Source organism: Pseudonocardia sp. DR1-2 (genome assembly GCF_023717215.1).
GTDB lineage: Bacteria > Actinomycetota > Actinomycetes > Mycobacteriales > Pseudonocardiaceae > Pseudonocardia > Pseudonocardia alni.
Window position 1 is genome coordinate 54,704 of record NZ_JAMQOF010000009.1, and the last position, 56,854, is coordinate 111,557.

51 protein-coding genes (2 of these 51 cut by a window edge) are annotated in these 56,854 nt (G+C 74.6%); 12 read left to right on the forward strand and 39 right to left on the reverse strand.

The window, feature by feature from the left end; all coding sequences use genetic code 11:
• The 15 genes from nuoL to ND486_RS24210 all read right to left on the reverse strand — a co-directional run.
• A protein-coding gene (gene nuoL, locus ND486_RS24140; protein ID WP_218622898.1) for an NADH-quinone oxidoreductase subunit L crosses the window boundary here: on the reverse strand, positions 1–1,795 show its 5' portion. 158 nt of this gene lie to the left of the window's left edge; 1,795 of the gene's 1,953 nt are visible here — the first part of the coding sequence; it begins with the start codon at positions 1,793–1,795; the stop codon falls past the left edge of the window.
• A gap of 7 nt (positions 1,796–1,802) precedes the next feature.
• Positions 1,803–2,102, reverse strand: coding sequence for an NADH-quinone oxidoreductase subunit NuoK (gene nuoK / locus ND486_RS24145; RefSeq protein ID WP_060710483.1), 300 nt, complete (start codon positions 2,100–2,102; stop codon positions 1,803–1,805).
• A complete protein-coding gene (locus tag ND486_RS24150; RefSeq protein WP_062397973.1) occupies positions 2,099–2,950 on the reverse strand; it encodes an NADH-quinone oxidoreductase subunit J in 852 nt (283 codons plus the stop codon). Before ND486_RS24150 ends, nuoK begins: the two co-directional genes overlap by 4 nt.
• Entirely contained in the window at positions 2,947–3,486 is a 540-nt protein-coding gene (gene nuoI / locus ND486_RS24155) for an NADH-quinone oxidoreductase subunit NuoI (protein ID WP_060710481.1), read from the reverse strand. The genes ND486_RS24150 and nuoI overlap by 4 nt, the downstream gene beginning before the upstream one ends.
• Positions 3,487–4,731, reverse strand: a complete 1,245-nt coding sequence (gene nuoH / locus ND486_RS24160) for an NADH-quinone oxidoreductase subunit NuoH (RefSeq protein ID WP_062403806.1) — start codon at positions 4,729–4,731, stop codon at positions 3,487–3,489.
• A 35-nt stretch (positions 4,732–4,766) separates the two neighbouring features.
• Positions 4,767–7,208, reverse strand: a complete 2,442-nt coding sequence (locus tag ND486_RS24165; RefSeq protein WP_251786723.1) for an NADH-quinone oxidoreductase subunit G — start codon at positions 7,206–7,208, stop codon at positions 4,767–4,769.
• Positions 7,205–8,554: an NADH-quinone oxidoreductase subunit NuoF gene (gene nuoF, locus ND486_RS24170; RefSeq protein ID WP_251786724.1), complete on the reverse strand. Its 1,350-nt coding sequence runs from the start codon at positions 8,552–8,554 to the stop codon at positions 7,205–7,207. Before nuoF ends, ND486_RS24165 begins: the two co-directional genes overlap by 4 nt.
• Before the next feature lie 4 nt (positions 8,555–8,558).
• Complete coding sequence (gene nuoE, locus ND486_RS24175; protein WP_208818964.1) at positions 8,559–9,326, reverse strand: NADH-quinone oxidoreductase subunit NuoE; 768 nt, start codon at positions 9,324–9,326, stop codon at positions 8,559–8,561.
• Positions 9,323–10,678 carry an NADH-quinone oxidoreductase subunit D gene (locus tag ND486_RS24180; RefSeq protein WP_208818963.1) on the reverse strand — a complete coding sequence of 452 codons (1,356 nt, stop codon included), beginning with the start codon at positions 10,676–10,678 and terminating at the stop codon, positions 9,323–9,325. The genes nuoE and ND486_RS24180 overlap by 4 nt, the downstream gene beginning before the upstream one ends.
• Complete coding sequence (locus tag ND486_RS24185; protein ID WP_374231756.1) at positions 10,675–11,448, reverse strand: NADH-quinone oxidoreductase subunit C; 774 nt, start codon at positions 11,446–11,448, stop codon at positions 10,675–10,677. Before ND486_RS24185 ends, ND486_RS24180 begins: the two co-directional genes overlap by 4 nt.
• A gap of 95 nt (positions 11,449–11,543) precedes the next feature.
• A complete protein-coding gene (locus tag ND486_RS24190; RefSeq protein ID WP_062397985.1) occupies positions 11,544–12,251 on the reverse strand; it encodes an NADH-quinone oxidoreductase subunit B family protein in 708 nt (235 codons plus the stop codon).
• Positions 12,252–12,258: 7 nt separating this feature from the next.
• A complete protein-coding gene (locus ND486_RS24195) occupies positions 12,259–12,624 on the reverse strand; it encodes an NADH-quinone oxidoreductase subunit A (protein WP_062397987.1) in 366 nt (121 codons plus the stop codon).
• A 772-nt stretch (positions 12,625–13,396) separates the two neighbouring features.
• A complete protein-coding gene (locus ND486_RS24200; RefSeq protein WP_062403809.1) occupies positions 13,397–14,089 on the reverse strand; it encodes a demethylmenaquinone methyltransferase in 693 nt (230 codons plus the stop codon).
• A 30-nt stretch (positions 14,090–14,119) separates the two neighbouring features.
• Positions 14,120–14,719, reverse strand: coding sequence for a hypothetical protein (locus ND486_RS24205; RefSeq protein ID WP_251786725.1), 600 nt, complete (start codon positions 14,717–14,719; stop codon positions 14,120–14,122).
• Positions 14,720–14,863: 144 nt separating this feature from the next.
• Positions 14,864–16,024: a glycosyltransferase family 1 protein gene (locus ND486_RS24210; protein ID WP_208818961.1), complete on the reverse strand. Its 1,161-nt coding sequence runs from the start codon at positions 16,022–16,024 to the stop codon at positions 14,864–14,866.
• A 167-nt stretch (positions 16,025–16,191) separates the two neighbouring features.
• Between ND486_RS24210 and ND486_RS24215 the strand changes: the two genes are divergently transcribed.
• Positions 16,192–17,034 (forward strand): inositol monophosphatase family protein, encoded by an 843-nt coding sequence (locus tag ND486_RS24215; protein ID WP_251786726.1) that lies wholly within the window; start codon positions 16,192–16,194, stop codon positions 17,032–17,034.
• 52 nt (positions 17,035–17,086) lie between these two features.
• On the opposite strand, the gene ND486_RS24220 is transcribed toward ND486_RS24215, so the two are convergent.
• Entirely contained in the window at positions 17,087–17,581 is a 495-nt protein-coding gene (locus tag ND486_RS24220; RefSeq protein WP_208818959.1) for a DUF3592 domain-containing protein, read from the reverse strand.
• Positions 17,582–17,677: 96 nt separating this feature from the next.
• Here ND486_RS24220 and ND486_RS24225 point away from each other — a divergent pair, with 96 nt between their 5' ends.
• Complete coding sequence (locus ND486_RS24225) at positions 17,678–18,934, forward strand: isochorismate synthase (RefSeq protein WP_251786727.1); 1,257 nt, start codon at positions 17,678–17,680, stop codon at positions 18,932–18,934.
• A gap of 75 nt (positions 18,935–19,009) precedes the next feature.
• Here ND486_RS24225 and menD read toward each other — a convergent pair whose 3' ends face one another.
• Both menD and ND486_RS24235 read right to left on the reverse strand, forming a co-directional pair.
• Positions 19,010–20,698: a 2-succinyl-5-enolpyruvyl-6-hydroxy-3-cyclohexene-1-carboxylic-acid synthase gene (gene menD / locus ND486_RS24230; protein ID WP_251786728.1), complete on the reverse strand. Its 1,689-nt coding sequence runs from the start codon at positions 20,696–20,698 to the stop codon at positions 19,010–19,012.
• 95 nt (positions 20,699–20,793) lie between these two features.
• Complete coding sequence (locus tag ND486_RS24235) at positions 20,794–21,513, reverse strand: PIG-L deacetylase family protein (RefSeq protein ID WP_251786729.1); 720 nt, start codon at positions 21,511–21,513, stop codon at positions 20,794–20,796.
• Positions 21,514–21,756: 243 nt separating this feature from the next.
• Between ND486_RS24235 and ND486_RS24240 the strand changes: the two genes are divergently transcribed.
• From ND486_RS24240 to ND486_RS24250, 3 genes are all read left to right on the forward strand, one after another.
• A complete protein-coding gene (locus ND486_RS24240) occupies positions 21,757–23,034 on the forward strand; it encodes an MFS transporter (protein ID WP_251786793.1) in 1,278 nt (425 codons plus the stop codon).
• Between the two features lie 100 nt (positions 23,035–23,134).
• The gene (locus ND486_RS24245) at positions 23,135–23,869 is read left to right on the forward strand and encodes a dienelactone hydrolase family protein (protein WP_251786730.1); all 735 of its coding nucleotides are present in this window, start codon (positions 23,135–23,137) and stop codon (positions 23,867–23,869) included.
• A 20-nt stretch (positions 23,870–23,889) separates the two neighbouring features.
• Positions 23,890–25,536 (forward strand): ABC-F family ATP-binding cassette domain-containing protein, encoded by a 1,647-nt coding sequence (locus tag ND486_RS24250; RefSeq protein ID WP_208818955.1) that lies wholly within the window; start codon positions 23,890–23,892, stop codon positions 25,534–25,536.
• Between the two features lie 54 nt (positions 25,537–25,590).
• Here ND486_RS24250 and ND486_RS24255 read toward each other — a convergent pair whose 3' ends face one another.
• The 4 genes from ND486_RS24255 to ND486_RS24270 all read right to left on the reverse strand — a co-directional run bounded on the left by ND486_RS24255 (position 25,591) and on the right by ND486_RS24270 (position 30,781).
• The gene (locus tag ND486_RS24255; protein ID WP_073576881.1) at positions 25,591–25,908 is read right to left on the reverse strand and encodes an adhesin; all 318 of its coding nucleotides are present in this window, start codon (positions 25,906–25,908) and stop codon (positions 25,591–25,593) included.
• A gap of 187 nt (positions 25,909–26,095) precedes the next feature.
• On the reverse strand, positions 26,096–26,920 hold the full coding sequence (locus tag ND486_RS24260; protein ID WP_208818954.1) for an aldo/keto reductase: 825 nt from the start codon (positions 26,918–26,920) through the stop codon (positions 26,096–26,098).
• Positions 26,921–26,996: 76 nt separating this feature from the next.
• Positions 26,997–27,842 carry a patatin-like phospholipase family protein gene (locus ND486_RS24265; protein ID WP_208818953.1) on the reverse strand — a complete coding sequence of 282 codons (846 nt, stop codon included), beginning with the start codon at positions 27,840–27,842 and terminating at the stop codon, positions 26,997–26,999.
• An 86-nt stretch (positions 27,843–27,928) separates the two neighbouring features.
• The gene (locus ND486_RS24270; RefSeq protein ID WP_251786794.1) at positions 27,929–30,781 is read right to left on the reverse strand and encodes an FAD-binding and (Fe-S)-binding domain-containing protein; all 2,853 of its coding nucleotides are present in this window, start codon (positions 30,779–30,781) and stop codon (positions 27,929–27,931) included.
• A gap of 215 nt (positions 30,782–30,996) precedes the next feature.
• Between ND486_RS24270 and ND486_RS24275 the strand changes: the two genes are divergently transcribed.
• A complete protein-coding gene (locus ND486_RS24275) occupies positions 30,997–31,890 on the forward strand; it encodes an aminoglycoside phosphotransferase family protein (RefSeq protein ID WP_251786731.1) in 894 nt (297 codons plus the stop codon).
• A gap of 17 nt (positions 31,891–31,907) precedes the next feature.
• Positions 31,908–32,810: a 1,4-dihydroxy-2-naphthoyl-CoA synthase gene (locus ND486_RS24280; RefSeq protein ID WP_251786732.1), complete on the forward strand. Its 903-nt coding sequence runs from the start codon at positions 31,908–31,910 to the stop codon at positions 32,808–32,810.
• A 4-nt stretch (positions 32,811–32,814) separates the two neighbouring features.
• Here the strand turns inward: ND486_RS24280 and ND486_RS24285 are convergent, their stop codons facing one another.
• Positions 32,815–33,072, reverse strand: a complete 258-nt coding sequence (locus ND486_RS24285) for a hypothetical protein (protein WP_251786733.1) — start codon at positions 33,070–33,072, stop codon at positions 32,815–32,817.
• A 176-nt stretch (positions 33,073–33,248) separates the two neighbouring features.
• On the opposite strand from ND486_RS24285, the gene menE reads away from it, so the two are divergent.
• From menE to ND486_RS24300, 3 genes are all read left to right on the forward strand, one after another.
• Complete coding sequence (menE, locus tag ND486_RS24290) at positions 33,249–34,487, forward strand: o-succinylbenzoate--CoA ligase (protein ID WP_285899225.1); 1,239 nt, start codon at positions 33,249–33,251, stop codon at positions 34,485–34,487.
• Positions 34,488–34,713: 226 nt separating this feature from the next.
• A complete protein-coding gene (locus ND486_RS24295) occupies positions 34,714–36,390 on the forward strand; it encodes a hypothetical protein (protein ID WP_251786734.1) in 1,677 nt (558 codons plus the stop codon).
• A gap of 134 nt (positions 36,391–36,524) precedes the next feature.
• Entirely contained in the window at positions 36,525–37,397 is an 873-nt protein-coding gene (locus ND486_RS24300) for a 1,4-dihydroxy-2-naphthoate polyprenyltransferase (protein WP_251786735.1), read from the forward strand.
• 81 nt (positions 37,398–37,478) lie between these two features.
• On the opposite strand, the gene ND486_RS24305 is transcribed toward ND486_RS24300, so the two are convergent.
• Positions 37,479–37,955 carry a DUF4229 domain-containing protein gene (locus ND486_RS24305; protein WP_224401379.1) on the reverse strand — a complete coding sequence of 159 codons (477 nt, stop codon included), beginning with the start codon at positions 37,953–37,955 and terminating at the stop codon, positions 37,479–37,481.
• Between the two features lie 300 nt (positions 37,956–38,255).
• On the opposite strand from ND486_RS24305, the gene ND486_RS24310 reads away from it, so the two are divergent.
• Positions 38,256–38,468, forward strand: a complete 213-nt coding sequence (locus tag ND486_RS24310) for a BldC family transcriptional regulator (protein WP_073576557.1) — start codon at positions 38,256–38,258, stop codon at positions 38,466–38,468.
• A gap of 85 nt (positions 38,469–38,553) precedes the next feature.
• On the forward strand, positions 38,554–38,787 hold the full coding sequence (locus ND486_RS24315) for a hypothetical protein (protein ID WP_062398018.1): 234 nt from the start codon (positions 38,554–38,556) through the stop codon (positions 38,785–38,787).
• Between the two features lie 128 nt (positions 38,788–38,915).
• On the opposite strand, the gene ND486_RS30085 is transcribed toward ND486_RS24315, so the two are convergent.
• The 15 genes from ND486_RS30085 to ND486_RS24390 form a co-directional block, all read right to left on the reverse strand.
• On the reverse strand, positions 38,916–41,213 hold the full coding sequence (locus tag ND486_RS30085; RefSeq protein ID WP_374231725.1) for an AAA family ATPase: 2,298 nt from the start codon (positions 41,211–41,213) through the stop codon (positions 38,916–38,918).
• 43 nt (positions 41,214–41,256) lie between these two features.
• A complete protein-coding gene (ccsB, locus tag ND486_RS24325) occupies positions 41,257–42,213 on the reverse strand; it encodes a c-type cytochrome biogenesis protein CcsB (protein WP_100878773.1) in 957 nt (318 codons plus the stop codon).
• Between the two features lie 6 nt (positions 42,214–42,219).
• Positions 42,220–43,866, reverse strand: coding sequence for a cytochrome c biogenesis protein ResB (locus ND486_RS24330; protein WP_251786736.1), 1,647 nt, complete (start codon positions 43,864–43,866; stop codon positions 42,220–42,222).
• Positions 43,866–44,738 (reverse strand): cytochrome c biogenesis CcdA family protein, encoded by an 873-nt coding sequence (locus ND486_RS24335; protein ID WP_224401376.1) that lies wholly within the window; start codon positions 44,736–44,738, stop codon positions 43,866–43,868. Before ND486_RS24335 ends, ND486_RS24330 begins: the two co-directional genes overlap by 1 nt.
• Before the next feature lie 96 nt (positions 44,739–44,834).
• On the reverse strand, positions 44,835–45,434 hold the full coding sequence (locus ND486_RS24340) for a TlpA disulfide reductase family protein (protein WP_062398027.1): 600 nt from the start codon (positions 45,432–45,434) through the stop codon (positions 44,835–44,837).
• On the reverse strand, positions 45,431–46,090 hold the full coding sequence (locus ND486_RS24345) for a histidine phosphatase family protein (protein WP_178375916.1): 660 nt from the start codon (positions 46,088–46,090) through the stop codon (positions 45,431–45,433). Before ND486_RS24345 ends, ND486_RS24340 begins: the two co-directional genes overlap by 4 nt.
• A gap of 2 nt (positions 46,091–46,092) precedes the next feature.
• Entirely contained in the window at positions 46,093–47,406 is a 1,314-nt protein-coding gene (gene hemL, locus ND486_RS24350; RefSeq protein ID WP_251786737.1) for a glutamate-1-semialdehyde 2,1-aminomutase, read from the reverse strand.
• 49 nt (positions 47,407–47,455) lie between these two features.
• Positions 47,456–48,277 carry a hypothetical protein gene (locus tag ND486_RS24355; protein WP_251786738.1) on the reverse strand — a complete coding sequence of 274 codons (822 nt, stop codon included), beginning with the start codon at positions 48,275–48,277 and terminating at the stop codon, positions 47,456–47,458.
• A 461-nt stretch (positions 48,278–48,738) separates the two neighbouring features.
• Positions 48,739–49,719, reverse strand: a complete 981-nt coding sequence (gene hemB / locus ND486_RS24360) for a porphobilinogen synthase (protein ID WP_251786739.1) — start codon at positions 49,717–49,719, stop codon at positions 48,739–48,741.
• A 94-nt stretch (positions 49,720–49,813) separates the two neighbouring features.
• On the reverse strand, positions 49,814–51,355 hold the full coding sequence (locus ND486_RS24365) for a uroporphyrinogen-III synthase (protein WP_251786740.1): 1,542 nt from the start codon (positions 51,353–51,355) through the stop codon (positions 49,814–49,816).
• A gap of 16 nt (positions 51,356–51,371) precedes the next feature.
• Positions 51,372–52,328: a hydroxymethylbilane synthase gene (gene hemC / locus ND486_RS24370; RefSeq protein ID WP_251786741.1), complete on the reverse strand. Its 957-nt coding sequence runs from the start codon at positions 52,326–52,328 to the stop codon at positions 51,372–51,374.
• Positions 52,325–53,761, reverse strand: coding sequence for a glutamyl-tRNA reductase (locus ND486_RS24375; protein ID WP_251786742.1), 1,437 nt, complete (start codon positions 53,759–53,761; stop codon positions 52,325–52,327). Before ND486_RS24375 ends, hemC begins: the two co-directional genes overlap by 4 nt.
• A 4-nt stretch (positions 53,762–53,765) precedes the next feature.
• Positions 53,766–54,494, reverse strand: coding sequence for a redox-sensing transcriptional repressor Rex (locus ND486_RS24380; RefSeq protein ID WP_062403813.1), 729 nt, complete (start codon positions 54,492–54,494; stop codon positions 53,766–53,768).
• Positions 54,495–54,990: 496 nt separating this feature from the next.
• The gene (locus tag ND486_RS24385; RefSeq protein WP_251786743.1) at positions 54,991–56,676 is read right to left on the reverse strand and encodes a molybdopterin-dependent oxidoreductase; all 1,686 of its coding nucleotides are present in this window, start codon (positions 56,674–56,676) and stop codon (positions 54,991–54,993) included.
• Positions 56,673–56,854, reverse strand: the 3' portion of a protein-coding gene (locus ND486_RS24390; RefSeq protein WP_073576570.1) for a glutaredoxin family protein. Its footprint extends 55 nt past the window's final position; the window shows 182 of its 237 coding nt (coding positions 56–237); its start codon lies off the right edge, out of view; its stop codon occupies positions 56,673–56,675. Before ND486_RS24390 ends, ND486_RS24385 begins: the two co-directional genes overlap by 4 nt.

Below are 56,854 nucleotides of genomic sequence, written 5' to 3' on the forward strand. Positions count from 1 at the left end.
TCCCGCGGTCGTCGAACCAGGCGAGCGCCCGTGTGAGGACGATGCCGGGCCGCTCGATGAACGCCTCGTTGAAGGCGTTCGCGCCGAGGTCGGCACGGGCCGCGGCGACGACCGGCGACACCCGCTGCGGGCGCTCCACCGGCACCGGGGAGCGGCCGACGAACAGGTAGCCCGCCAGCACGCCGAGCAGCGAGACGCCGACGACCAGCCACGGGATCACCGCGTGCGGCAGGGCGCCGCCCTCGAGCTCGAGGCGCTCCCCCACGACCGGGGCGAGCCACTCCGGGATCATCCCGTAGAGCACGCCGCCGCCGAAGACGGAGCCGACGGCCAGCACGATCATCGGGACGGTCATCGTCGCCGGGGACTCGTGCGGGTGGTAGTCGCGGCCGTCGGTGGACTGCACCGTGCGCCACCGCTCCGCACCGAAGAACGTCATGATCATCAGGCGGGTCATGTAGAAGGCGGTCAGACCGGCCGCGAGCGTCGCGAGCCCGCCGAACACCCAGCCCTGCCAGCCCTCCTGGGCGAACGCGGCCTCGATGATCGCGTCCTTGGAGAAGTAGCCGGACAGGAACGGGAAGCCGATCAGCGCGAGATAGCCGAGGCCGAAGGTCACGAAGGTGACCGGCATCTTCCGCCACAGGCCGCCGAAGCGGCGCATGTCGACGTCGTCGTTCATGGCGTGCATGACCGAACCGGCGCCGAGGAAGAGCCCGGCCTTGAAGAAGCCGTGCGTCAGCAGGTGCAGGATGCCCAGCGCGTAGCCGGCCGGCCCGAGCCCGACGGCGAGGATCATGTAGCCGATCTGGCTGACCGTGGAGTAGGCCAGGACCTTCTTGATGTCGTCGTAGGCGCAGCCGATGATCGCGCCGATCATCAGCGTGACGACACCGATGAGCGCGACGACCAGCCGTCCGGTCTCGGACAGGTTGTAGATCGGCGACGCCCGGGCGATGAGGTAGACGCCCGCGGTGACCATCGTGGCCGCGTGGATCAGGGCCGAGACCGGGGTCGGGCCCTCCATCGCGTCCGGGAGCCAGGACTGCAGGGGGAACTGGCCGGACTTGCCGCAGGCGCCGAGCAGGAGCAGCAGCGTGATCGCGAGGACCGTGCCGCCGCCGACCTCGCCGATGCGGGCGAAGACCTCGGTGTACTGCAGGGTCCCGAGCTCCAGCCAGAGCAGGAAGATCGCGATCGCCAGGCCGACGTCGCCGACCCGGTTCATCAGGAACGCCTTCTTCGCCGCCGTCGCCGCGGAGGGCCGGTCCTGGTAGAAGCCGATCAGCAGGTACGACGCCAGACCGACGCCCTCCCAGCCGAGGTAGAGCATCACGAAGTTGTTGCCGAGGACCAGCACCAGCATCGCGGCGACGAACAGGTTCAGCTGCGCGAAGAACCGCCGCCGGTTCGGGTCGTGGCTCATGTAGCCCACCGAGTAGAGGTGGATGAGCGCCCCGACCCCGGTGATCAGCAGTACGAACGTCAGCGACAGCGTGTCGATCCGGAGCCCGAAGTCGACCTCCAGCGCGCCGGAGGACATCCAGGACCACAGCGACTGCTCGCGCAGCCGCTCGTCGGCGGGGAGACCGAGGGTCTGCAGGAATATCGTCACACCGACGACGAACGCGCCGACGACGGTCGCGACGCCGAGCCAGTGGCCCCAGGCGTCGGCCCGCCGTCCGGCGAGGAAGAGCACGAGTGCACCGGCCGCGGGGAGCGCGATCAGCAACCAGGCCAGCGAGGCGGCGCCGGTCGCCTGAGGGGCGGCCTGTGCGAGAAGGACGGTCACCAGCGCGCTCCTAGTACTTCAAGAGGTTCGCGTCGTCCACCGACGACGACTGGCGGGTGCGGAAGATGGCCGTGATGATCGCGAGCCCGACGACGACCTCACAGGCCGCGACGACCATCACGAACAGGGCCATCACCTGGCCGTCGAGGTTGCCGTTGATGCGCGAGAACGTGACCAGGGTCAGGTTCACCGCGTTCAGCATGAGCTCGATGCACATGAACACGACCACGGCGTTGCGCCGCACCAGGACGCCGACGGCGCCGATGGTGAACAGCAGCGCCGAGAGCAGCAGGTAGTACTCGGGCCTCATCGGTGCTCCCCGGTGTCGGCGGCCTCACCGGAGGCGGCGGTCCGGTCGGGTGCGGGGCGGCCGGTCAGCGCGTGCGCGTCCGGGGTCGTCGTGTCCGGCACGTCGACCGCGACCGACTCGATGATCTCCGACAGCGACTCCGGGGCGATCGAGCCGTCGGGCAGGATCGCCGGGACCGCGACGGAGTTCGCCGTCGCGTAGACGCCGGGGCCGGGCAGCGGGGAGATGCGGGCGTGCTCGCCGCGCAGCCGCTTCAGCACCGTCGCGCGCTGGCCGATCTTGGTGTGCTGGCTGCTCTGCGAGCCGGACAGCACCATCGCGCCGAGCGCGGCGACCATCAGCAGGGCCGCGGTCAGCTCGAACGCCAGCAGGTAGTCGGTGAAGATCAGCCGGCCGAGGCCGGGGACGTTGCCGTTCCACCCGAGCCCGCCCTGCGCCAGCCCCGCGGGGGTGACGCTGGTCAGGCCGCGGGCCAGCCCGCCGACCAGGAGCGCGGCCAGCGCCACGCCGAACACCAGCGCCGCGGCCCGCTGCCCGCGCAGGACCTCGATCACCGAGTCCTTGGAGTCCCGTCCGACCAGCATGAGGACGAACAGGAACAGCATCATCACGGCGCCGGTGTAGACGATGATCTGCACGAACCCGAGGAACGGGGCGGACTGCACCAGGTACAGCACCGCGATCGAGAACATCGTCAGGACCAGCAGCAGCGCGGCGTGCACCGCGTGCCGGGCGAAGACCAGGCCGAGCGCACCGGCCAGCGCCACCGGTCCGAGGATCCAGAACGCGACCGCCTCGCCGGTGCTCACCTCCCCGGCCGCCTGGGCCAGGACCGCGGCCGTGGTCATCGGGCCTGCTCCTTGGTCTGGTCCTGGGCGGACACCTTCGCGAGCGTCGGGCCGGAGACGTAGTAGTCCTGCTCGTCGTCGCCCAGGCGCATCGGGTGCGGCGGCTGCTCCATGCCCGGCAGCAGCGGGGCCATCAGCTGCTCCTTGGTGTAGATGAGGTCCTGCCGGTTGTCGTCGGCCAGCTCGTAGAAGTTCGTCATCGTGAGCGAGCGCGTCGGGCAGGCCTCGATGCACAGGCCGCAGCCGATGCACCGCAGGTAGTTGATCTGGTAGATCGCGCCGTAGCGCTCACCGGGCGAGTACCGCGCCTCCTCGGTGTTGTCCCCGCCCTCGACGTAGATGGCGTCGGCCGGGCAGGCCCAGGCGCACAGCTCGCAGCCGACGCACTTCTCCAGCCCGTCCGGGTGCCGGTTGAGCTGGTGGCGCCCGTGGTAGCGCGGCGCGGCGGGCGGGAAGTCCTCGGGGTACTCCTCGGTGACGACCTTCTTGAACATCGTCGAGAAGGTGACGCCGAATCCCTTGAAGAAGTCGAACATCTAGCGCGCGTCCTTTCCGGCCGTGACGGCCTTCCGACGCTTCGGGGGTGAGTCGGGGACCACCAGGTCCAGCGGCGGCACCGGATAGTCCGACGCCGGTTCGACCGGTGGCGCCTCGGTCTGCCGGTCGGGCAGCAGGAACGCCACCGCGAGCACGACGGCGAGCGCGAAGCCGATCAGCGACAGCAGCAGCACGTAGTTGTCCGAGCCGGTGTTGACGAACGCCCGGATGCCGAAGATCGCGACGATCCAGACCAGCATGACCGGGACCAGGACCTTCCAGCCCAGCTTCATGAACTGGTCGTAGCGGAACCGCGGCAGCGTCCCGCGCAGCCAGATGAACACGAACAGGAACAGCAGCACCTTGATGATGAAGGCGACGAACTGCATCCAGCCGTACTCGTTGAGGAAGCTCAGCGGCCACGGCCACATGCCGCCGCCGAGGAACAGCGTCACCGCCATCGCCGAGACGGTCACCATGTTCACGTACTCGGCGAGGAAGAACAGCGCGAACTTCAGCGACGAGTACTCGGTGTGGAACCCGCCGACCAGCTCCGACTCGGCCTCGGGGAGGTCGAACGGCGCCCGGTTGGTCTCGCCGACCATCGCGATCACGAAGACCACGAAGCTCGGCAGCAGGAGCCAGAAGTACCAGCCCGACGCCTGCGCCCCGACGATCGTCGCGGTGGACAGCGAGCCGGAGTAGAGGACGACGCCGACGACGGCCAGGCCCAGCGCGATCTCGTAGGAGATGACCTGGGCGGCCGAGCGCAGCGCCCCGAGCAGCGAGTACGGCGAGCCCGAGGCCCAGCCGCCGAGCACGATGCCGTAGACGCCGATCGAGGAGCAGGCCAGCACGACGAGCACGCCGACCGGGACGTCGACGAGCTGGAGCACCGTCTGCTCGCCGAAGATCGTGACCTCGCCGCCGAACGGGATGACGGAGAAGGCGACGAACGCCGGGATCGTCGAGATGACCGGGGCGATGAAGTAGACCTTCTTGTCGGCCATCGCCGGCATGATGTCTTCCTTGAACGCCAGCTTCAGACCGTCGGCGAGGCTCTGCAGCCAGCCGCCGGGGCCGGTCCGGTTCGGGCCCGGACGGTGCTGCATCCGGCCGACGACCTTGCGCTCCCAGTTGATCATGAACAGGGTCAGTACGACGCCGAGCGCGAACAGCCCGACGACCTTGATCAGGATCAGCCAGATCGGGTCGTCGGCGAGCAGCGCCTGGGTGTGCGTCAGCTGGTCCACCGGGGCGGGCGGGACCTGGGACAGGTTCACGACGCGCTTCCGTTCCCGGCCGGACCGACCGTCACGAGGTCACCGTGGCCCACCCCGAGCGTGGGGCGGACGTGCGAGCCGGGCGAGCAGGTCGGCAGCCAGACGACGCCGTCGGGCAGGTCGGTCAGTGCGACCGGCAGGGTGATCGCCCCGCGGTCGGTGCGGACCGTCGCCTCGGCGCCCTCGACCAGCGCGAGCCGCTCCGCGGTGGCCGCGTTGACCTTGACGTAGGGCCGCCGCGCCGTGCCGGCGAGCGCGGGCTCGTCGATCTGGAGGCTGCCGTCGTCGATCATCTGGCGCGAGGTGGCGAGGACCGCCTGGCCGTAACCGGGACGCCGGGCCTGGCCCGCCGTGTGGTCCGGTGCGACGCCGCCGGCGCGGCGCGAGCCGAGCCGCTCCAGCTCCCCGGCCGCGGCGGCCGGGGTCTGGGTGAACAGGTCCGCGTCCATCTCGACGCCGAGGGTGTCGAGCACCCGGCAGTCCGGGAGCACGCCGGTCGCATCGAGCGCGACGCCGAACTCGCGGCGGCGCCCCTCCCAGTTCACGTAGGCGCCGGAGCGCTGGGCGTCCGGGGCGACCGGGAGGACGACGTCGGCGAGCTCGGTGACCGCCGAGGTGTGGATCTCCAGACTGACCAGGAACCCGACCTCGCGCAGCGCGGTGATCGCGGCCGTCGGGTCGGCCATGTCCTGCGGGTCGACCCCGCCCACCACCAGGGCCGCGAGCGCCCCGCTCGCCGCGGCGGCGAGGATCGCGTCGCCGTCGCGGCCAGGGGTGGCCGGCACGGGGGCGCCCCAGACCTGCTCCAGCTCGGCGCGGGCGGCGGCGTCGGTGACGAGCCGGCCGCCGGGCAGCAGGGTGGGCAGCGCGCCCGCCTCGACCGCACCGCGGTCCCCGGCCCGGCGCGGCAGCCAGCCGATCGCCGCACCGGTGCGGGCGGCGAGCGCGGACACCGCCGAGTACAGGCCCGGCGACTCCGCGGCCCGGTCCCCGACGAGGATCACCGCGCCCGGCTGCTCCAGCGCGGCGACGACGTCGGCGCCCGGGTCGGCGACGACCGCGGCCTCCGCGCCGGGCACCGCGTGCAGCACGGTGGCGCCGGTCTTCTCGGCGCCGTAGCTGGTGAACGGGCCGACCTGGAAGTGGCGCAGCCCGCGCTTCCGGTACGCCTTGCGCAGGCGCAGGAAGACGATGCCCGACTCCTCCTCGGGGTCGGTGCCGACGGTGAGCACCGCGGGGGCGTTCTCGACCGCCGTGAAGGTCACCGAGTCCTGAGGAGTACCCCCGGCGACGTGCGCGGCGAGGAACTCCAGCTCCTCGCCCGAGTGCGGGCGGGCGCGGAAGTCGATGTCGTTGGTGCCGGCGACGACGCGGGCGAACTTGGCGTAGGCGTAGGCGTCCTCGACGGTCAGCCGTCCCCCGGGCAGGACGCCGATGCCGCCGGCCGCGCGGGCCGCGAGCAACCCCTCCGCGGCGACGGCGAGCGCCTCGGTCCAGGAGGCCTCCTCCAGCGTGCCGTCCGCGCGCCGGACCAGCGGCCGGGTGATGCGGCCCTGGCTACCGGTGTAGCGGAAGGCGAACCGGCCCTTGTCGCAGAGCCACTCCTCGTTGACCTCCGGGTCGTTGCCCGCCAGCCGGCGCAGCACGGTCCCGCGACGGGAGTCGGTGCGCGAGGCGCAGCCGGAGCTGCAGTGCTCGCACACGCCCGGGGTCGAGCGCAGGTCGAACGGGCGCGACCGGAACCGGTACGCGGCGCTGGTGAGCGCCCCGACCGGGCAGATCTGGATCGTGTTGCCGGAGAAGTAGGACTGGAACGGCTGGTCCTCGGCGACGCCGATCTGCTGCTTCGCCCCGCGCTCGAGCAGGTCGATGAACGGGTCGCCGGCGATCTCCTCGGAGAACCGGGTGCAGCGCTGGCAGAGCACGCAGCGCTCGCGGTCGAGCAGCACCTGGCTCGAGATCGGCAGCGGCTTCGGGAAGGTCCGCTTGGTCTCGACGAAGCGGGAGTCCGACCGGCCGTGCGCCATCGCCTGGTTCTGCAGCGGGCACTCGCCGCCCTTGTCGCAGATCGGGCAGTCCAGCGGGTGGTTGATGAGCAGCAGCTCCATCACACCCTGCTGCGCCTTGTCGGCCCGCTCGGAGGTGTGCTGGGTCTTCACCACCATCCCGTCGGCGACGGTCATGGTGCAGCTGGCCTGCGGCTTCGGCATCGGCCGGCCGCCCATCTCCACCTCGACCAGGCACTGGCGGCAGGCGCCGGCCGGGTCGAGGAGCGGGTGGTCGCAGAACCGCGGGATCACGATGCCGAGGCGCTCGCAGGTGCGGATCAGCAGCTCGCCCTTGGGGGCGTCGACGACCTGGCCGTCGATGGTGAGACGGACGTGGCCCTCGGGGACGGGTGTCTCCTCGGTGGCGTTCCGCTCCGGTGTGAGGGTCATGCGCTCGCTCCGGTCAGTGCGGCCAGCTGCTCGGGACGGTCGACGTCCGGCTGGTCGGCGATCAGGTCCAGGAACTCCTGTCGGAAGTACTTCACCGCGCTGGTGATGGGCGAGGTGGCGCCGTCGCCGAGGGCGCAGAAGGAGCGGCCGAGGATGTTGTCGCAGACGTCGAGCAGGGTGTCGATGTCGGTCGAGGTGCCCTCGCCGCGCACCATCCGCTGCAGCACCTGGACCAGCCAGTACGTGCCCTCGCGGCACGGGGTGCACTTGCCGCAGCTCTCGTGCTTGTAGAACTCGGTCCACTTCATGACCGCCCACGGCACCGAGACGGTCTCGTTGAAGACCTGCACCGCGGTCGTCCCCAGCATGGAGCCGGCCTCGGCCGCGCCCTCGAAGTCCAGGGGGACGTCGAGGTGCTCGGCGGTGAACAGGGGTGTCGACGAGCCGCCCGGGGTCCAGAACTTCAGCGGGACCCCGTCCTTCATCCCGCCGGCGAGCTCCAGGAGCTCCCGCAGCGTGATGCCCAGCGGCGCCTCGTACTGGCCGGGACGCTCGACGTGCCCGGAGACCGAGTAGATCTTCGGGCCGGGCGACTTCTCGCGCCCCATCGAGCGGAACCAGGCCGCCCCGCCGTTGACGATGGCGGGGACGCTGGCGATGGTCTCGACGTTGTTGACGACGGTCGGGCAGGCGTAGAGCCCGGCGGTCGCCGGGAACGGCGGCTTGAGCCGGGGCTGACCGCGACGGCCCTCGAGCGAGTCGAGCAGCGCCGTCTCCTCGCCGCAGATGTAGGCACCCGCACCGGCGTGCACCACGATCTCCAGGTCGAACCCGGAGCCGAGGATGTCGCGGCCGAGGTAGCCCTTCGCCTTCGCCTCGCGGACGGCGGCGCGCAGCCTGCGGATGCAGTGCAGCGCCTCGCCGCGGACGTAGATCGCGCAGAAGTTGGCGCGGATCGCGTAGCTGGTGACGATGCAGCCCTCGATGAGCGCGTGCGGGTCGGCCATCATCGTCGGGATGTCCTTGCAGGTACCCGGCTCGCCCTCGTCGGCGTTGATGACCAGGTACTTCGGCTTCGCACCGGGGCCCGTGCCGCTGCCGTCGTCCTGCGGGATGAACCCCCACTTCATGCCGGTGGGGAACCCGGCACCACCGCGGCCGCGCAGCCCGGAGTCCTTCACCAGCTGGATGAGCTGGTCGGGGTGGGCGGCGAACGCGGTACGCAGGGAGGTGTAGCCCTCGAGCTGCTCGTAGGTGTCGATCGACCAGGACCGCGGCGACAGCCAGCGCCTGGTCAGGACGGGCGTGATCGGGTCCGGCTTGCGCACAGGCTCTGTGGTGCTCATGCGATCACTTCTTCTCCGGTAGCGCGGGCATCGCCGGCGGCTCGTCGGGCAGCGCCGGGGCGGTCCAGCCGTTCTCCTCGGCCATCCGGGCCCCGCGCACCGACTCGATCGCACCGGACGGGCCCTCGACGCGGGCCGTCGTGTCGACGCCTCCGGCGTCGTCGGTGAACCCGGCCAGCTCCAGCTCGACGGTCCGCAGGTCGGTCAGCGGCGCCCCGCGGGTCGGCTGCGGGCGCTCGCCGCGACGCAGGGCGTCGACGAGCTCCACCGCGGACTCGACGGTCTGGTTGTCGAAGTACTCGTAGTTGACCTGCAGCACCGGGGCGAGGTCGCAGGCCGCGAGGCACTCGGCGTGCTCGAGGGTGACCGAGCCGGTGCTGCCGGGCTCCCCCGCCGTCTCCTCGTGGCCCAGCGGACGGTCCTCGGTACCCAGCTGCGTGCGCAGGCGGGCGTAGATGTCGTCGCCGCCCAGCGCCGCGCACAGCGTGTTGGTGCACACGCTGACCAGGTGCTCGCCGCACGGGGTGCGCTTGTACATCGTGTAGAACGTCGCGACCGCCGACACCTCGGCGGTGGTCAGCTCCAGCGCCTCCGCGCAGTAGCGGATGCCGTCGGGGCTGACGTACCCCTCGACCGACTGCACCAGGTGCAGCAGCGGCAGCAGCGCCGACCGGGACTCCGGGTAGAGGGAGATGATCTCCGTGGTGCGCTGCCGGGTCAGCTCGTCGAACACCGGCGAGACGGGGCTCTTCTCCTGCGGGGGGACCGTCATCGGTCGCAACCTCCCATCACGGGATCGATCGAGGCGACGGCCGCGATGACGTCGGCGACCTGGCCGCCCTCGCTCATCGCGGGCATCGTCTGCAGGTTCACGAAGCTGGGGTCCCGGACGTGGATGCGGACCGGGCGGGTGCCGCCGTCGGACACGGCGTGCACCGCGAGCTCGCCGCGCGGGGACTCGACGGCCGCGTAGGCCTGCCCCGGCGGGACTCCGAAGCCCTCGGTGACCAGCTTGAAGTGGTGGATCAGCGACTCCATCGACTGACCCATGATCTTGCGGACGTGCTCGAGGGTGTTGCCCATGCCGTCGCTGCCGACCGACAGCTGCGCCGGCCAGGCGACCTTCGGGTCGTCGACCATGACGCGGCCCGGGCCGAGCTCGTCGAGCTTCGTCACCGCCTGCTCCATGATCTTGAGCGACTCGTGGATCTCGGCGACGCGCATCCGGTAGCGGGCGAAGCAGTCGGCCTCGGTGGCCGTCGGGACCTCGAAGTCGTACTGGTCGTAGACCGAGTACGGCATGTGCTTGCGCAGGTCCCACGCCAGACCCGCCGAGCGGAGGATCGGGCCGGACGCGCCGAGGGCCAGGCAGCCGTCGACGGGCAGGTAGCCGACGCCCTCCAGGCGCTGGCGCCAGATCGGCTGCCCGGTGAGCAGCCGGTCGTAGTCGGGCAGCCGGGAGTTCATGACCTTCAGGAAGTCACGGACCTTCTCCTGCCAGCCCTCGGGCATGTCCTGGGCCAGGCCGCCGGGGCGGATGAACGCGTGGTTCATCCGCAGGCCGGTGAGGAACTCCAGCAGGTGGAGCACCTCCTCGCGCTCGCGGAAGCCGGAGGTCATGCCGGTCAGCGCGCCCAGCTCCATGCCGCCGGTCGCCAGCGCGACCAGGTGCGAGCCGATCCGGTTCAGCTCCCAGAGCAGCACCCGCAGGTGCTCGGCCCGCTGCGGGACCTCGACGCCCAGCAGCTTCTCGACGGCCATGCAGTAGGCGCCCTCGTTGAACAGCGGGGCCAGGTAGTCCGCCCGGGTCACGAAGGTGACGCCCTGGGTCCAGGTCCGGTACTCGCAGTTCTTCTCGATACCGGTGTGCAGGTAGCCGATGACCGCGCGGCCCTGGGTGACGGTCTCGCCCTCCAGCTCCAGGACCAGGCGCAGCACCCCGTGCGTCGACGGGTGCTGCGGGCCCATGTTGATGACGATGCGGTCGTCGTGCTCGGCCTCGAGCAGGTCGTCCCAGTCGCCGCCGGTGACGGTGTAGACCGTGCCCTCGGTGGTCTCGCGGCCGGGCGCGGCGTACGGGTCGGTGGTGGCGTCGGCGGTGGTGGGGTCGGCGTCAGTCGTCACGAGTAGGCCCTCCGCTCATCGGGCGGGGGGATCTCCGCGCCCTTGTACTCCACGGGGATGCCGCCCAGCGGGTAGCTCTTGCGCTGGGGGTGGCCGTCCCAGTCGTCCGGCATGAGGATCCGGGTCAGCGCCGGGTGGCCGTCGAAGACGACGCCGTACATGTCCCAGGTCTCGCGCTCGTGCCAGTCGGCCGTCGGGTAGACGTCGACGACGCTCGGCACGGTGGGCGGGTTCGCGGCGTCTCCCATGTCGAGCGCGACCTCCAGGCGCACCCGGCGCCGGTAGGTCATCGACAGCAGGTGGTAGACGACGTGCAGCGGCCGGTCGACCGGAGCGCCGTCCGGCGCCGAGTAGTCCACACCGGACACGCCGGAGCAGAACTCGAAGCGCAGGCCCGGGTCGTCGCGCAGGGTGCGGGCGACCTCGTGCAGCCGGGCGGGCTCGACGTAGAGGGTCATCTCGTCGCGGTCGATCGTGACCTGCTCGATCGCGGCGCGCGGGATGCCGCGCTCGTCGAGGGCCGCGCCGAGCTCGTCGGCGAACTCGTCGAACCAGCCGCCGAAGGGCCGCTCGGCCGGGGCCGGGGCCCAGCCCTGCAGACGCAGGCCGCCGTAGCCGGAGGTGTCGCCGGAGCCGCGGACGCCGAACATGCCCGAGCGGGTACGGGTCTCGGTCATCCTCTGCGCGGGGCGGGCGCCGCCCAGCGCGTCGGAGGGGGTGGCCGCGTCCCCGGGAGCGGCCAGGTCGCCGGGGGCCTCGCCGCCCGCCATCCGCTGCTCCTCGGCCGCGGCGCCGCTCTCCTGCGACGACGAGTGCGCGCCGCCGGTGGGCTCGGCCCCGTCCTTGGAGGTGCCGGTCGGCTCGGTCACGTCGCGTCACCTCCGCGGGCCGCGTCGGCCAGCGACGGCAGCTCCAGGGTCTCCCCCGGCGCGAGCGCGTTCGGGGCCGGTTTGGGCTGCGAGCCCGGCTCCAGGTAGTTCGGGACGTCGGGGGTGTGCGTGGTCTTCAGCGCACCGAGCTGCTTGTGCTTCGGCGCGTACTTGACCGACGACGGCACCATCGGCGTGCGGTACCCGGACTCGGCGAGCTCGGCGGCCCGCTTCGGGCCGAGCGGCTCGTCCATGATCTTGGCGTGGATCTTGAGGATCGCGTCGATCAGCATCTCCGGCCGCGGCGGGCAGCCGGGCAGGTACATGTCGACCGGGACGACGTGGTCCACGCCCTGGACGATCGCGTAGTTGTTGAACATGCCGCCGGAGCTGGCGCACACGCCCATGGCGAGCACCCAGCGCGGCTCGGGCATCTGGTCGTAGATCTGGCGCAGGACCGGCGCCATCTTGTTGCTCACGCGGCCCGCGACGATCATCAGGTCCGCCTGGCGCGGCGAGGCCCGGAAGACCTCCATGCCGAACCGGGCGAGGTCGTAGCGCGGGGCGCCGGTGGTCATCATCTCGATGGCGCAGCAGGCCAGGCCGAACGTGGCAGGCCAGAGCGACGACTTCCGGGTCCAGTTGACCAGCTTCTCGACGTTGGTCAGCAGGACGCCGCTGGGCAGGTTCTCCTCGAGTCCCATGACGGCCTCAGCTCCACTCGAGCCCGCCGCGACGCCATTCGTAGGCGTACGCGAAGGCGATCGTGGCGATGTAGAGCGTGATGGCCACGAACCCGAAGACGCCGACCGCATCGGCGACGACGGCGTACGGGTACATGAACACCAGCTCGATGTCGAACAGGATGAACAGCATCGCCGTGAGGTAGTAGGCGACCGGCACGCGACCGCCGCCGACGACCGGCTGCGGCGAGGGCTCGATACCGCACTCGTAGGAGTCCAGCTTGGCCCGGTTGAACCGGCGCGGACCGATCAACGGCGCGGAGGCGACCGAGAACACCGCGAAGCCCGCCGCCAACACGAACAGCAGGACGAGCGGGAGATAGGGATCGAGCATTCCTACACCTTCGTTGTCGCGGCGCCACCGTCGTTGGTGGTGATCGACGAGCCGGTCGCGGCGACCCTATGTCCGGTCCCCTGTGACCAAGAACCCAGGCGAGCCTTACCTGTGACGGGGCACGGGTCACATGTGATCCGCATCCGTGCAGGTCGGCGCGCTCCGGGTCGCGTGTCTCCCACCACCCTTGTGAAAAAGTTCACGAACTGCGCGAGCAGTGTAGGACGACGTCGCCGTGATCGCGTGGGCGGATCGGGCGACGACGCGGGACTCCTTGCGGCGCAACGCGCTTCGACGCAGGGTCAGTGGGCGGTGACGGCCAGTGCCGGGCTGCGCATCGCGGCGTCCCCTCGCACAGTCGGCCCTCCCGTGGTCGACCTCCCACGCGGTCGACCTCCCACGCAGCCGACCTCCCACGCAGCCGACTCCCACGCAGCCGACCACCGACCGCCGGGCGCAGGGTGACCGACCGCCGCAGCGCCCACCGCTGCACCGCGGACCGCCGCGTGCCATGAGAGACGCGACTCCGGACCCTCCCTTCTCCGAATTCGCTTACCCGGTGAGCGAATTCCGAGAAGGGAGCACGTCGTCGCGTGGTGCTGCCGGGCCCGGCGCAGCAGATCGAGCGCGATCCCCGGGGCCGTGCATTCCCTTGCCAACTCGCTTACCCGGTGAGCGGATTCGCCCGGCCCCGGCCCCGGCCCCGGGCGCTGGCCGCGCGGGAACCCGTCAGCGTGTGCGCTGTTCCGCGGCGGGACGGGGCGGCGGGGGCTCAGGCCGGCTTGTACGCCCGGTGCAGCGCGACGGCGCCGAAGGTCAGGTTCCGCCAGGCGGGGCGCTCCCAGCCGGCGTCGGCGATCTTCCCGGCGAGTGCGGGCTGGTCGGGCCAGTCCCGGATCGACTCGGCCAGGTACAGGTAGGCCTCGGGGTTCGAGGAGACCGTGCGGGCGATCGCCGGGAGGGCGTGGCCGAGCACCGCGTTCTGGTAGAGCACGCGGAAGGGGGCCCAGGTCGGCGTCGAGAACTCGCAGACGACCAGGCGGCCGCCGGGGCGGGTCACGCGGGCCATCTCACGGAGGCCGGCGACGGTGTCGTTCACGTTGCGCAGGCCGAAGGAGATGGTGACGGCGTCGAAGCTGCCGTCGGCGAAGGGCAGGTGCAGCGCGTCGGCGGCGGCCTTCGGGACGTCACGGCGGGCGCCCGCACGCAGCATGCCGAGGGAGAAGTCCGCAGCGACGCACCAAGCGCCGTCCTTCGCCAGCTCGACGGTCGAGACCGCGGTCCCCGCGGCGAGGTCGAGGACCTTCTCGCCCGGGCGCAGGCCGAGGGCCCGGCGGGTCTGGATCCGCCAGTAGCGGTCCTGGCCGCCCGACAGCGCGGTGTTGGTCAGGTCGTAGCGCCGGGCGACGCCGTCGAACATGCGGGCGACGTCGGTCGGGTTCTTGTCGAGCTCGGCGCGGGACACGAACACAGCTTAGGCGACCCGGCCGCAGGCTCACCGCCGTCCGAACCGCTGCCCGAACTGCTGCCCGAACTGCTCGCGCAGCACCTCACGCAGGCCGCTCAGGTAGTCGGCACGGACCCGGGCGGCGACGCCCGCCCACTCGGCCGACGGCGTGCTGACACCGTTGCCGTCGCCGGTGAAGGCGCCCATGCCGTGCAGCGCGATCCAGCGGTGGTCGTAGTCGTGCGGCGCCGCCCGGTCCCAGGCGACGGCGCGGACCGCGGCCCGGCGGACCCGGGCCGGGTCGGCGAAGGCCCAGCGGTTCACCGGTTCGCCGAAGCGGTCGCGCAGCACGGCCAGCGCCTGGGCGGCGGTGGTGTCGGTGCAGCGGCAGGCGTCGTAGCGGGCCCGCAGCTGGCCCGCGTAGAACCAGCGGGCGGCCTCGGGCATCGCGCCGTCGGCGACGAGGTTCTCCGACAGCGCGAACAGCACCGGCGGCATCTGCCGGTGCGGGGCGTCGAGGACCTCGGCACGGGCGGCGGCACGGACCGCGGGCGCGGGGTCGAGCAGCCGGGACATCAGGCGGACGGTGGCGGAGGTGTCGACCGTGGCGAGCTCACCACGGGGCGCGACGACGACGGTGCGGCTCATGGGACCACCGTCGCCGCCGGACTGCGGTCACGGATCCGCACGACTACGCAGGCACCCTCCCCGGCCGCGTCGGCCCGGCCGGCGGCGGCCCGACCAGGCGGGGGTCCGGTCGGGCGGGGGTCCGGTCGGGCGGCGGCGTGCCGGTCAGGCCGCGAGGCGCTCCGGGGCCGCGGCGCGGAGCACGTCGCCGTAGTGGGCGAGCAGCTCGTCGCCGACCGCGGTCCAGGTGCGGCGCAGCACCGACTGGCGGGCGGCCAGGCCGAACTCCCGGTTGCGCTGCGGCTCGCACAGCGCGGCGACCGCCCCGACCAGCTCGCGGTCGGCGGCGTCGGTGGCCGGGTCGCCGGGCTCCCCGCCGTCGGGGCGGGGTGCCACGAGGTAACCGGTGCGGTCGGGCAGCACGAGGTCGCGCGGGCCGCCCGCGTCGGGCGCGACCACCGGGACGCCCGAGGCGAGTGCCTCCTGCACGGCCTGGCAGAACGTCTCGGCCTGGCCGGTGTGGACGAACACGTCGAGGCTGGCGTAGATCTGCGCGAGCTCGTCACCGCCGCGGTGCCCGAGGAACGCCGCCGAGGGCAGTCGCTCGCGCAGCCCGTCGGCGCTGGGGCCGTCGCCGACGACGACCAGCCGCGTCCCGGGCAGCTCCCCCAGCACGGCGAGCCGCTCGACCTGCTTCTCCGGGGCGAGGCGGCCGACGAAGCCGACGAGCCGCTCGCCGTTCGGGGCGAGCCGGCCGCGCAGCGCGTCGCTGCGCCGCGACGGGGTGAACCGGCGGGTGTCGACGCCGCGCGCCCACTGGTGCACCCGCGGGACGCCGCGCTCGCGCAGGGCCCCGGTCGCCCAGCTCGACGGCGCGAGGGTCCGGTCGGCCATGCCGTGCAGCCGGCAGGTCCAGCGCCACGCGGCCCGTGCGGTCAGCCCGAGCCCGTACGCGGAGGCGAACCCGGCGACGTCGGTCTGGTAGATCGCGACCGTCGGCACGCCGAGGCGCCGCGCCGCCGCCAGCCCCCGCGCCCCGACGACGAACGGCGCCGCCAGGTGCACCACGTCCGGCCGGAACCGGCGCAGCGCGGTCAGGATCCGCCTGCTGGGCACCCCGACCGGCATCGAGTTCACCACCGGCAGCTCGACGGCCGGGATCCGCACGACCGGGATCCCCTCGTGGGAGTCCGGCTCCCCGGTGCCCGGCGCGATCACCACGACGTCGTGACCCCCTGCCCGCAGGTGCTCGCACACCCGCAGCACCGAGTTGGTGACGCCGTTGACCACCGGCAGGAAGCATTCCGAGACGATTGCGACGCGCACGGCCGGAACGGTGACGGGGGCGGGACAGCGGGCCGGGTCCCTGGCGTGATCAACCACCCAACCCTGGGCGAACATCGGGTGGGCGGGTCACGAGTTGGCACGTCCGGCACAAGGTGGACACCCGCACGTCGTCGCCGGGACATCACCCGCCCGGACACTCGGGTCGTATGACGGCCGTGCCCCACACCCCGCCACACACGGCGCCACCCCCGGTGCCGTCCCCCCGGCCGGTGGACCCGGCACTGCTCTCCCGCGCGCTCGAGACCGCGGGCCGGCTGGCCAACGACGCCGCCGAGGTGATCACCGCGACGCTGGGTCGCGAGCACACCGGATCGCTCGACGCGTCGGCCAAGGCCAACCCGTTCGACTGGGTCACCGACACCGACCGCACCCTGGAGCGGCACACCCGCCGGGTGCTGGCCGCGGAGTTCCCCGGCTGCCCGGTCGTCGGCGAGGAGTTCGGCGCCGACGCCGGTGCCGACACCGCACCGCTGCGGTGGGTCGTCGACCCGGTCGACGGCACCGCGAACTACGTCGCGGGCCTGCCCTGGTGCGCCTACAGCCTGGCCCTGGTCGACGGCGACGGCCCGGCCGTGGGCGTCGTCGCCGACCCGGGCCGCGGGCAGATCTACGCCGCCGCCCGCGGGCGCGGCTTCCGGGCCAACGGCGTGCCGGTGCCGTCGCGGCGCACCGCCCGGGTCGCCGGGTCGCTGATCTGCGCCGAGGACCCCGACCCCGGGTTCGTCGAACGCGCCCGCGCCGCGCACGTCGGCGTGCGGGTGCTCGGCTCGGCCGCGCTGGCGATCACCCAGGTCGCGCTGGGCAACGCCGTCGCCGCGGTGCTGACCCGCTACCACGAGTGGGACGTCGCCGGGGCGCTCTGCCTGGCCACCGAGGCCGGCGCGCTGGTGCTGGGCCGCGACGGCCGGTCGACGCCGCTGCCCGAGGGCGGGCTGCTCGTCGCCGCACCGCAGGTCGCCGCCGAGGTCGGGGCGATCTGGCGGGGCTGAGCCCGGTGCGGGGCGGCGCGGCCCGGTGCGGTCCGGTCCGGTCCGGGCGCCGTCAGACGGTGCCGGTGCGGGCCCGGCGGCGGCGCAGCCACACGTACAGCGGCCCGAGGAGCACCCAGCCGCCCGCGATCAGCCCGGCGACCGGGAGGATCCCGTCGACGGCGGTGCGGCCAGCGACGCGCACGTGCGTCGGGTCGGCGGTGTCGTACTCGACGTAGATGTTCTCGCCCGGGGTGAGCCCGACCGGGTAGGAGATGCCCGCGGCCGGGGTCTGCAGCCGGCCCTCGTCGTCGACGAAGCTGACCAGGGTGCGCCAGTAGTCCGAGCCGTCGAGGACGGTCGCGGCGGTGGTGCCGCGGTTGCCGTCGATCGCCGCGTCCTCCAGGAACGCACCACCCAGGGCCACCAGCGCGACCAGCGTCCACGCCAGTGCGACGGCCAGGACGATCTCGGGCAGGTGGTACCGCGTCCGGCCGATGAGACGGGCCGCGACGGCCGAGGTCTCGGTCAGCACATCGCCGGTGGGACGGCCGCTCGGACTGGTCACGGGACCCAATTCTAGGAGCGCTCCGGCACCCGGGTGTGTCCGGTGCCTCCCACCCTGGCGCCCGCCCCGGCCGAGGAAGTTGCCTACTCTCGAAGGGTGACCGTCGCACCGGCCAGCACCGCGTTGCGCGTCCGGACACGCCCGCTGCGGCTCGACGGGCGGCTGCTGGACGTGCTGCCCGCCGACGCCGGGGCGCTGTCCTGGGTGCGCCAGGGCGAGGGCGTGGTCGGCTGGGGCGAGGTCGCGCGGTTCACCGCGTCGGGACCCGAGCGCTTCGCCGAGGCCGACCGCTGGTGGCGCCGCGTGGTCGACCGGCTCGACGCCGGCGCCGGCTACGACGACGTCCGCCTCCCCGGCACCGGCGCCCTCGCGTTCGCCTCGTTCACCTTCGCCGACGGCTGCCCGGGCTCGGTGCTCGTCGTGCCGCGGGTGATCGTCGGGCGGCGCGGGCACCGCGCCTGGATCACCGAGATCACCCCCGCCGACGCCCCGGAGACCCCGGGCAGGCTGCCGGTCCCGTCGCCGGTGCGCCCCAGCGGACGGCTGCGCTACGCCGACGGCCAGGTGTCCGCGCACCGGTACCGGGCCGCCGTCGCCGCGGCGGTCGGGCGGATGCGCGACGGGGAGCTGGAGAAGGTGGTGCTCGCGCACGACCTGCTCGCCGTCGCCGACCGCCCGCTGGACCCCCGGTTCCTGCTCCGCGGCCTCGCCCGGCGCTACCCGACGTGCTGGAGCTACGCCGTCGACGGCCTGGTCGGCGCCACCCCCGAGCTGCTGTTGCGGCTGCGCGGGCGGACCGTGGAGTCGCGGGTGCTGGCGGGCACGATGTGGCCCGGCTCCGGACCGGACGGCGACACCCCGGGCGCGCTGATCGGCTCGTCGAAGGACCGCCGCGAGCACGCCTACGCCGTGGACTCCCTCGCCGCGTCGCTGCGCCCGCTGGTGGCCGAGCTGCACGTACCGGACGCGCCGTCGGTGCTGACCCTGCCGAACGTGTCGCACCTGTCCAGCGACGTGCACGCCCGCCTCGACCCGGCCCGGCCCGCATCGCTGCTGACGCTGATCGGAGCGGTGCACCCGACGGCCGCCGTCGGCGGCACCCCGACCCCGGACGCGACGGCACTGATCTCCGAGATCGAGGGTCTCGACCGCGGCCGCTACGCGGGCCCGGTCGGCTGGGTCGACGCCGAGGGCGCGGGCGAGATGGGCATCGCGCTGCGCTGCGCCGAGCTGCAGGGACGCACGGCGCGGCTGTTCGCCGGGTGCGGGATCGTCGCCGACTCCGAGCCCGACGGCGAGGTGCGCGAGGCCGCCGCCAAGATGCGCGCGGTCCGCGAGTCCCTGGAGGGCTGAGCCCGGCCCGGGCGGACGCCGTGTCCGCCGGGGCGTGGCAGCACGTGCCGTGGCGCGGACGCGGGCGGGACCGGCTCAGTCCAGCGCCGCGGCGACCACCCGGCGGAGCTCGGCGTGCGCGTCGCGCAGCCCGGCGCGGTGCGCCGCGACCCGGACCAGCCGACGTCCCGAGCCGGGACGGGCCGCGAGCTCGCCCGCGTCGCCGCCCCAGTCGGCCGCCCGCCAGCCCGCCGCCCGGGCGAGGGCCACGAGGTCGACGCCGGTCGGCGTGCCGAAGACGCGCTCGAAGGCGTGGGCGTGCGACGGGCCGCCCTGTTCGAGCAGGTGGAAGATGCCGCCGCCGTCGTCGTCGAGGACGGTGACGGTCAGGTCCGGGGACGGCTCCCCCGGGCCGACGACCAGTCCGGTGGTGTCGTGCAGCAGCGTGAGGTCGCCGAGCAGCAGCGCCGTCGGGCCCGGGTGGGCGAGCGCGGCGCCGAGGGCGGTCGACACCGTCCCGTCGATGCCCGCGACCCCGCGGTTCGACCGCACGGTGAGCCCGGAGCGGGGCACGGCGGCCAGCGCGACGTCGCGGACCGGGTTCGACGAACCGAGGACGAGCTGGCCGCCGTCGGGCTGGGCGGCGACGAGGTCGCGGGCCAGCCGCAGACCGGGTGCGCCGGCGGCGGTGCCGTCGTCGAGCGCGGTGTCGAGGGACTTGGCCGCGGCCCGGTCCGCGTCGCGCCAGGACCGCACCCAGTCCTCGGGCGGGGACAGCGCGGGCAGCGCACCGACGGCCCGGACCGTGCCGGCGACGTCGGTCCACGGGGCGCCGTCCGGACCGGGGTCGGCGAACACCGCCACCGACGGGTCGGCGAGCAGCGCGGCGACGCCCCGGTGCAGGGTGGGCCTGCCGAGCACGACGACCTGGGTGGGGCGCAGCTCCGGCCGGTCGAGCAGCCACGGCCCGGTGCGCAGCGCGTGCGCCCACCAGCACGACGACGGCTCCGCGACCAGAGGGGCCCCGCCGAGCAGGCCGGGGTCCGCGGCGGGCCCGCCCGCCCCGGCGACGACGAGCGTGCGCGCCCCCGGGTCGAGCTCCAGCGGGGGCAGCGCGCGGACCGGGCGGGACACCGCGGTCCACGGCGCACCGCCGGGCCGTCCGGCGGGGAGGTCCGCGCCGGGCAGACCGGCGTCGTGGTGTCCGGTGTCCGGCCCGGGCGGGTCGTCGTCGGGCACGAGCGGGTCGGTGTAGGGCAGGTCCAGGTGCACCGGACCGGGCGCGCCCGCGCCGGCACCGACGGCCGCGGCGAGCATCCGCGCGACGACCGCCCGCCAGCGCCGCGCCTCCGGCTCGGTGGTGCCCACCGGCACCGGCAGCGCGCCCGCCCAGCGCACGGCGCCGCCGTACAGACCGGCCTGGTCGACGGTCTGGCTGGCGCCGGTGCCGACGAGCTCCGGCGGCCGGTCCGCGGTGAGGACCAGCAGCGGGACTCCCGAGTGCGACGCCTCCAGCACCGCGGGGTGCAGGTTCGCCGCGGCCGTCCCGGACGTGACGACGACCGGGACCGGGCGGCCCGACGCCAGCGACAGGCCGAGCGCGAGGAAGCCCGCGGCACGTTCGTCGATGCGCACGTGCAGCCGGACCGTGCCCCGCTCGTCGGCCCGGGCCAGCGCGAACGCGGGCGGCGCGTTGCGGGAGCCGGGGCACAGGACCGCGTCGGTGACACCGGCCCGCGCCAGCTCGTCGACGAGTACGCGCGCCTGCGCGGTCGAGCCGTTCACCCCATCACCCCTCACGATGACGGTACCGGCGTACCGCCCACGATCCCCACCGAGGCCGGTCGGCTGAGGCACGGATCATCGTCGTTCCGGCCGGTTCAAGGCCGCAGGTACTCGAACGGGGTGGCCGCGGTGGCCCCGGGCAGCTGCTCCGCCGTCCGCTCGGCGGCCGCGCGCAGGAACGTGCCGGGATCGGTCATCGGGCCGCCGCCCAGCCCGTCGAGGTAGGCGCGGTGCGCGGACAGCGACGCGACGGCGGCGTCGAGGTGCTCGGAGATGTCGACGGCGTGCCGCGCGGCTGGCGAGGAGGCCGCGGCGAGGCCGGTGACCCCGTCCCAGCGCTCCCCGGCCTCGGGGAACAGCCAGCGGTTCGCCGCGTCCCGGACGGCGTCGACCGTCGCCCGACCGACCGCGACGTGGTCGGCCTGGTTGAGCGTCCCGCCGGCGTCCCAGAACTCGCGGAAGTTGCCGGTCACCACCAGCTGCGGGCGGTGCCTGCGGATCGCGGCTGCGATGTCGCGGCGCAGCGCCACCGAGTACTCGACGAGCCCGTCGGGGTGGTCGAGGAACTCGCACGTGGTGACGCCGACGGCGGCGCAGGCCGCGCGCTGCTCGGCCTCGCGCACGCGTCCGCACTCGGCGGGGTCCATCGTGTCGATGCCCGCCTCGCCACGGGTGACCAGCAGGTAGACGACCTCCCGGCCCTGCGCGGTCCACCGCGCGACGGCGCCGGAACCGCCGTACTCCATGTCGTCGGGATGGGCGACGACCACCAGCGCCCGCTCGAAGTCCTCCGGCAGGGGCAACAGGTCGGCCATGTGGCCCAGTCTGCCGCGCAGCCGCGACCGGGTGTGGCCGGGCCACGTCACGGTCGGGGTACCGATGTGGCCGGAACCGGTGAAAACGGCGCACCGCGGCCCTACCGTGACGCCACCGCAGATGTCCGTCGATGGGGAGGGACCGTGTCCGACACGCACGCCGGCGCCACCGCGCCGGGATCACCGACGCCACCGGCGTCCGACCAGCCGCACACGCCGATCGCGAAGGTCGTCGCGGGGAGCATGCTGGGCACGACCGTCGAGTGGTACGACTACTTCCTCTACGGCGTCGCCGCCGCCCTGGTGTTCCCGGCGGTGTTCTTCCCCGAGTCCGACGGCGCGACCGGGACCCTGCTCTCGCTCGGCACGTTCGCGGTCGGGTTCATCGCGCGCCCGGTGGGCGGCCTGGTCTTCGGCCACTACGGCGACAAGATCGGCCGCAAGAAGCTGCTGGTCCTGTCGCTGATGATGATGGGCGCCTCGACGTTCGCGATCGGCCTGCTGCCGGCCTACGCCACGATCGGGATCGCCGCGCCGCTGCTGCTCGTCGTGCTGCGGCTGATCCAGGGCTTCGCGCTGGGCGGTGAGTGGGGCGGCGCGGTCCTCATCGTCTCCGAGCACGGGAAGCCCGAGCACCGTGGGTTCTGGGCGAGCTGGCCGCAGGCCGGTGCCCCGGCCGGTCAGCTGCTGGCCAACGGCCTGCTCGCGATCATGGCGCTGGTGCAGTCCGAGGAGGCGTTCCTGGCCTGGGGCTGGCGGATCCCGTTCCTGCTGTCCGCGGTGCTGGTCCTGATCGGCCTCTACGTCCGCCTCGCCGTCGAGGAGTCCCCGGTCTTCCGGGAGGCGCAGGCCAGGGCCGCCGCACGGGCCGCGGCCGGCGAGAAGGACACCATGCCGATCCTGGACGTCCTGCGGCTCTACCCGCGCGAGGTCCTCACCGCGATGGGCGCCCGGTTCGCCGAGAACGTCTCGTACTACATCTTCACGATCGTCATCTCGACGTACGTGAAGGAGCAGTTCGGGCTGCCGTCGTCGTTCGTGCTGGGCGCGGTGCTGATCGGTGCCGCGGTGCACCTGGTGACCACCCCCATGTGGGGTGCGGTCTCCGACCGGGTCGGCCGCAAGCCGGTCTACCTGTTCGGCGCCGCCGGCGTCGGCGTCTGGGCGTTCGTGTTCTTCTTCCTGGTGGACACGCAGAGCTTCGCCCTCACCGCCGTCGCGGTGACGGTCGGGCTGGTGCTGCACGGCGCGATGTACGGCCCGCAGGCGGCGTTCCTGTCCGAGCTGTTCGGCACCAAGGTGCGCTACTCGGGCATCTCGATCGGCTACCAGCTGGCGTCGGTGTTCGCGGGCGGCCTGGCCCCGCTGATCGCGGCGTCGCTGCTGGTCGCGACGGGTACCGGCTACTCGATCGCGGTGTACATCGCGGTCGCGTCGGTGGTCACGATCATCGCCGTGGCGAGCTACTCGGAGACCCGTACCCGGCGCCTCGACGAGGACGACGCGCTGACCAGGACCTGATCCGGTACGTACCACCCGAACCGCGCCGCGGTCCGGCGGAACGCCTCCCGGGGGCGTAGAACGGGTGCGACCCGTCGATCACCCCCGGGAGGCCGGACCCGTGCCGCGCACCGACTTCACGATCAGCACCCCCGACGGCGACGCCGCCGCCACCCTGCACACCCCCGACGGCGACGGCCCGTGGCCGGGCGTGCTCCTCTACCCCGACGCCGGCGGTGTCCGGACGGCCATCCACGACATGGCCGCGCACCTGGCGTCGCTCGGCTACGCGGTGCTGCTGCCCGACGTCTACCACCGGCACGGCGACTGGGCCCCGTTCGACTTCGCCACCGTGTTCTCCGACCAGCCCGAGCGGGCCCGGCTGATGGGGATGGTGAGGTCGCTGACGCCCGAGTTCGTCGCCGTCGACGCCGAGGCGTGGGTGACCGCGCTGCTGGAGCGGCCCGAGGTCGGCGGCAGGGCGGTCGGCACCACCGGCTACTGCATGGGCGGGGTGATGAGCCTGCGCACCGCCGCGACGCAGCCGGAGCGGGTCGCGGCCGCGGCGTCGTTCCACGGGGGCAACCTCGCCACCGACGACCCGGCCAGCGTGCACCGGCTCGCCGACCGCATCCGGGCCGAGGTGTACGTGGCCGGCGCCACCGACGACGACTCCTTCCCCGACGAGCAGAAGCAGCGCCTCGGCGACGCGCTGTCCGCGGCCGGGGTGCCGGCGACCCTGGAGACCTACCCGGCGGCGCACGGTTTCGCGGTGCCGGACGCCCCCACCCACGACGACGACGCCGAACAGCGGCACTGGGACGCCCTGCACCGGCTCTTCGGGGCGAACCTGTAGGGGTAGCGTCTGCGCTCGAGATGAGCGCGACCCTTCACGTGACGGGCCTGGCCGCCGGCCACGGCGACCGACCCCTGTTCTCCGGGCTGGACCTCGTCGTCGCGCCCGGCGACGTCATCGGGCTGGTCGGTGCCAACGGCGCCGGCAAGTCCACCCTGCTGACGGTGCTGGCCGGCTCGCGGCCCCCGGACGACGGGTCACTGACCCTCGCCCCGCCCGACGCGACCGTCGGGCACCTGCCGCAGGAGCCCGACCGGCGTCCCGGGGAGACGGTCGCCGGATTCCTGGCGCGCCGGACCGGCGTCGCCGACGCACAGGCGACGATGGACGCCGAGGCGGAGGGGCTGGCGTCGGGCACCCCCGGCGCCGACGACCGCTACGCCGCCGCGCTGGACCGCTGGCTGGCCCTCGGCGGCGCGGACCTCGACGAGCGCTCCGGCGAGGTACTGCGCGAGGTCGGGCTCGCGGTCGGCCCGGACGCCCCGATGACCGGGCTGTCCGGCGGGCAGGCGGCGCGGGCGAACCTCGCGGCGCTGCTGCTGTCCCGCTACGACCTGCTGCTGCTCGACGAGCCCACCAACGACCTCGACCTCGACGGCCTGGAGCGGCTGGAGCGGTTCGTGGGCGGCCTCGCCCGGCAGGGCACGCCGACGGTGCTGGTCAGCCACGACCGGGAGTTCCTGGCGCGCACGGTGAACCGGATCGTCGAGCTGGACCTGGTCCAGCAGCGGATCGACGTCTACGACGGCGGCTACGAGTCCTACCTCGCCGAGCGCGAGGTCGCCCGACGGCACGCCCGCGAGGACTACGAGGAGTACGCCGACAAGCTGGGTGGCCTCAAGCAGCGCGCGGTCATGCAGCGCAACTGGATGGCCCAGGGCGTGCGCAACGCCCGGCGCAAGACGAAGGACCCGGACAAGAACGTCCGCGCGCAGCGCCAGGAGTCCAGCGAGAAGCAGGCCGCGAAGGCCCGGCAGACCGAGCGCGCGATCGAGCGGCTGGAGGTCGTGGAGGAGCCCCGCAAGGAGTGGGAGCTGCGGATGGAGATCGCCTCCGCACCCCGGTCCGGGTCGGTCGTCGCGCGGGCCGACGCCGCCGCCGTGCGGCGCGGGGACTTCGCCTTCGGCCCGGCCACGGTGCAGGTGGGCTGGGCGGACCGGGTCGTCGTCACCGGCGCGAACGGGGCGGGCAAGTCGACGCTGCTCGGGCTGCTGCTCGGCCGGATCACCCCGGACTCGGGCTCGGCGGGGCTCGGGTCGGGGGTGCTGGTCGGCGAGATCGACCAGGCCCGCGGGGCCTTCCTCGGGGACGCGACGCTGCTACGCGCGTTCGGCGAGCAGGTGCCCGACTGGCCCGAGTCCGAGGTGCGGACGCTGCTCGCGAAGTTCTCCCTCGGCGCGGACCAGGTGCTGCGGACGGCGTCGTCGCTCTCGCCGGGCGAGCGGACCCGCGCCGCGCTGGCGCTGCTGCAGGCGCGCGGGGTGAACCTGCTGGTGCTCGACGAGCCGACCAACCACCTCGACCTGCCCGCCATCGAGCAGCTGGAGCAGGCGGTCGAGGACTTCGACGGGACCGTCCTGCTGGTGACCCACGACCGGCGGATGCTCGACACGGTGCGCGCCACCCGCCGCTGGGACGTCCGCGACGGGACCGTCACCGAGCTGTGAGACGGACGTGGCCCCACCGGGTGTCCGGCGGGGCCACGCAGTGCGTCGGGTGGGTCAGGCCTGGACGGTGTCCGGGGCCTCGGGCTGCTCGACGATCGCGAAGCGCAGCTCCTGCTCGCCCTGCTCGGTCGCCACGGGCTGGACGTCGAGGACCTTGTCGTCCAGGAGCTCCGCCGCGGCCGGCTCGAGGAACACGGTGATGCCCTCCCCGCGCAGCACGGTGTCCTGCGCGTCGGCCTCCTGCGCGAGGGCCAGTTCGAGGCCCTGCGCCGGGTCGGTCGCGGAGATGCGCAGGCCGCCGTCGTCGGGCAGCTCCGCGTCGGTGCTCAGGGTCTTGATCGCCTCGGCGGCGTTCTCGGTGATCGCCAACATCGTCCCCACCGTACGGACGCACGCGCACACGTCCACCGCGCCGGCCCGTCCGCGTCCCCTGTCGGGTGGTCCGTGGCGCCGTGCCCTCCGCACATGCCGCACGGTGACACCCGTCACCCCCACCGACGACGACGGCCCGGTGCCCCTCACGGAGAGGGGCGCCGGGCCGTGGCGCGCGGGATGCGGATCAGCCGAAGTCGTCGGGGTCCGGGCCGATGCGCTCGCCGGTGTGGAGCTTCTCGACGGCGGCGATGTCGTCCTCGCTCAGGGCGAAGTCGAAGATCTCGGAGTTCTCCTTGATCCGCTCCGGGTTGTTCGACTTGGGGAACACGATGTTCCCGAGCTGGATGTGCCAGCGGAGCACGACCTGCGCGGCGGACTTGCCGACCCGCTCGGCGATCTCCTTCAGCTCGGGCGCGTCGAGCAGGCCCTTGCCCTGGCCGATCGGGCTCCACGCCTCCAGCGCGATGTCGTGCTGCTGGAGGTACTCGCGGAGCTCGCGCTGCACCAGGTGCGGGTGGAACTCGATCTGGTTGATCGCGGGGACCGTGGAGGTCTCCGCCGCGAGCCGGTCGAGGTGGCCGGGCTGGAAGTTCGAGACGCCGATCGACAGCGCCTTGCCCGCCTTCTGCGCGTCCTCGAGGCCCTGCCAGGTCTCGACGTAGCGGTTCTCCTTCGGGCGCGGCCAGTGGATGAGGTACAGGTCCACGTGGTCGAGGCCGAGCTTGGTGAGGCTCTCGTCGAGCCTGCTCACCGCCGACTCCCGGCCGTGCCCGTCGTTGTTCAGCTTGGTGGTGATCCACAGCTCGTCGCGCGGGATGCCGGAGTCGGCGATGGCCTTGCCGACACCCTCCTCGTTGCCGTACATCTGCGCGGTGTCGATGTGGCGGTAGCCGACGTCGAGGGCCGCCCTGACCTTCTCCGCGGTGTCACCGGGCTCGATCTGGAAGACGCCGAAGCCGAGCTGGGGGATCTCGCGGCCGTCGTTCAGCTTGATCGTGGGAACAGTCATGGCCCTCGGCTACCCGGGCCGTTGCGCGCTCATGCGACCCCGTGGGATCGGTCTCCGGCGGGAATACCCCGCGGGCTCAGCCCCAGACCCGCGCGATCTCGGCGGCGACGTCCGCCGCCTGCGCCCGGCCGGCCCGCGCCGACGCGGGGCGCCGCGCCGGGTCGAGCATGTTGCGCCCGAACGCCCGGCGCGACCGCCGGTCCGGTTCGACGACCGCGACCCGGGCCAGCGCACCGAGCGCCTCGGCCTGCACCCGCGGCGCCGCGGCACCGCCGAGCCCGCCGGACAGCGGCGCGAGGACGACGACACGGCCGTAGCCGGCGGCGAGGTCGGCGTTGGCCATCGAGCGGACCCCGCCGTCGATCCACCGGGTGCCCGCGGCCGTGACCGGCGGCCACACACCGGGCACCGCGCAGCTGGCGGCGACCGCGGTGGCGAGTTCGACGCCGTCGTCGCGGCCGAAGACCCGGAACCCGCCGGTGTGCGCGTCGACGGCGGTGACCCGCAGGTCGCGGTCGGCGGGCCAGTCCGCGCCGTCGAGCCGCGAGCGGATCACCGCGATCCGCTCGGCCTCGTCGACCGTGTCGGTGTCGAGGGCGAGGCGGCCGATCCGGGCCCGGACCCGGGTCGCGTCGCGCGGTCCGGAGAGCGCGGCGACGCCGTAGCGGACCGCGAGCCGCAGCCCGAGGGTCGCGGCAATCTCCCCGGACGGCGGGGTGAGCTGGGTCGCGGCGAGGGCGGCCGGGTCACGCCCGACGGCCAGGTTGGTGCCCACCACCGACCCCGCCGAGGTCCCGACGACGAGGTCGGCGTCGCGCAGGTCGACGCCGTCGGCGAGGAGACCGGCCAGCAGTCCGTACATCCAGGCGATGCCGGTCAGCCCGCCGCCGCCCAGCACCAGTGCCCGTCGGTCGTCGGCCATGGGTCCTCCTCGTCGGCGTCCTGCACGATCACCACGGGCGGGGAGTCCGGTGCCGGATCCGGCACCGGAACCCTCGCCCCCGGCGATCACCCTCGCAGGGCGCGGTAGGCGATCTGGGCCAGGTGCACCGGTTCCCGTTCCCCGGCCTGGCGGACCTGGGTGCGGCAGGAGTAGCCGTCGGCGAGCAGGTCCACGGACTCGTCGGCGGCGCGCAGCGCGGGCAGCAGGGCCCGCTCGGCGCACGCCATCGACACGTCGTAGTGGCCGTCCTCGAACCCGAAGTTGCCGGCCAGGCCGCAGCAGCCGGAGTCGAGCACGGTGGCGTCGACGCCGAGCGCGGCGAGCACCGCGCGGTCGGGCTCGGAGCCCAGTTCGGCGTGCTGGTGGCAGTGGATCTGCACCAGCGCGGCACCGTTCCCGGTCCCCGCGACGGCCGACAGCTCGTCGGCGTGCCGGGCCAGGAGCTCGGCGAAGGTCGACACCTGCCGCGCCAGCAGCGGCACCCGCGGGTCGTCGGGCAGCAGCTCCGCGGCGTCGCTGCGCAGCGCGGCGGTGCAGGACGGCTCCAGCCCGACGACCGGGATGCCGGCGTCGAGCGCCGGGCCGATCGCGCGCAGGCTGCGCGCCAGCACCCGGCGGGCCGCGGTGACCTGGCCGGTGGAGGTCCAGGTCAGGCCGCAGCACACGTTCTTCGGGGGCAGCTCGACCCGGTACCCGAGCCCGGTGAGGACCGCGACGGCGTCGGCCGCGATCTCCGGGTCGAAGTGGTCGGTGAAGGTGTCGGTCCACAGCAGCAGCGGGCCGCGGCTGCCGGGTGCGACGCCGAGGTCCGGCACCGTCGACATCGGCAGCCCGCGGGCGGCACGGGCGGTGTAGGTCTCCCGGGCGATCGGCGGGATGGCGCGACGGGCGTCGATACCGCCCGCCTTCTTCGCGACCTTCGCCAGCAGCGGCACCTGCGCGAGCCGGTTCAGCCCGTCGACAGCGGCGGCGGGCAGCACCCCGACCGCGCGCAGCCAGCGCGGGAGCGCGCCCATCGAGTAGTGCGCGCGCGGGCGCAGCTTCCGGTGGTAGCGGTTCGCGAGGAACTCGGTCTTGTACGAGGCCATGTCCACCCCGACCGGGCAGTCGGACTTGCAGCCCTTGCAGGACAGGCACAGGTCGAGGGACTCGGCGACCTCGTCGGACTGCCAGCCGTCGGTGATGATCTCGCCGTTCGCCATCTCGAACAGCAGCCGGGCGCGTCCGCGGGTGGAGTGCTTCTCCTCCTTGGTCACGTTCCAGCTGGGGCACATGACGCCCGATCCGGTGTCGACGGCGCACTTGCCGACGCCCAGGCAGCGGCGGGTGGCCCGGTGGAAGGAGCCGCGGTCGTGGCCGAAGGCCAGCTTCGGCTCGTCGGGCATGGTCGGCATGCCGAGCTGGACGCGCAGGTTCTCGTCCATCGTCGCCGGGCGCACGACGCGGCCGGGGTTCATCCGGTCGTCCGGGTCCCAGATCCCCTTGAAGTCCTCGAACGCGGAGATGATCTGCGGCGGGTACATCCGCGGGAGCAGCTCGGCGCGGGCCTGGCCGTCGCCGTGCTCACCGGACAGCGACCCGCCGTGCGCGACGACGAGGTCCGCGGCCGCGGTCATGAAGTCCCGGAAGTTCTGCACGCCGGGCTTGGTGAGCAGGTCGAAGTCGATCCGGACGTGCAGGCAGCCGTCGCCGAAGTGGCCGTAGTAGATGCCCTTGCGGCCGTGGTCCTCCAGCACCTTGTCGAACTCGCGCAGGTAGGCGCCGAAGCGCTCGGGCGGGACGGCGGCGTCCTCCCAGCCGGGCCAGGCCTCGCCGCCCTCGGGGGAGCGGGTCAGCAGGCCCGCGCCCTCCTCGCGGATCTTCCACAGCGCGGCCATCCGGGCGGGCTCGCCGACGACGACCGCACCGGTCGTGTAGGCCTTCATGGCGTCGGCGACGGCCTGCGCGGCCGCCTCGGCCTCGGCGCGGGTGGCCCCGCCGGTCTCGACGTAGAGCCAGCCCTTGCCCTCGGGGAGCATCCGGCTCGTCGTCTCGTTCGGGCGCAGGGCGCGCAGCGAGGCGATCAGCCCGGCGTCCATGCCCTCGATCGTCAGCGGCGAGTGCTCGCGGACGATCATCACGTTGTCCGCGGCGTGGTAGGCGTCGGGGAAGCCGAGCACGGCCAGCGCCCGCGCGGGCGGGGACTCGACGAGGTCGACGGTCGCGGACAGGATCGTCGCGCAGGTGCCCTCGGTGCCGACCAGTGCCTTGGCGAGGTTCACGTTGCCCGGGACGAGCTGGTCGAGGTTGTAGCCCGACACCCGCCGGGTCAGCTCGGGCACGTGCTTCTCGACGTCGTCGGCGACCCGCGCGCCCAGCGCACGCAGCGCGTCCGGGATCGCGCCGGCCTCGGTGCCGTCGCCGCCCAGGACGAGCCGCTCGCCGCGGTAGGTGAGGACCTCCAGCGATGCGACGTTGTCGACGGTCTTGCCCCAGGCCACCGAGTGCGAGCCGCAGGCGTTGTTGCCGATCATCCCGCCGATCGAGCAGCGGTTGTGCGTCGACGGGTCCGGGCCGAACGTCAGGCCGTGCGGCTTGCCGGCGTCGCGCACGGCGTCGCAGACGGCGCCGGGCTGCACGGTCGCGGTCCGGGCGTCGGGGTCCACGGACAGGATCGCGTCCATGTGCGTGCGGAAGTCCATCGCGACCGCGGTGTTGACGGCCTGGCCCGCGATGGAGGTGCGCGACCCGACCGGCAGCACCGGCACGTCGTGGGTGCGGCACACGGCGACGGCGGCCTCGACGTCGGCGGCGTCGCGCGGGCAGATCACGCCGATCGGGACGCCCCGGTAGTTCGAGGCGTCCGCCGACCACATCGCGCGGCTGCCCGCGTCGAACCGGACCTCACCGCCGATGGCGGCACGCAGGTCGTTCTCCAGGGCGCGGTACGCGGTGGTCGAACGCGATCCGCCTTCGCTCCTCGCGGTGGTGGGACGCGCGGCGCTGTCGGTGGTCACGGGGCTCCTCTCGGCGCAGACTCCGGCACCTGCGACGGCCCCGGGCTGGGAGATGACGCTACCCCGCGGTCCCCGGGCCCCTCCCGTCGACGGGAACGCGGTTGCGGTGATCCGGATCGCCTCGGCACGCTGCGTGGATGCCCCGTGACGAGCTCGCCGACACCGTGGTGCGCACCTGGGGCGCGGCCGGGGCCGGCTGGCTGGCCGCGTCGGACCGCCTGGTCACCGGCCTCGCCCACGAGCTCGGTCTGGAGCTCGGCGCGACGCTGCCGCAGAGCTTCCACGCGGTCCGCGCGGTCACCTGCGCCGACGGCTCCGCGGCCGTGCTCAAGGCGGGAGTTCCCGACGGGCACCTGGACGCCGAGATCGCGGCGCTGCGGGCCTGGGGCGGCGACGGCGCCGTCCGGCTGCTGTGGGCCGACCCGGCCCGCGGGGCGCTGCTGCTCGAACGGGCCGACCCCGGCACCGAGCTCGCGGAACTGCCCGACGGGCCCGCCGTCGAGGTGCTCGGCGGGCTGCTCGCCCGGCTGCACCGCGCACCCGTCCCGGCCGGGCTCGACCACGTCGCGGGCGAGCGCGCGGCCCTCGACGCCCATCTCGCCCGGCCCGACGAGGTGCTCCCCCGACCGCTGGTGGAACGGGCGGCGGCACTGTGGACCCGGCTGTGCGACTCCGCGGAGCGCGAGGTGCTGCTGCACGGCGACCTGCACCAGCACAACGTGCTCGCCGCGACCCGGGAGCCGTGGCTGGCGATCGACCCGCACGGCCGGGTCGGCGATCCCGGCTACGACTGCGGTCAGCTGCTGTACAACCCCCTCGGCGCCGACCCGGCCGAGCTGGCCCGCCGGGCCCCGGACAGGCTGGAGCGCCTCGCCGACGCCGTCGGGATCGGGTGGGACCGCGCCGTCGCGTGGGGGTTCGCGGTGTGCGTGCTGTCCGAGGTGTGGGACGCCGACGGCGACACCGGGTGGCCCGGCCCGGGCCCCGCACTGGCCGTGGCCCGGCGGCTGGCGCCGCTCGTCGCGGAGTGAGTCCTTAGGGTTCGGCCATGACCGTCTCCGAGACCTTCGACCCGGACGCCTGGACGCCGGTCGACGGGTTCGACTTCCGCGACATCACCTACCACCGCGCCCGCGCCACCGGGGCCGTGCGGATCGCGTTCGACCGTCCCGAGGTCCTCAACGCGTTCCGGCCGGGCACCGTCGACGAGCTCTACCGCGCCCTGGAGCACGCCCGGACCAGCGCCGACGTGGGCGCGGTGCTGCTGACCGGGAACGGCCCCTCCCCGAAGGACGGCAAGCGCGCCTTCTGCTCCGGCGGCGACCAGCGCATCCGTGGCCGCACCGGCTACCAGTACGCCTCCGGGGACACCGCGGAGACCGTCGAGCAGGGCCGGGCCGGGCGGCTGCACATCCTGGAGTGCCAGCGGCTGATCCGGTTCATGCCGAAGGCCGTCATCGCCGTGGTGAACGGCTGGGCCGCCGGTGGCGGGCACTCGCTGCACGCCGTCGCCGACCTCACGATCGCCTCCCGCGAGCACGCCCGCTTCAAGCAGACCGACGCCGACGTCGGCTCGTTCGACGGCGGCTACGGCTCGGCCTACCTGGCCCGCCAGGTGGGCCAGAAGTTCGCCCGGGAGATCTTCTTCCTCGGCCGGACCTACAGCGCCGAGCAGATGCACCACATGGGCGCGGTCAACGCGGTGGTCGACCACGCGGACCTGGAGACCGAGGCCCTGCAGTGGGCGACGGAGATCAACGGCAAGTCACCGCAGGCCCAGCGGATGCTGAAGTACGCCTTCAACCTCGCCGACGACGGCCTGGTCGGCCAGCAGCTCTTCGCCGGTGAGGCGACCCGGCTGGCCTACATGACCGACGAGGCGGTGGAGGGCCGGGACTCGTTCCTGGAGAAGCGGGACCCGGACTGGTCGCCGTTCCCCTGGCACTACTAGGTCGTCACTCCGCGGCGGGGCGCGGCCGGGGCACGGGGACCGGCCGCGCCGCGACGACGGCCCGCGGGCCGCTCTGCTGCGGGACGGCGACCGCCGGGCGCTGCGGCGCCGGGGCCGGGGTCACCGGGCCGGACGGCACGTCGAAGGCCAGGGCCGCGAGCTCGCCGGCGACCGCACGGTGCCCGGAGCCGGCGGGCCGGCGGCAGCGCAGCGAGCGCGGGCTGCCGGTCGGGGACGCGTCGGCGGTGGCGGTGTACGGCATGGTGAGCTCCTTCGAACCCGTGACCGGCGGGCGGGTGCGCCGCCGCTCTCACCCCCTGAGTCGGGTGGAAGGCCCCCCGCGTTGCACCCGCCCTACACCGTTCCCCGAATCTGATGAAAGACGCCGTTCGGACGCCGCTCCCGGTTGCGTGCGTCACGACAGACAGGGTTGACAGCATGACTGTGCGTGCACTTCCGGTGGACGGCTCCGCGGAGTCGGTGACCCGGCTGGCGGCCGCGCTGCGGGCCGCCGTGGACGGCACGGGTCCCGCGGTGCTGCCCGTCCGGGCCGAGCCGGGCCCGGGTCCGGGTGCCGCGGCGCCGGGCGACGCCGGGCCGGACACCGCCGGACCGGGCGCGCTGCCCGGGCCGGTGGCACGGGCCGCCGCGGCCGGGGAGCTGCCCCACGGGCTCGCCGCCGTCGTCGCCACCTCGGGGTCGACCGGGGAGCCCAAGTACGTCGCGCTCACCGCGGACGCGCTGCGGGCCTCGGCCGCGGCGACGCACGCCCGCCTCGGCGGCCCGGGGTCGTGGCTGCTCACGCTGCCCGCCGAGCACGTCGCCGGGGTCCAGGTGGTGCTGCGCGCCCTGCTCGCGGACACGGCCTGCGTGGTCCAGGACGTCCGCGACGGCTTCCGGCCCGACGGCCTGGCCCGCGCCACCGGGCGGATGGCGCACGGCACCCGTCGCTACACCAGCCTCGTCCCGACCCAGCTGGCGCGGATCCTGGACCACGGCGGTGCCCCGCTGTACGCCCTGGCCGGGTACGACGCCGTGCTCGTCGGCGGGGCCGCACTGGACCCGCGGCTGCGCGGGCGCGCGCTCGCCGAGGGGATCCGGGTGGTCACCACCTACGGGATGAGCGAGACCTGCGGCGGCTGCGTCTACGACGGCGTCCCGCTCGACGGCGTCGAGGTCACCCTCGACCCGGCCGACGGACGGGTGGTGCTCGGCGGGCCGGTCGTCGCCGGCGGGTACCTGGGGGCGCCGGAGGCGACCGCGGAGGCCTTCGTGTCCGACGGGGGCGTCCGCCGGTTCCGGACCGGGGACCTCGGCGCGCTCGCACCGGACGGGACGCTGACCGTCCTGGGCCGGGTCGACGACGTCGTCAACACCGGGGGCGAGAAGGTCGCACCGGCCGCGGTGGAGCGGGCGCTCCTGGCGGTCGACGGCGTCCGCGCGGCGTGCGTCGTCGGCCTCCCCGACGACGAGTGGGGCCAGATCGTGGCCGCGCTCGTGGTGCCCTCCGGGGCCGCACCGGACGATCACGCTCTGTGTGCCGCGGTCCGCGCGGCGTGCGGCCGGGCCGCCGTGCCGCGGCTGCTGCTGCGGGCCGACACCGTGCCCGAGCGCGGGATCGGCAAGCCCGACCGCACCGCCGTCGCGGAGATCCTGGCGGGGGCACGCCGCACCTGACCGCTCACCCAGCGGAGTTGTCGGTCACGGTGGGCAGTCGGATCACGGCGTTGCGTCACGGTCTCCACCACCCGATCCGTGTACACACCTTGGAGTTGGTTCACGCAGCGTGCGTTGCGCGCACCCCTGAGATCGAGTGTGCTTCGACCACTGGCGACACAGAGCCCTCACCCATCACAGGGCTCCCCGTCGTCACACGAGTCACAGCGATCAGCGGGGGTTGTCCATGCGCAGCATCACGCGGGCCGGGCTGCGGGCCATCGGTCTGCTCGCCGCGACCGGCGCGCTCTGTGCCGCCGCCACGGTCCCGGCGATGGCCGACGAGCCGGGCACGACGTGGCAGCCGGAGCTGAGCGAGGGCACCGGCAACGGTGTCGTCGTCTCGCCCGACGGGGCCCGGTTCGACCGGTCGACGGCCTTCGGGGCCCCGGCCGACGAGGGGGACACGGAGTCCTCCGCGGACCCGGCCGGGGTGGTCCCGACCGGGCTGCTGACCCTCGCGCCGCGCACCCTGGACACCCCGACCCGGGAGGTCGACTCCCGGCTCGTCGCGGACACCCCGCCCGGCTCGACGGCGTCGGTCGACGTCCGCGGGAAGCGGGCGGGCGGCGGCTGGACCGAGTGGATCCCCGCCCAGGACTCCCGCACCGAGCTGCCGGAGGCCGTCACCGAGGTGCAGGGACGCCTGGTCCTCACCGCCACCGGCGCGGCCGACCCGACCGTCCGGGAGCTCACCCTCACCGCGACGCCCGGCTCCGGCGCCGAGAGCGGGCCGGCCACCGAGGCCGCTCCGCGCAGCTACTCGGTGTTCGCCACCCGCGAGGGGCTCGTCGGCGGCACCACCGCGAACGGCCACAAGATCGTCGACCGGGACCGCTTCGTCGCGCTGCCCTCACGCCGGGCGCTCTCGGCCAACGGCAAGACCGACTACTCGGTCAAGGTCTGCGCCCCCAACGGACGCTGCGCGATCGCCCCGGTCTGGGACATCGGCCCGTGGAACACCAAGGACGACTACTGGAACCCGTCGAACCAGCGGGAGATGTGGAAGGACCTGCCCCAGGGCGTGCCGCAGGCCGCGGCCGCGCGCAACGGGCACAACGGCGGCAAGGACCAGTTCGGGCGCCGGGTCGCCAACCCGGCGGGCATCGACCTGGGCGACGGCATCTTCTGGGACGTCCTCGGCCTGAAGGACAACTCGCAGGTCCAGGTCGACTACCTGTGGACCGGGTCGCAGCGGCTGTCCGCGATCCGCACCGAAGGCACCCCGGACATCCAGATCCTCGCCCGGCCCGAGGCCGGCGCGGAGTCGGTCGGGATCGCCGTCGACGCCACCGAGGTGCCGGTGCAGTGCACCTCCGGCGCGTTCGTCCGGATCGGCGACGGCCAGTACCTCCCGGCGACGGCGTTCACCGGGCTGCCGGGCGACGTCCCGGCCTGCGACGCGGCGGCACCGTCCGCACCCGCCGCACCCTCGCCCGCTGCACCCACCGCGCCCGACGCCGCCCCCGCTCCGTCGGCCCCCGGCACTCCCGCGGCTCCCCCGGCGCCCGGCACTCCCGCAACTCCCCCTGCGCCCGACACCTCCGCGGCTCCCGCGGTGCCCGACGCCTCCGCCGCGGCCGGCGGCTCGCCGGCTCCGGCCCCGGCCGTCCCCACCGCACCGTCCGGTGCCACCCCGTCCGCGCCGGCACCGTCCTCCTCGACGCCGTCCGCGCCGTCCGCGCCGTCCGCGGCGACGGGACCGGGAGCCGGAGCACCGGCCGCCGGCGGGGCCACGGCGGGCACCCCCTCACCCGGGTCCACCACCGCGACCACACCCGCGACCGGCGTCCCCACCGGCGACAACCAGGCCGCCCGTGTGACCCCCGGCTCGGCCCAGCGGGCGCCCTCCGGCACCTCCTGACCGTCCTGCCCGGCAGCCACACCCCTGCGCCGGTCCGCACACCCGTTGCAGCGGGTGTGGCGACCGGCGCAGGGGTGTGGCCGTGCCGTGGGACGGCTCCGTCGGACGGCGGCGCGGCGGGATAGGTTGCCGGGGTGGCCACCACGGCAGAGTGGGTCGAGGGTGCGCGGCCGCGCACCCTCCCCACCGCGATCTCCCCCGTCCTCGTCGGGACCGGCGCCGCGCTCGGCGTGGGCGCCCTCGCCCCCGGTTCCGCGCTGCTCGCCCTCCTGGTGGCGGTCGCGCTGGTGATCGGGGTGAACTTCGCCAACGACTACTCCGACGGCATCCGCGGCACCGACGACGACCGTGTCGGCCCCCAGCGTCTGGTCGGCTCCCGGGCCGCCGAACCGGCCACGGTGAAGGCCGCGGCGTTCGCCTGCTTCGGGGTCGCCGCCGTCGCCGGGCTGGTGCTCACGGCGGTCTCCGGCCAGTGGTGGCTGCTGCTCGTCGGGGCGCTGTGCATCGTCGGCGCCTGGTACTACACCGGCGGCTCGCGGCCCTACGGCTACGCCGGGCTCGGCGAGGTCGCGGTGTTCGTGTTCTTCGGCCCGGTCGCGGTGCTGGGCACCATGCTGACCCAGGCCGGCCGCGTCGACGCCGCCGCCGTCGGGGCCGCGGCCGGTGCCGGGCTGCTGACGTGCGCGGTCCTGGTCGCGAACAACCTGCGGGACATCCCGGGCGACCGGGTCGTCGGCAAGCGGACCCTCGCGGTGCGGCTCGGGGACCACGGCACCCGGATGCTCTACCTCGCGCTGGTGCTGGTGCCGTTCGTCGTCGCGGTCGGCGCCGCGTTCGACCGGCCGGGGCTGCTGGTGGCGCTGCTCGCGCTGCCCGCCGCGGTGCGGCCGGTGCGGATCGTGCTCGGCGGGGCACAGGGTCCCGCGCTCATCCCGGTCCTCAAGGACACCGGCCTGCTGCTGCTGGCGTGGGGCGTCGCGGCGGCGGTCGGGCTCGCGTTCGGCTGAGCGCTCCCGGCACCGCGCACCTCCGGCCGACGCGCCCCGGGGCGCATCGGCCCCGCCCCACGTCGGACCGGGCCCGGACCGTCAGCGGGTCGGGCCGTCGCCCTCCGACGGGGCCGGGTCGGACCCGGCCGGCACCTCGGCCCCGTCCGCACCGGCCGCGGCAGGCGGGGACGCGACGGTCGACGACGCGGACGGCGCGACGGGGGCCTCCGGGGACGCGGGCGCGACGGGCGTGTCCGGGGACGGCGGCGGGCCGACGTCGCCGCGCAGCTGGGCCCGCAGCGACGCACGCTCGGAGGACCGGCGGGCCGTCGACGCGGCGATCGCCCGGTCCAGCCGCTCCCGCAGCCCGCGGAACAACACCATCGACAGCGGCAGTGCGACGACGAGCGCCACGAGCAGCGCGACGAGCCACGGCACGCCGATCAGCGCGAGGACGACCGTCATCACGGCGAGCAGACCGAGCCGCGCGAGCGTGTAGAGCGCCACCGTGGTGGCCAGCCCGGGCTCACCGGCGCGCTCCCGCGCCGCGGCCTGCGGCGGGGTCGGAGACGTCATGGTCCCCAGGGTACGGGCCGGACCGGCCGGACCGCGGCTGCCCGGTTCCACCCGGCCTCGCCCCGGACGTCCGGATCGCGGGCACCCGCCCGGGCGGAGGTCCCTCCCCGGGCGTCCCCGGCTGTCCGGTTCGAGTTGTTCACCGGCTTTGCCCTTTAAGAACCCTTTACTCACACAACACCGTTCGAGTACCCGGGGTCTGAGGTGTCACGATGGCCCGGAAACCGAGAGCGGTACCCGGCCGGATGCCTCCGGCGAGCACCGTGACACATACTCCACGTGCACTTCGGGAGGATCCCCATGGCAGCTCCGACTCAGGCACCCGAGCGTCTCCTCACCCCGGGTGAGGTGGCCACGCTCTTCCGCGTCGACCCCAAGACCGTGACCCGCTGGGCCTCGGCGGGCCGGATCGGCTCGATCCGTACGCCGGGCGGCCACCGCCGGTTCCGCGAGTCCGAGGTCCGTGGCCTGCTCGCCGACCTGACCAGCGAGGCCAACACCGGTCTCCGCTGACCCGGAGCGCACACATGGGGTGAGGGTCTCGACTTCACCCGTACGTCAGGCCACCTTCGCTACGCTGGACAGCGGAGGTGGCCTGATGTTGTTCTTCCTGATCCTTCTCGTCGGCGCGGCCGTGGTCGCGGTGCTGCTCGTGCGGACCCTGCGGTCCGAACAGGTGGTCTCCGACCGCATCCCACGCGCGGAGTTCCCCTGGTCGTCGGGCCAGCGGGCCGAGAAGCCGCGCGCGACCGGCCCCGACGACGACCCCGACTTCCTGCGCGAGCTCGACGAGAAGGTGCGCAACCAGGAGGACCCGCCCGAGCGCCCCTGAGCGGGTCGCGCCGGCCGGCACCTCCCCCAACACGCCTTTACCGAAGGGCGGTCCACCCACCGGGCGGACCGCCCTTCGGTGTCTCCGGTCACATCCGGGTCGGCGACGGGGACCGTCGCGGCCCGGGATCAGACCGGGAAGCCGTCGGCGACGGCCGCCGCAAGCTCCAGCAACGCCGTCCGGGTCGTCTCCTCCAGGCGCTCCAGGTCGATCTCCGCGCCCTCCTCCAGGTGCGGGTCGAACGGCACCTTGACCACGGCCCGGCACCGTCCCGAGAAGTGCTCGGCGACGCGGTCGAGGTCCACCCCGCCACCGGCACGCCGGTACACGGTGTTGATGACGACGACGGCGTTGCGGACCAGCGCCCCGTAGCCGTGGGCGTCGAGCCAGTCCAGGGTCGCCGAGGCGCTGCGGGCGCCGTCGATCGAGCCCGACGACACGACGACGATCTGGTCGGCCATCCCCAGCACGCCGTACATCGCGGAGTGCATCAGGCCGGTACCGCAGTCGGTCAGGACCAGGTTGTAGAAGTGCTCCAGCAGGTCGACCGCGCGCCGGTAGTCGTCCTCGCTGAACGCCTCCGACACCGCCGGGTCCTGCTCGCTGGCGAGCACCTCGAGCCGGGACACGCCCTGCGAGGTGTAGGCGCGGACGTCGCTGTAGCGGCGGACCCGGTCGGCGTCGCGCAGCAGGTGGCGGACGGTCGCGGTGGTCTCCAGCGGGATCTTCTGGCTCAGCGTGCCGCGGTCGGGGTTGGCGTCGACGGCCACGACCCGGTCGCCGCGGTGCGACGCGAACGTCGCCCCGAGGGTCGCGGTGACCGTCGTCTTCCCGACCCCGCCCTTGAGGCTCAGCATCGCGATCTTGTGCGAGCTGATGAGCGGCCGGTTCGCGCGGGCCACCAGGTCACGCCGGTGCAGCTCCGCGGGGCTCTCCCCCGGGTTCACCAGGCCGCCGGTGAGCACGTAGACCCAGCGACGCCACCCGCTCGTCGGCGGACGGCCCGCGCTGCCGTGCCCCGTGCGCGAGGGCGCGAGGTCCAGCCCGCCGTGCGGCTCGTCGCCGCGGCGGTGCTGCGCGGCCCGGGCCTCGATCGCCTCGGGGGCCGTCCAGCGGGGCCGCTTCACCCCCGTCTGCGGGCGGCCGCGCGGCGGGGTGAGGGTGCGCTGGGGTCCGGTCTCCGCGGACTCGTCGTCCCAGGCGGCGCGCCAGGGACGTTCCCCCTGGCGGGGGCGCCGGTCGTCGCGGGAGCGCTCCGTCCGGGGGGTGCCGGTCCGGGCCCCCCGGCCGGGGTCGCTGCCGGCTGCGGCGGGCCCGGCGACGGCGGCCCCGTCCTCCCGCGCGGTCGCCGGGCGCCGGGCGGTCTCGGCGGGCCGTGCCGGCCCCGTGTTCCCGGAGCCCTCGCCCGGCGCCGGTTCCGGGGCCGGACCGGCGGAGGACGGGTACCCGTCCCGCACCGCGCGGCCGGCGTGCGCCGGACCCGCAGGATCCGTGGGCGCCGGAGCGGCGGGGGCGGAGTGCGGCGGATCGGCGGACACGGGCGCGTCGTCGTATCCGGCGGCCGCGGTGCGGCCCGGGGAGTCGTACCCGGCGGCCGCGGTGCGGCCCGGGGAGTCGTCCCGGGAGGCCAGGGCGCGGTCCGGGAGGTCCGGGCCCGCTGCGCCGCCGTCCGGCGGGTGTCCGGGAGCCGTGGTGTCACCGTCCGCGGAGTGCCCGGGGGCCGCATCGCCGTCCGGGGGGTACCCGGCGGGCGTGTCGCGGTCCGCGGGGTACCCGGGAGTCGTCTCGCGGTCGCCGGTGTCGTCCGCCGCGCGGCCCGCGGACCGGTCGGCGCGCCAGATGAGGTCCGCGTCGGGGTCGTCGTCGGGCACCGCGGAGGCGGGCACGGCCCACCACGGCTCGGGGTCGGCACCCGCGGCACGGTAGAGACCGGTGTCGTCGGGGCCGTGGTCCTGCACGGCCGGGTCCGGGGCGGCGTCGTCGCGGCGGTGCCGGGGGTCGCCTGCGGAGGCCGGGGCGGGCTCGTCGTCGGGGTCGGCGACGGTCGCGGCGCCGGAGGAGGCCGGGCGCGGGGTCTCGCGCAGGGCGGACAGGTCCATCCCGTGCGGCGGGGTGGACGGGTCGATCTCGTCGACCAGGTCGTCGTCGATCTCGGGCAGCTCGCTGCCCCACGCCGAGCCCGCCGGCGGGGTCTGCGTCCCGATGGCCGCGCGGCCCGGGGCGGGCGCCGACGCGGCGCGTTCGGCGGCCGACGGGGTCCGCGGCGGCGTGGCACCGGCGTCGGGGACCGGCTCCGCAGCGTCGTCACCGCCGGTCCGCCTGCGCCGTCCGAAGGACCGGCCGGGGGACTCCGTCGTGGCCCAGCGCTCCCGCACGTAGCGGCCCACCGAACCGTCGGGCTGCTCGCCGGAACCGTTCTCACTCACGGGAAACGACGGTAGCCGCGCGGAACCCGGTGGTCGAGGCGCCTCACACCCCCGCGTACGAGTGCAGTCCGGCCACCACCATGTTGATGAAGAACAGGTTGAACACGATCGTGGCGAAGCCGGCCGTGTTGATCCAGGCCGCGGCGCCGGAGTTCTTCCACCCCGCGGTGGCCCGGGCGTGCAGGTAGGCGGCGTAGAGCACCCACGCGACGAAGGCCACGGTCTCCTTCGGGTCCCAGCCCCAGAACCGGCCCCAGGCCGCCTCGGCCCACACCGCGCCGGTGATGATGCCGAAGGTGTAGAGCGGGAACGCGAGCACCGTCACGCGGTACGCCAGCCGGTCGAGCGACTCCGCCGACGGCAGCTTCGCGGCCCACGACGCCGGCTTCCCGTTCCGCTTGACCAGGAACAGCAGGCTCGCCACACCGGGCACGAGCAGCAGGCCCGACGCCAGCGTGATCGTCGTGACGTGGATGATGATCCAGTACGACTGCAGGGCCGGGACGACCGGCGCCGCGTCGAGGTAGAGCACGGTGCCGGTGACGAACATGAGCAGCACGACCGGCGTCAGCACGAACACCCCGGCCGGGCGCAGACCCGGGTGCCGGCGCACGAGCACCAGCCACGCCCCGACGGCCATCAGGCACAGCGCCGAGGTGAACTCGTACATGTTGCCCAGCGGCCACCGGTAGGCGGCGAAGCCGCGCAGCACGATCGACCCGAGGTGGGTCAGGGCCGCCAGCACCATCAGCGAGATGCCGATCCGGCCGTAGCGGTCGGCACGGGAGCGGCGGCCGTCGTCGGACGGGGGCTCCTCGGGCGCCGCGACCGCCGTGGACCCGGCCCCCACCGGGGCGGGCTCCTCGTGCCGGGCCGCGGCCCGCGCGACGCGCCGGGCGGCGTACTCCAGCGACGCGAACACCAGGGCCAGCAGCAGCACGACGAGCGTCGCCTGGAACAGGCGGTCGCTCCACATCGCGGTGGTCGGGTCGACGAGCATCTCGGGTTAACCGTCCTTCTTGTCCGTCGGGTCGAGCAGCTCGGTCGCGAGCCGGTCGAACTCCTCGCCGTAGCCTGCCCGGTCGGTCCGGGCCAGACCACCGAGGGCGATGTGACCGCCCCCGCCGTCGCGCGGGGACACCCGCACCCAGAACCGGCGACGCGTGACCGACAGCGACAGCGCGAGGCCGCCGACCATCAGCACCGCCGCGGCCAGCACCCAGGACTGGCCGGGGTCGTGGCCCACCTGCAGGTTCACCCACGGGGTGACGCCGTCGAACCGGACGACCGTGCCGTCCGGCAGCCGGGTGGTGTCGCCGATCCCGAGCCGCGCCGTCGCGACGGAGCGCAGCTCGCCGTCGTCGATCTTGCCCTGGTCGACGCTGAAGATCGACTGGCCGCGGCCGTCGTCGATGCCGAGGTCACCGAGGAGCACGTCGACGTCGGCGGTCGGCGAGCGCAGGTCCGGGTGCACCGACACCAGCTTGCCCTCGGGGTCGACCGCGCCGGTCGGTGCGAACGTCCCGGTGACGGCGAGCTGCGTGGTGCGCCGCTGCTCCGGGTCGGTGATGCCGGGGCGCTCGAACTTCGTCGCCCCCTCCGACAGCTGGGTGCCGGACTGGTCGACCGGGCGCCACTGCACCTCGCCGGTGCGGCTCTGCCCGTCCGGCCAGGTCACCGTGAACTCCGGTGCGTAGCCGTAGCCGGTCAGGTAGACGCGGTCGCCGTCGGTGCGCAGCGGGTGGTTGACCGCGATCTCGTCGGGGCGCCAGGTGCTGACGCCGTCGCGGACGTCCTGCCCGGTCTGGAACCCGACCGAGGCGCCGAAGGTCGACGGCTGGCCGTTCGGCAGCCAGGTGCCGTCGAACCGGTCGACCTTGACGCAGAAGTCGTTGAGGTCGGTGCCGTCGACGCGCAGCCCGGCGCGGAAGCTGTCGTAGCCGAGGATGGAGCTGTTGCAGAACTCGCTGCCGTCGGCGCGGACGATGACGTCGCCCTCGTAGCCGTACATCTTGCCGCCGGCCAGGCCGAGCAGGATGCCGATCAGGCTGAGGTGGAAGACGAGGTTGCCGGTCTCGCGCAGGAACCCCTTCTCCGCCGAGATCGTGCGGGAGCCGTCGTCCTCGCTGCGCTCCACGGTGCGCCAGCCGCGCAGCAGCCGCCGCGCCCTGGCCAGCTCGTCGTCGACGCCCGCGGTCGTGTCGCCCTCGGCGTGGTGCGGCAGCCGTGCCAGGTTGCGCGGGGTCATGACCGGGGGCTGGCGGATCGAGCGCAGGTACTCGCCGGTGCGCGGGAACACGCAGCCGACCAGCGAGATCATCAGCAGCAGGTAGATGGCGGCGAACCACGGGCTCGCGAACACCTCGAACCCGCCGACCGCGTCGATCACCGGCGCGACGGCGGGGTTGTCGCGGTAGAAGTCCTCGACGAGGAACGCGTTCAGCGACCGCTGCGGCAGCAGGGCCCCGGGCATCGCGGCCAGCGCGAGGAGGAACAGCAGGACCAGCGCGGTGCGCATGCTGGTCAGCCCGCGCCAGGTGTTGCGCAGGAACGCCAGCGCGCGGGCGAACGGCCCGGGCCGCGGGGACGACGGGGGCACGCCGTCCGGTGTCGACACGGAGGGCTGCGGCGGGGCGTCGGGCGGGGAGCTCATCAGATCGGCGGGGTGAATCCGGCGATCGACACCTGCAGCTTGACCAGCCACTGGGACCACAGACCGGAGACCAGCAGCGCTCCGACCCCGACCAGCAGCACTCCCCCGGCGATCTGCACCGCCCGGGTGTGGCGGCGCAGCCAGCCCAGCGCGCGCACGGCCCGGGTCGCGCCCAGCGCGATCAGCACGAACGGGATCCCGAGCCCGGCGCAGTAGGCCAGGATCAGCACGATCCCGCGCACCGAGCCGCCCCCGGTACCGGCGGCGACGGCGACGACCCCGGCCAGCGTCGGACCGATGCAGGGCACCCAGCCCAGGCCGAAGACCGCGCCCAGCAGCGGGGCGCCGGCGAGACCGGCCCGCGGCGTCCAGTGCGAGCGGTACTCCCGCTGCAGCGCGGGGATGGCACCGGCGAACGCCAGCCCCATCACGATCATCACGACGCCGCCGATGCGCTGGAGCAGCGCCTCGTTGTCGATGAGGACGTCGGACAGCCACACGACGCCGACCATGACCGCGCCGAACACGACGGTGAACCCGCCGACGAACAGCAGCGCGGCCCCGGCGACCCGCCAGCGGCCGTCGTCCCGGACCGGCGCGGCGGTCACGGCGGCGGCACCCGCGACGCCGTCCTGCACGCCGTCCTCGGGGGCGGTCGCGGTCCCGCCCCGGCGGGCGGCGGCGCGCTCGGTGGCCTCGGCCGGGGTGACGGGCGGGGACTGCGCGCCGACGAGCCCGGCGAGGTAGGCGAGGTAGCCGGGGACCAGCGGGACGACGCACGGCGACGCGAAGCTCACCAGCCCCGCGGCGACCGAGACCAGCACTGCGAGCAGCAGCGGCCCCGAGATCGCCAGCGTCGTCGTCGCGTCCATCGCATCCCAGGGTAGAAGCCCTGCTCGGGGTGCCGCGCGGCGGGTTCTACAGCGTGTAGTTCACCGGTCGGGGCGCGACCGCGCGGTCACCCGGGGTCAGCGGGACGAACCGGACCTCGGCTCGGCGGCGAGCCGGGTGATGAGCGGCAGCAGGTCCGAGCTGCCGACCGGGACCAGGAACACCGCGGCCACCCGGGCGTCACGGTCGAGCACGATCGTCGAGGGCACGACGTTGCGCGGGTAGCCGTCGAGCCGGGCCAGGGTGCGGCCGGGCGCGTCGTAGATCGAGTCGTAGGTGATGCCGCGGTCGGTCACGAAGTCCAGGGCGGCCTGCCGGTCGTCGCGGACGTCGATCCCGAGGACGACGGCCTTGCCCCGGGCCGCCTCGGCCACGGCCTGCAGCTCGGGGGCCTCGGTCCGGCACGGGCCGCACCAGGAGCCCCAGATGTTGATGACCCGCACCGTGTCGGGGAAGTCGCCGATGCCGACCTGGGTGCCCTCGCGCAGCAGGCTCTCGCCGCGCAGGTCGGTGATCGGCTGACGGCTCTCCGGTGGGTCGTAGGTGATGCGCACCTGGCCGCCCGGGGCGACGAACTGGAAGTCCTGGCCGGGTCCCCCGCCCGCGGCGTCGCGGCCGACGCCGCACCCGGCGACGAGCAGCAGCAGCCCGAGCAGGGCGGGCAGCAGGCGTCTCATGCCCCGGTCACCATCGCGCCGCTCGGGCCGGCCGGCTCGGCGTAGCGCAGCCCGGTCATCCGGGTGCCGGTGAACTCGATGCTGGTCAGCGAGGCGAGCGCGCACTGGCGGCGGCGCGGGTCGTGCCAGAGCCGCTGCCCCATGAGGTAGCGGCGCAGCGTCCAGATCGGCAGCTGGTGGGACACGCACACGACCTCGCGGCCGGGTGCGAGCGCCCGCGCGGCGTGCACGGCGCCGAGCATCCGGTGCGCGATCGCGAGGTACGGCTCGCCCCAGGACGGGGTGAACGGGTCGCGCAGCAGCCGCCACACCTGCGGGCGCTTGAGCGCGCCGTCGCCGACTCCGAACCGCTTGCCCTCGAAGAGGTTGCCGGACTCGATCAGGCCCTCCTCGGTGTGGATGTCGACGCCGTGGGCGTCCGCGATCGGGCGGGCGGTCTCCTGGGCGCGCTGCAGCGGCGACGCGACGACGGCGGCGACGTCGTTGCCGTCGAGGTACGCGGCGACGGTCTTGGCCTGGGCCCGGCCGTGGTCGGACAGGTGGTAGCCGGGGATGCGGCCGTAGAGGACGCCCTCGGGGTTGTGCACCTCGCCGTGGCGCAGCACGTGCACCACGGTCACCGGTCCCGACGCGGGCGGGCTGGTCCGGTCACCCATGCTCAGGCCCCGTCCGGACGGGTGGCGGCGGCCGCGGCCCGCGCGGCGGCTGCCAGGCCGGTCTCGATCCGCTCGAACGCCTCGTCGTCCAGCGCGGTGGAGACGAACCAGCCCTCGAAGGCGCTCGGGGGCAGGTAGACACCGTGGTCGAGCATCGCGTGGAAGAACGCCGGGTAGCGCCAGGTCTCGGCGGCCTTGGCCCCGGCGTAGCCGGTGACCGGGCTGCCGGTGAAGAACGGCGAGAACATCGTGCCCGCGTACTGCAGGGTGTGCGCGACGCCCTCCCGCTCCAGCGCCGCGGTGACCAGCGCGCCGACCCGGTCGGCGTGGGACTGCAGGGTGGCGTAGGCGGCGTCGTCGGCGTGGCGCAGCGTGGTGAGCCCGGCGGCGACGGCGACGGGGTTCCCGGCCAGCGTGCCCGCCTGGTAGACCGGCCCGGCCGGGGCCAGGTACGACATGTGCTGCGCCGACCCGCCGAACGCTGCCGCGGGCAGCCCGCCGGACATGACCTTGCCGAAGGTGTAGAGGTCGCCCGCGACGCCGTCGCAGCCGAACCAGCCCTGCCGCGACGCGCGGAACCCGGTCATCACCTCGTCGATCACCAGCAGCGCGCCGTGCGCGTGGCACAGGTCGCGCAGCCCGGCGTTGAAGCCCTCGACCGGCGGGACCACGCCCATGTTGCCCGCGGCGGCCTCGGTGATCACGCAGGCGATGTCGGCGCCGCGCTGCTCGAAGACCTGGCGGACGGCGTCGAGGTCGTTGTAGGGCAGCACCACGGTGTCGGCGGCCTGGGCACCGGTGACGCCCGGGCTGGTCGGCAGGCCGAGGGTGGCGATCCCGGAGCCGGCGTCGGCGAGCAGCGCGTCGACGTGGCCGTGGTAGCAGCCGGAGAACTTCACGATCACCGTGCGGCCGGTGATCCCGCGGGCGAGCCGGATGACGCTCATCGTCGCCTCGGTGCCCGAGTTGACCAGGCGGACCTGCTCGACCGGGGTCCGGTCGACGATCTCGGCGGCGAGGTCGATCTCGCCCGGGGTGGGGGTGCCGAACGACAGCCCCTGCGACGCCGCGGACCGCACCGCCTCGACGACGGCCGGGTGCGCGTGCCCCAGGATCATCGGCCCCCAGGAGGAGACGAGGTCGACGTAGGTGGCGCCGTCGGCGTCGGTGAGGCGGCAGCCCTCACCCGAGACCATGAACCGCGGGGTGCCGCCGACCGAGTTGAACGCCCGCACCGGGGAGTTCACCCCGCCCGGGATCAGCTCGGTCGCCCGCTCGAACAGGCGGGCGGACTCCTTGGGTTCCGGGTTGCTCACGGCGGTCCCTGCGCTTCCGGTGCTCACGTCCCCAGTCTCGCAGCCGGTGTCAGGACCGGCTCGCGGCCCCGAGCTTGCGGGTGGCGTACCACTCCTTCGCCGGGCGCCCGAACAGCAGCGCGACCCCGGCGACGGACAGCGCCACGACGAGCACCGCGAACAGCGGGATCGTCGGCGCCATGAGCAGCAGGAGCGGGATCCCGTAGACGCCGGCCAGCACGGCCAGCGCGATCCGGGCGCCACCGGCCCCGAGGAACGCGACGACGGCGAGCGCGATCCACACCAGCGCCAGGACGAGGAAGACCCCGCCCATCACCCGCACGAACTGGGTGAGCTGGTCCATCGTCAGACCGGTCTGGGCCAGCGCGGCGTCGATGTCGGCACGCGGGAGCCCGGTGTCGTTGAGGACCGCGTCGTTGATCGTCGCGAACATCGCGCCGATCCCCATGACGACGAACGGCAGCGCCGCCGCGACCAGCGCGACCAGCGCGGTGACCACCTGACGCGGCCGGGCCGGACGTCCCTGCGGCCCGCTGCCGAGCCCCGCCGGGGGCGGCCCCCAGCCCGACGCGGCGTTCCACTGCTGGCCCTGCCCGGCCTGCTGCCCGGGCTCCGGCTGCGGCGCGGCGCCCGGCTGCGCGGTGGTCCCCGGCTGCGCGGTGGTGCCCGGCTGCGCGGTGGTGCCCGGCTGCGCGGTGGTGCCCGGCTGTGGCGCGGGCGCGGCGGGTGCCTGCTGCGGGGCAGGCGGCGGTGTGGCGCCGCCGTGCCAGCCGTGGGGGTACGGGTTCTGCGGGTACTGCGGGTAGTGCCCCGTCGACGGCCCGGGCCGGTAGTACTGCGGGGCGTCGTGCTGTCCCGGGTTGCTGCTCACGACCTCCACGGTAGCCGGGCCGGTGTCCGGTTTGCCACGTTCGGCGGTACCCGGCGCCGCGATTCACCCCTCACGGCCCGGCACCACCGCCCGGCACCGCCTGTCGCCGCCCGGCGGGATCCGGCACCACCGCCCGGCGGGAACCGGCGCCACCGGCCGGCCGCCGCCGGGGCCCTGCGATGCCGTCCTTCCGGAACCGGGACGCGGTGCCGGGCCCCGGTCTCGTCGGGGCCATAGGGAGTACGGCGAATCCGCTTACCCGGTAAGCGAACTCGCGGACCGATGGCCCCGGATGTCGCCGCCCCGGCGCCCCTCTCCCCCCGCGGAGCCCCTCCACCGCGTGAACGGTCTCCGTGAACGCCGTCTCCGATGGTGGTGCCGCCGACCCGCGCGGGCGGGGACACATCCCCGGTGGGCGGTGCCGGCCCCGGGTGGGCGGTGCCAGCCCCGGGTGGGCGGCGTCAGCCCCGGTCGAGCCAGGTCGCGGCCTCGGTGGCCCAGTAGGTCAGGATCACGTCCGCACCGGCGCGGCGGATCGAGGTCAGCGTCTCCATGATGGTCCGCTCGCGCTCGAGCCAGCCCCGGGCGACGGCGGCCTCGACCATCGCGTACTCACCGGAGATCTGGTACGCCGCGACGGGCACGTCGGCGACGTCGGCCACCCGGGCCAGGACGTCCAGGTAGGCCAGGGCGGGCTTGACCATCACCATGTCGGCGCCCTCGTCGAGGTCGAGCGCCAGCTCGCGCAGCGCTTCGCGGGCGTTGCCGCCGTCCTGCTGGTAGGTCTTGCGGTCGCCCCTGAGCTGCGAGTTCACCGCCTCGCGGAACGGGCCGTAGAACGCCGAGGCGTACTTGACGGTGTAGGCGAGGATGCCGGTGTCGGTGAACCCGGCCTCGTCGAGCGCGGTGCGGATGACGCCGACCTGGCCGTCCATCATCCCGCTGGGGCCGACCAGGTGGGCGCCCGCGCGGGCCTGCTCCACGCCCATCCGGGCGTAGATCTCCAGCGTCGCGTCGTTGTCGACGCCGCCGTCGGCGTCCAGCACGCCGCAGTGCCCGTGGTCGGTGAACTCGTCGAGGCACAGGTCGGACATGACGACCAGGTCGTCGCCGACCTCGGAGCGCACGTCGCGCAGGCCGACGTTGAGGATCCCGTCCGGGTCGACGGCGCCGGAGCCGGTCGCGTCGTGGTGCTCGGGCACGCCGAACAGCATCACGCCGCCGACGCCCGCGGCCGCCGCCTCCGCGACCGCCTTGCGCAGCGAGTCACGGGTGTGCTGCACGACCCCGGGCATCGAGCCGATCGGGACCGGCTCGGTCGCCCCCTCGCGCACGAACATCGGCAGCACCAGCTGCCGGGGACGGACCTCGGTCTCGGAGACCAGCCGCCGCATCGCGGGAGTGGTCCGCAACCGTCGGGGACGCTGCACCGGGAAACCCATGCCGACCAGGCTACGACCGCCCCCGACACACGTCGGCCCCGCACCACCTCGGGAGGCGGTACGGGGCCGGACGGGAGCAGCTCAGCGGCTCCGCTCAGCGGCGGCGCGCCTTCACCTTCTTCGGCGGCGGCAGGTTCCCCTCGGCGCGCAGCTTCGCGGTGTGGCTGGCCAGGGCGTCGACCAGGGTCGGGACCCGGGACTCCTCGGGCTGCACGTCGACCCGCAGGCCGAACTCGCGCGCGGTCTCCGCGGTGGCCGGGCCGATGCAGGCGACCAGGGTGCGGGCGTGCGGCTTGCCGGCGATGCCGACCAGGTTCCGCACGGTCGACGACGAGGTGAAGCACACCGCGTCGAAGCCGCCGGTCTTGATCGCCTCGCGGATCGGCGCGGGCGGCGGGGCGGCCCGGACGGTCCGGTAGGCCGTCACGTCGTCGACCTCCCAGCCGCGCTCCTGCAGCCCGGCCGACAGGGTCTCGGTGGCGATGTCGGCGCGCGGGAGCAGGACCCGGTCGACCGGGTCGAGCACGTCGTCGTGCGGCGGGAAGATGTCGAGCAGGCCCTCCGACGTCGAGGACTGGGCCTCGTCGATGTCCGGGACGAGCTCGGGCTCGATACCGAACTCGCGGACCTTCTCCGCGGTCGAGCGGCCGACGCAGGCGATCTTCACACCGGAGAAGGCGCGGGCGTCGAGGCCGAACTCGCCGAACTTCTCCCAGACGGCCTTGACCGCGTTGGTCGAGGTGAACACGACCCACTGGTAGCGGCCGTCGACGAGACCCTTGACCGAGCGCTCCATCTGCGCGGGCGACCGGGGCGGCTCGACGGCGATCGTCGGCACCTCCTCCGGGATGGCGCCGTGCATCCGCAGCCGCTCGCTCATCACGCCGGCCTGGTCCTTGGTGCGCGGCACCAGGACCCGCCAGCCGTAGAGCGCGCGCGACTCCCACCAGGACAGCTCGCCGCGACGACCGGCGGCCTCGCCGACGGTCAGGACGAGCGCGCCCTCGAGGTCACCGCCGTCGGCGGCGATCCGCCCGACCGACGACGAGATGGTCCGCTGGGTGGAGGTGGTGCCGCCCGCGGTGATCGCGACCGGCGTCTCGTCCGGGACGCCCTGGGCGGTCAGCCCGGCGGCGACGTCGCCGAGCAGCGCGCTCGTCGCGTGCAGCACGACCGGGCCCGGGCTCGCGGCCAGCGCGGCCCAGTCGACGCCCGCGCGGACGTCGGCCTCGACGTGCGCCGACCCGAGCGCGACACCGGCGTAGGCCGGGACCGCGGTCGAGGACGGGACGCCGGGGACGACGTCGAACGGCGTGCCCGAGGCGGACACGGCCATCGCCTCGGCGACGACGGCGTCGTTGGTCAGCGGGTCGCCGGAGACCAGGCGGGCCACCGAGCGGCCCTGGCCCGCCTCGGTGAGCAGGTCGCTCGCGATGTCGGCGGGCTGGCCGACGGCCGGGCGCACCTCGGCGCCGTCGGCGGCCAGGGCGAGGATGCCCTCCGGCACGTCCGGGTCGGTGATGACCAGCGGCGAGCCGGCGAGCACGTCCCGGGCGCGCACGGTGAGCAGCGCCGGGTCCCCCGGTCCGCTGCCCACGAAGGCGATCCGCCCTGAGGGGTTGGCAGGTCCTGTCATTGAAGAAACTCCCGAATCAGCGGTTGGCGGGACCACCGGGACCTGCGGGGGGCAGGTCCTCGGCTCCCAGGTCGAGAAGCTCGAGGGCGACCGCGGCCCCGATCTTCTCTGCGTCGTCCATGTCTCCGGTGGCGGAGGCGCGCACCACGTCGCCCCCCGCGATGTCCCCGATCCCCAGCGCGCCGCGCAGCGACAGGCGGTCGACCGCCCGGCCGTCGTCGTCGAGGTCGGAGACGACCTCGGCGAGCGCCCCGACGGGGGTCGTGCACTCGGCCTCCAGGCCCGCCAGCACCGCGCGCTCGGCGGTGACGGCGAAGCGCACGCCGCTGTCGTCCAGCACCGCGGCCAGCACCGACACCAGGTCGGTGTCGGCGGTGCGGCACTCGATCGCCAGCGCACCCTGGGCGGGGGCGGGCAGCATCTGCAGCGGGTCGATCAGCTCGTCCGCCTCGTCGACGCGGCCCAGCCTGCGCAGCCCGGCGGCGGCCACGACCACCGCGTCCAGCTCGCCCGACCGCACCTTCCCGATCCGGGTGTCCACGTTGCCGCGGATCGGCAGCACCTCCAGTCCCTGGCCGAGCGCGTGCAGCTGCACGGTCCGGCGCGGGGACCCCGTCCCGACCCGGGCACCACGGCCCAGCTCGCCGAGCACACGACCGCCGGTGACCAGCGCGTCGCGGACGTCCTCCCGCTCCGGGATCGCCGCGATCGTGAGCCCCTCGGGCTGCGCGCTCGGCAGGTCCTTGTACGAGTGCACCGCGACGTCGATCTCGCCGGCGTAGAGCGCGTCGCGCAGCTGCGAGACGAACACCCCCACCCCGATCTGCGGGATCGGCGCCGACGAGCGGTCACCGCTGGTCGAGATGGTCACCAGCTCGCACGGGTGGCCGGCGGCGACGAGCCGGTCGGCCACGGTGGTGGACTGCGCGACCGCCAGCCTCGACGGCCGGGTGCCGATCTTCAGGACGCTCACGAGATCTGCTCCGGGGGACGGGACCCGATCGACGGGGTGGCGTCGATCGGCGCGGTGGGGTCGCCGAAGCGAAGGGCGGCGGTGACGTCGCCGCCGTCGACGCTGGCGTCGGCACCCCGGACCGGGGCGGCGACCGCGGCGGCGGCCTGCGGGTCGAGCTCGAACAGGGTGCGCAGCGCCGCGGCGTAGCTGTCCCCGTCCGGGCCCTCGGCCAGGCGCTTCACCTGGACCGTGGGCGTGTGCAGCAGCTTGTCGACGACGCGGCGGACGGTCCGCGAGAGCTCCTCGCGGACGTGGCCGTCCAGGTCGGGCAGCCGGGAGTCCAGGCGCAGCAGCTCGGCGTCGACGACCTCCGAGGCGCGCCGGCGCAGCGCGGTCACCGTCGGCGTGACCTCGGCCGAGCGCTGCCCGGCCAGGTACTGCTGGGCCTCGGCGTCGACCATCGTCTGGGCCGCGGCGACGGAGCCGCCGTCGGCGGTGTCGAGCAGCCGACGCTGCAGGGTGATCAGGTCGACCATGCGCACGCCGGACAGCTCGCCGACGGCCGGGTCGACGTCACGCGGCAGGCCCAGGTCGCACACGACCAGAGGTGAGGTGCGGCCGGTCAGCGCCTCGGCGACCGGGGCCACGTCGACGACGTGCCCGATCGCGCCGGTGCAGGCCAGCATCAGGTCGGCGTCGCGCAGCTCGTCGGCCAGGGCGTCCATCGGCGCGTAGCGCGCGGTGGTGCCCTGCTCGGCGTGCTCGAGGACCTTCTCCACGAGCCGCTCGCCGCGCTCGGCCGAGCGGTTCAGCACGACGATCTCGCCCGCCCCGGCACGACGCAGGTGCGCGGCGGCCAGCGCGCCCATCGCCCCGGCGCCGACGATCACGGCGCGGGTGCCGCCCAGGCCGACGCCGCCGAGCTCACGGTCGGCGTCGCGCAGGGCCTCGGACACCACCGAGGCGCCCGCCTCGTCGATGCCGGTCCCGGCGTGCACCCGCTTGCCGACGCGCAGTGCCTGCTGCACCAGCTCGTGCAGGACCTTGCCGACGGCGCCCGCGGCGTCGGCGGCCGCGTAGGCGCCGCGCAGCTGGCCGAGGATCTGCGACTCGCCGACCACCATCGAGTCCAGGCCCGCCGCCAGCGCGAACAGGTGCTGGACCGCGGAGCCCGCGTAGTGCACGAACAGGTGCTCGGACAGCTCGCCGATGGGGAACCCGGCGTGGGTGCCGAGGACGTCGGTGACGTCGCCGAGGCCGCCGTGGAACGCGTCCACGACCGCGCAGATCTCGATCCGGTTGCACGTGGAGAGGACGACCGCCTCCTCGACGTGCGTGCGGTCGAGCATCTCCTCGAGAAGCTTGGGCACCTCACCCGGAGCGACCGCGAGGCGCTCCAGCACCTCGACCGGCGCGCTGCGGTGCGACAGGCCGACCACGAGGACGCTCATGGCTCTACGACACCACCGATTCGTTCGTCTTGTCCGTCACCGCGGCGGCACCGGTGTGCCGTCGCGCCACGTGGAACGCGAGGACCTGCAGCTCGACCGACAGGTCCACCTTGCGGACCTCGACGTCGTCCGGGACCGTCAGCAGCACCGGAGCGAAGTTGAGGATGGACTGCACACCGGCCGCCACGAGCAGGTCGCAGACCTTCTGGGCCGCCGGGCCCGGCGTCGCGATCATCCCGATGGTGACGCCGCCACCGGCGCACACCTCGGGGATCTCGCGCACGTGCCGCACCCGGATGCCGTTGATCTCGCTGCCGACGAGGTCGTCGTCGACGTCGAACAGGGTGCTGACCGGGAAGCCGCGGCCGGCGAAACCGGTGTAGCCGGCCAGGGCGTGACCCAGGTTGCCGACGCCGACCAGCGCGACCGACTGCCGGTGGTCCATGCCCAGCTCGCCCTGCAGCCGTCCCTGCAGCGAGGTGACGTCGTAGCCGACGCCGCGCACTCCGTAGGAACCCAGGTAGGACAGGTCCTTGCGGAGCTTGGCCGAGTTGACCCCGGAGGCACCGGCGAGCTCCTCGGACGACACCGTCTCGACCCCGGCCTCGCGCAGCTCGCCGAGCACCCGCAGGTACACCGCGAGCCGGGACACGGTGGCCTCCGGCACCGGGCGCGCGGGACGCTCGCCGTTGCCGTCGGGCGCGGCGGCACCGGACTCGGGCGGCAGGGTCACGGGCCGTCCTCCTCGGGCGTCGGTCGCGGGCGGCCGGGTCCCGGTGCCCGCTCCCGCCCGCGGGGGCTTGATCCGCGGGCGGTCGGTCATCGAGACTGGGCGTGCTCCGGTCGGGGGTGTGCAAATACCGGTCGCCGGCGCGCTCGTGGCACGCCCGCGAACCGGCCGGACGGGCCGGTCGGGCTGCGGACGGACGAGGCCCGGCGTTCTCGGCGCCGCGGAGGCACCGTGCCACCGGGTCCGGCGACGGGAACCCACGGTAGCCGCTTGTGAAGGCACGCACAAAGTTGCGATCTTGGTCCTCTCCGTGCTCGGCCCGGGCCCCTGACCTGGAGCTACCGGTGATCGACGGGCAGGAACCGCTCATCGTGCGACGAGCGCCACGTCGGTCTCCACGACACCACCGTCACGCATACCGTGCGACCGCCCGTGACACACCTCTCCGCCCGGGACGGCGCGACGAGGCCCAGGTCACCGTCGCTCAGGTCACGGTCGCTCAGGTCACCGTGACGGTGCGGGTCGGCCAGCCGGTCGCCGCGCCCGGCAGCGGGGAGCGGCGCTCGGCGGTCTGGACGACGCCGTCGCCGTCGGTGGCGCGGCACACCAGGGTGTACCCGCCCGGCGGCAGGTCCAGCTCGGCGCGCCACTGCCGCCAGGTGGCCCCGCCGGACGGCACCGGCGCGAGCTCCGCGGTGACCCAGGACCCGGCCGCGCCGCCATCCTGCACCCCGACCTCGACCCGGCGGATCCCCCGGGGCACCGCCCAGGCGGAGCCGGTGATCACGACCCGGCCGGCGGGCACGCTGGCGTACGAGGCGGGCGACTCGATCCGCGCGGCGGTCTCCATCGGCCCGGGCGGCGCCCACCCGCGGTCGCGCCAGTAGTCGGCGCGGGCGGCGAACGTGGTGAACTCGATGTCGGTGACCCACTTGGTGGCCGAGACGTAGCCGTAGAGGCCGGGGACGACGATCCGCACCGGGAAGCCGTGCTCGGGCGGCAGCGCGACCGGGCCGTCCGGTCCGGCCATCGCGACCGCGAGCAGCGCACCGCGGCCGGGGTCGAGCAGCAGCGACGACGGGCTGCCCGCCGTCCAGCCGTCGGTGGAGGTGGACAGCGCCTGGTCCGCCGCCGGGTCGGGCGCGGCGGCCGCGAGCAGCGGCGCGAGCTCCACCCCGGTGAACCGGGTGGTGGACACGAGGTCGCCGCCGACGTCGTTGGAGACGCACGCCATCGTCACCCAGCGTTCGACGAGTGGGCGGGCCAGCAGGTCGTCGAGGGTGAGGGTGAGCTCGCGCCCGACCCGTCCGTGCACCCGCAGGCTCCACGAGGCCGGGTCGACCGACGGGACCCGCAGCGCGGTGTCGATCCGGTAGAAGTCGTCGACGGCGGTGGTGAACGCGGCCGCGCCCGGCACCTGCGCCCCGGCGGGCAGCGCCGGGGCGGGCGCGATGCGGCCCTGCGCGGCGAGCGTCCGGATCCGGGCGGTGAGCGCGTCACGTTCGGGCCCGATCCGGCCCGAGGGCAGCAGGGGCGCGGCGACCGCGGCCCCGGTGCCCAGCACGACCCCGCCCGCCCCCGCCAGCGCGGTGGTACGCAGGAACCGCCGCCGGGTCAGCGACGACCGGACGGGCCGCCCGTCGGGCAGCGTCCCGTCCGCGGTCGGGGCGGGGATCCGGGCCGCCAGCGCGTGCAGCCTCCGGAAGACCGTCACCGCGACGACGGCCGCGGCACCCGCCGGCACCATGTCGAGCTGACCGGCGCCCGACGCCGTCGCCGCGGCGACGACACCCAGCAGCCCGAGCGCCGCGAGCCCCCACGCCCCCGGCCACGGCGAGCGGCGCGACAGCGCGCCGAGCCCGGCCGCGGCCAGGGCCAGGACCACCAGCACCCCGGCGACGACGGTGTGGCGGCTGCCGATCCCGGCCCCGACGGTCGCCGCGCCGGCCAGCGCGGGCGGGGTGAGCGCCACGACCTGCTCGGCGACGGCGTTCACCGGCCCGGCGGCCGGGGCGACCAGCAGCGCGAGCGCCTGCCCCGCGCCGACGCCCAGGGCGGCCGCGGCGAGCCCGGCCAGGGCGGTGCGGGCCGCCGGTGCGGTGCGGACCGGCGGGCGGTCCGCACCCGGGGCGCCGCCGGCCGGACCGTCCGAGGTCGCGACCGGACCGTCGGGGGCCGGGCTCACGGCCGGGCCAGGTCCGCGCGCAGGCGCTCCTCGTCCACCCGGAACGAGTCGTGCTCACGACCGTCGAGCAGCACCACCGGCACCTGGTCGCCGTACTCGGCGCGCAGCTCGTCGTCGGAGTCGACGTCGACGGTGTCCCAGCCGGTGCCGGTCTCGGCGCACACCCGGGCCAGCACCT

What these genes read in the sequence shown, in the direction of transcription:
- ND486_RS24195 (WP_062397987.1), bottom strand. Translation starts at nt 12,624, where the DNA reads ATGCTCGATCCCTATCTCCCGCTCGTCCTGCTGTTCGTGTTGGCGGCG.
- menE (WP_285899225.1), top strand. Translation starts at nt 33,249, where the DNA reads ATGACTGTGCGTGCACTTCCGGTGGACGGCTCCGCGGAGTCGGTGACC.
- ND486_RS24185 (WP_374231756.1), bottom strand. Translation starts at nt 11,448, where the DNA reads ATGGCGGGCGGCGAGGCCCCCGGCGACCTGGCCGCTCCCGGGGACGCG.
- ND486_RS24150 (WP_062397973.1), bottom strand. Translation starts at nt 2,950, where the DNA reads ATGACCACGGCCGCGGTCCTGGCCCAGGCGGCCGGGGAGGTGAGCACC.
- ccsB (WP_100878773.1), bottom strand. Translation starts at nt 42,213, where the DNA reads ATGCTCGTCGACCCGACCACCGCGATGTGGAGCGACCGCCTGTTCCAG.
- ND486_RS24305 (WP_224401379.1), bottom strand. Translation starts at nt 37,955, where the DNA reads ATGACGTCTCCGACCCCGCCGCAGGCCGCGGCGCGGGAGCGCGCCGGT.
- ND486_RS24295 (WP_251786734.1), top strand. Translation starts at nt 34,714, where the DNA reads ATGCGCAGCATCACGCGGGCCGGGCTGCGGGCCATCGGTCTGCTCGCC.
- hemB (WP_251786739.1), bottom strand. Translation starts at nt 49,719, where the DNA reads ATGGGTTTCCCGGTGCAGCGTCCCCGACGGTTGCGGACCACTCCCGCG.
- ND486_RS24265 (WP_208818953.1), bottom strand. Translation starts at nt 27,842, where the DNA reads ATGGCCGACGACCGACGGGCACTGGTGCTGGGCGGCGGCGGGCTGACC.
- nuoF (WP_251786724.1), bottom strand. Translation starts at nt 8,554, where the DNA reads ATGAGCACCACAGAGCCTGTGCGCAAGCCGGACCCGATCACGCCCGTC.
- nuoE (WP_208818964.1), bottom strand. Translation starts at nt 9,326, where the DNA reads ATGACGGTCCCCCCGCAGGAGAAGAGCCCCGTCTCGCCGGTGTTCGAC.
- nuoK (WP_060710483.1), bottom strand. Translation starts at nt 2,102, where the DNA reads ATGAGGCCCGAGTACTACCTGCTGCTCTCGGCGCTGCTGTTCACCATC.
- ND486_RS24375 (WP_251786742.1), bottom strand. Translation starts at nt 53,761, where the DNA reads ATGAGCGTCCTCGTGGTCGGCCTGTCGCACCGCAGCGCGCCGGTCGAG.
- ND486_RS24315 (WP_062398018.1), top strand. Translation starts at nt 38,554, where the DNA reads ATGTTGTTCTTCCTGATCCTTCTCGTCGGCGCGGCCGTGGTCGCGGTG.
- ND486_RS24165 (WP_251786723.1), bottom strand. Translation starts at nt 7,208, where the DNA reads ATGACCCTCACACCGGAGCGGAACGCCACCGAGGAGACACCCGTCCCC.
- ND486_RS24275 (WP_251786731.1), top strand. Translation starts at nt 30,997, where the DNA reads ATGCCCCGTGACGAGCTCGCCGACACCGTGGTGCGCACCTGGGGCGCG.
- ND486_RS24215 (WP_251786726.1), top strand. Translation starts at nt 16,192, where the DNA reads ATGACGGCCGTGCCCCACACCCCGCCACACACGGCGCCACCCCCGGTG.
- ND486_RS24205 (WP_251786725.1), bottom strand. Translation starts at nt 14,719, where the DNA reads ATGAGCCGCACCGTCGTCGTCGCGCCCCGTGGTGAGCTCGCCACGGTC.
- ND486_RS24280 (WP_251786732.1), top strand. Translation starts at nt 31,908, where the DNA reads ATGACCGTCTCCGAGACCTTCGACCCGGACGCCTGGACGCCGGTCGAC.
- ND486_RS24240 (WP_251786793.1), top strand. Translation starts at nt 21,757, where the DNA reads ATGCTGGGCACGACCGTCGAGTGGTACGACTACTTCCTCTACGGCGTC.
- ND486_RS24190 (WP_062397985.1), bottom strand. Translation starts at nt 12,251, where the DNA reads ATGGGACTCGAGGAGAACCTGCCCAGCGGCGTCCTGCTGACCAACGTC.
- ND486_RS24310 (WP_073576557.1), top strand. Translation starts at nt 38,256, where the DNA reads ATGGCAGCTCCGACTCAGGCACCCGAGCGTCTCCTCACCCCGGGTGAG.
- ND486_RS24345 (WP_178375916.1), bottom strand. Translation starts at nt 46,090, where the DNA reads ATGGGTGACCGGACCAGCCCGCCCGCGTCGGGACCGGTGACCGTGGTG.
- ND486_RS24285 (WP_251786733.1), bottom strand. Translation starts at nt 33,072, where the DNA reads ATGCCGTACACCGCCACCGCCGACGCGTCCCCGACCGGCAGCCCGCGC.
- ND486_RS24260 (WP_208818954.1), bottom strand. Translation starts at nt 26,920, where the DNA reads ATGACTGTTCCCACGATCAAGCTGAACGACGGCCGCGAGATCCCCCAG.
- ND486_RS24250 (WP_208818955.1), top strand. Translation starts at nt 23,890, where the DNA reads ATGAGCGCGACCCTTCACGTGACGGGCCTGGCCGCCGGCCACGGCGAC.
- ND486_RS24330 (WP_251786736.1), bottom strand. Translation starts at nt 43,866, where the DNA reads ATGAGCTCCCCGCCCGACGCCCCGCCGCAGCCCTCCGTGTCGACACCG.
- nuoI (WP_060710481.1), bottom strand. Translation starts at nt 3,486, where the DNA reads ATGTTCGACTTCTTCAAGGGATTCGGCGTCACCTTCTCGACGATGTTC.
- ND486_RS24340 (WP_062398027.1), bottom strand. Translation starts at nt 45,434, where the DNA reads ATGAGACGCCTGCTGCCCGCCCTGCTCGGGCTGCTGCTGCTCGTCGCC.
- ND486_RS24365 (WP_251786740.1), bottom strand. Translation starts at nt 51,355, where the DNA reads ATGACAGGACCTGCCAACCCCTCAGGGCGGATCGCCTTCGTGGGCAGC.
- ND486_RS24255 (WP_073576881.1), bottom strand. Translation starts at nt 25,908, where the DNA reads ATGTTGGCGATCACCGAGAACGCCGCCGAGGCGATCAAGACCCTGAGC.
- ND486_RS24235 (WP_251786729.1), bottom strand. Translation starts at nt 21,513, where the DNA reads ATGGCCGACCTGTTGCCCCTGCCGGAGGACTTCGAGCGGGCGCTGGTG.
- ND486_RS24335 (WP_224401376.1), bottom strand. Translation starts at nt 44,738, where the DNA reads ATGGACGCGACGACGACGCTGGCGATCTCGGGGCCGCTGCTGCTCGCA.